At 59.7% G+C, this 40,658-nt stretch carries 42 protein-coding genes and 2 tRNA genes; 23 read left to right on the forward strand and 21 right to left on the reverse strand.

Annotation, left to right across the window (positions count from 1 at the left end):
- Positions 1 to 84 precede the first annotated feature (84 nt).
- Positions 85 to 930: a carotenoid biosynthesis protein gene (locus tag NW807_RS04550; protein ID WP_414411756.1), complete on the forward strand. Its 846-nt coding sequence runs from the start codon at positions 85 to 87 to the stop codon at positions 928 to 930.
- Between the two features lie 10 nt (positions 931 to 940).
- Here NW807_RS04550 and lspA read toward each other — a convergent pair whose 3' ends face one another.
- The 3 genes from lspA to cysC all read right to left on the reverse strand — a co-directional run bounded on the left by lspA (position 941) and on the right by cysC (position 2,408).
- Complete coding sequence (lspA, locus tag NW807_RS04555; protein ID WP_414405270.1) at positions 941 to 1,426, reverse strand: signal peptidase II; 486 nt, start codon at positions 1,424 to 1,426, stop codon at positions 941 to 943.
- A 139-nt stretch (positions 1,427 to 1,565) separates the two neighbouring features.
- A complete protein-coding gene (locus NW807_RS04560; RefSeq protein WP_414411758.1) occupies positions 1,566 to 1,790 on the reverse strand; it encodes a hypothetical protein in 225 nt (74 codons plus the stop codon).
- Between the two features lie 90 nt (positions 1,791 to 1,880).
- Positions 1,881 to 2,408 (reverse strand): adenylyl-sulfate kinase, encoded by a 528-nt coding sequence (gene cysC / locus NW807_RS04565; protein ID WP_414394914.1) that lies wholly within the window; start codon positions 2,406 to 2,408, stop codon positions 1,881 to 1,883.
- 94 nt (positions 2,409 to 2,502) lie between these two features.
- On the opposite strand from cysC, the gene NW807_RS04570 reads away from it, so the two are divergent.
- A complete protein-coding gene (locus NW807_RS04570; protein ID WP_414405273.1) occupies positions 2,503 to 3,765 on the forward strand; it encodes an aspartate aminotransferase family protein in 1,263 nt (420 codons plus the stop codon).
- Between the two features lie 5 nt (positions 3,766 to 3,770).
- Here NW807_RS04570 and NW807_RS04575 read toward each other — a convergent pair whose 3' ends face one another.
- The gene (locus NW807_RS04575; protein WP_414425393.1) at positions 3,771 to 4,190 is read right to left on the reverse strand and encodes a hypothetical protein; all 420 of its coding nucleotides are present in this window, start codon (positions 4,188 to 4,190) and stop codon (positions 3,771 to 3,773) included.
- A gap of 119 nt (positions 4,191 to 4,309) precedes the next feature.
- Here NW807_RS04575 and NW807_RS04580 point away from each other — a divergent pair, with 119 nt between their 5' ends.
- Together NW807_RS04580 and NW807_RS04585 are read left to right on the forward strand one after the other, a co-directional pair.
- Positions 4,310 to 5,134, forward strand: coding sequence for a creatininase family protein (locus tag NW807_RS04580; RefSeq protein ID WP_414395149.1), 825 nt, complete (start codon positions 4,310 to 4,312; stop codon positions 5,132 to 5,134).
- 94 nt (positions 5,135 to 5,228) lie between these two features.
- On the forward strand, positions 5,229 to 5,888 hold the full coding sequence (locus NW807_RS04585; RefSeq protein ID WP_414425394.1) for a Uma2 family endonuclease: 660 nt from the start codon (positions 5,229 to 5,231) through the stop codon (positions 5,886 to 5,888).
- 362 nt (positions 5,889 to 6,250) lie between these two features.
- On the opposite strand, the gene NW807_RS04590 is transcribed toward NW807_RS04585, so the two are convergent.
- Entirely contained in the window at positions 6,251 to 6,883 is a 633-nt protein-coding gene (locus NW807_RS04590) for a Crp/Fnr family transcriptional regulator (RefSeq protein ID WP_414405276.1), read from the reverse strand.
- A gap of 250 nt (positions 6,884 to 7,133) precedes the next feature.
- Here NW807_RS04590 and atpC point away from each other — a divergent pair, with 250 nt between their 5' ends.
- Together atpC and thiL are read left to right on the forward strand one after the other, a co-directional pair.
- A complete protein-coding gene (gene atpC, locus NW807_RS04595) occupies positions 7,134 to 7,541 on the forward strand; it encodes an ATP synthase F1 subunit epsilon (protein ID WP_414394905.1) in 408 nt (135 codons plus the stop codon).
- 139 nt (positions 7,542 to 7,680) lie between these two features.
- Positions 7,681 to 8,640, forward strand: coding sequence for a thiamine-phosphate kinase (gene thiL / locus NW807_RS04600; protein WP_414425419.1), 960 nt, complete (start codon positions 7,681 to 7,683; stop codon positions 8,638 to 8,640).
- A gap of 5 nt (positions 8,641 to 8,645) precedes the next feature.
- Here the strand turns inward: thiL and NW807_RS04605 are convergent, their stop codons facing one another.
- From NW807_RS04605 to NW807_RS04615, 3 genes are all read right to left on the reverse strand, one after another.
- A complete protein-coding gene (locus NW807_RS04605) occupies positions 8,646 to 10,235 on the reverse strand; it encodes a DUF6930 domain-containing protein (protein ID WP_414425395.1) in 1,590 nt (529 codons plus the stop codon).
- A 171-nt stretch (positions 10,236 to 10,406) separates the two neighbouring features.
- A tRNA-Thr gene (locus NW807_RS04610) sits at positions 10,407 to 10,479 on the reverse strand.
- A gap of 114 nt (positions 10,480 to 10,593) precedes the next feature.
- Entirely contained in the window at positions 10,594 to 11,289 is a 696-nt protein-coding gene (locus tag NW807_RS04615) for a TPM domain-containing protein (RefSeq protein WP_414395147.1), read from the reverse strand.
- A gap of 337 nt (positions 11,290 to 11,626) precedes the next feature.
- Between NW807_RS04615 and NW807_RS04620 the strand changes: the two genes are divergently transcribed.
- Together NW807_RS04620 and NW807_RS04625 are read left to right on the forward strand one after the other, a co-directional pair.
- Complete coding sequence (locus NW807_RS04620; RefSeq protein ID WP_414411764.1) at positions 11,627 to 13,483, forward strand: S8 family serine peptidase; 1,857 nt, start codon at positions 11,627 to 11,629, stop codon at positions 13,481 to 13,483.
- Positions 13,483 to 13,704, forward strand: coding sequence for a hypothetical protein (locus NW807_RS04625; protein WP_414394901.1), 222 nt, complete (start codon positions 13,483 to 13,485; stop codon positions 13,702 to 13,704). Before NW807_RS04620 ends, NW807_RS04625 begins: the two co-directional genes overlap by 1 nt.
- Before the next feature lie 58 nt (positions 13,705 to 13,762).
- Here the strand turns inward: NW807_RS04625 and NW807_RS04630 are convergent, their stop codons facing one another.
- Positions 13,763 to 14,782 (reverse strand): FHA domain-containing protein, encoded by a 1,020-nt coding sequence (locus tag NW807_RS04630; protein ID WP_414425396.1) that lies wholly within the window; start codon positions 14,780 to 14,782, stop codon positions 13,763 to 13,765.
- Positions 14,783 to 14,913: 131 nt separating this feature from the next.
- On the opposite strand from NW807_RS04630, the gene NW807_RS04635 reads away from it, so the two are divergent.
- Positions 14,914 to 15,399, forward strand: a complete 486-nt coding sequence (locus NW807_RS04635; protein ID WP_414411765.1) for a CGLD27 family protein — start codon at positions 14,914 to 14,916, stop codon at positions 15,397 to 15,399.
- A 24-nt stretch (positions 15,400 to 15,423) separates the two neighbouring features.
- A complete protein-coding gene (locus tag NW807_RS04640; protein WP_414425397.1) occupies positions 15,424 to 16,437 on the forward strand; it encodes a bifunctional riboflavin kinase/FAD synthetase in 1,014 nt (337 codons plus the stop codon).
- On the opposite strand, the gene cobS is transcribed toward NW807_RS04640, so the two are convergent.
- The 8 genes from cobS to NW807_RS04680 form a co-directional block, all read right to left on the reverse strand.
- Positions 16,368 to 17,132, reverse strand: a complete 765-nt coding sequence (cobS, locus tag NW807_RS04645; RefSeq protein WP_414394896.1) for an adenosylcobinamide-GDP ribazoletransferase — start codon at positions 17,130 to 17,132, stop codon at positions 16,368 to 16,370. The two genes, NW807_RS04640 and cobS, sit on opposite strands and share 70 nt — an antisense overlap.
- An 86-nt stretch (positions 17,133 to 17,218) precedes the next feature.
- The gene (gene rpoD, locus NW807_RS04650; RefSeq protein ID WP_414425398.1) at positions 17,219 to 18,424 is read right to left on the reverse strand and encodes an RNA polymerase sigma factor RpoD; all 1,206 of its coding nucleotides are present in this window, start codon (positions 18,422 to 18,424) and stop codon (positions 17,219 to 17,221) included.
- A 687-nt stretch (positions 18,425 to 19,111) separates the two neighbouring features.
- Complete coding sequence (locus NW807_RS04655; RefSeq protein WP_414394892.1) at positions 19,112 to 19,576, reverse strand: fasciclin domain-containing protein; 465 nt, start codon at positions 19,574 to 19,576, stop codon at positions 19,112 to 19,114.
- Between the two features lie 125 nt (positions 19,577 to 19,701).
- Positions 19,702 to 21,012, reverse strand: coding sequence for a CO2 hydration protein (locus tag NW807_RS04660; protein ID WP_414394890.1), 1,311 nt, complete (start codon positions 21,010 to 21,012; stop codon positions 19,702 to 19,704).
- A 58-nt stretch (positions 21,013 to 21,070) separates the two neighbouring features.
- Positions 21,071 to 22,564, reverse strand: a complete 1,494-nt coding sequence (locus NW807_RS04665) for an NADH-quinone oxidoreductase subunit M (RefSeq protein ID WP_414425399.1) — start codon at positions 22,562 to 22,564, stop codon at positions 21,071 to 21,073.
- Positions 22,565 to 22,582: 18 nt separating this feature from the next.
- The gene (locus NW807_RS04670; protein ID WP_414425400.1) at positions 22,583 to 24,427 is read right to left on the reverse strand and encodes an NAD(P)H-quinone oxidoreductase subunit F; all 1,845 of its coding nucleotides are present in this window, start codon (positions 24,425 to 24,427) and stop codon (positions 22,583 to 22,585) included.
- Between the two features lie 342 nt (positions 24,428 to 24,769).
- Positions 24,770 to 24,877 (reverse strand): photosystem II reaction center protein PsbM, encoded by a 108-nt coding sequence (gene psbM / locus NW807_RS04675; protein WP_414394884.1) that lies wholly within the window; start codon positions 24,875 to 24,877, stop codon positions 24,770 to 24,772.
- 78 nt (positions 24,878 to 24,955) lie between these two features.
- Positions 24,956 to 25,252, reverse strand: a complete 297-nt coding sequence (locus tag NW807_RS04680; protein WP_414394882.1) for a 2Fe-2S iron-sulfur cluster-binding protein — start codon at positions 25,250 to 25,252, stop codon at positions 24,956 to 24,958.
- Positions 25,253 to 25,604: 352 nt separating this feature from the next.
- On the opposite strand from NW807_RS04680, the gene psbB reads away from it, so the two are divergent.
- From psbB to NW807_RS04695, 3 genes are all read left to right on the forward strand, one after another.
- Entirely contained in the window at positions 25,605 to 27,137 is a 1,533-nt protein-coding gene (psbB, locus tag NW807_RS04685) for a photosystem II chlorophyll-binding protein CP47 (RefSeq protein ID WP_414394881.1), read from the forward strand.
- An 85-nt stretch (positions 27,138 to 27,222) separates the two neighbouring features.
- A complete protein-coding gene (locus tag NW807_RS04690; protein WP_414394880.1) occupies positions 27,223 to 27,321 on the forward strand; it encodes a photosystem II reaction center protein T in 99 nt (32 codons plus the stop codon).
- Positions 27,322 to 27,484: 163 nt separating this feature from the next.
- The gene (locus NW807_RS04695; protein WP_414420773.1) at positions 27,485 to 27,892 is read left to right on the forward strand and encodes a response regulator; all 408 of its coding nucleotides are present in this window, start codon (positions 27,485 to 27,487) and stop codon (positions 27,890 to 27,892) included.
- On the opposite strand, the gene purQ is transcribed toward NW807_RS04695, so the two are convergent.
- Together purQ and purS are read right to left on the reverse strand one after the other, a co-directional pair.
- Positions 27,889 to 28,566: a phosphoribosylformylglycinamidine synthase subunit PurQ gene (gene purQ, locus NW807_RS04700; RefSeq protein WP_414411768.1), complete on the reverse strand. Its 678-nt coding sequence runs from the start codon at positions 28,564 to 28,566 to the stop codon at positions 27,889 to 27,891. The genes NW807_RS04695 and purQ overlap by 4 nt on opposite strands.
- Positions 28,567 to 28,631: 65 nt before the next feature.
- The gene (gene purS, locus NW807_RS04705; protein ID WP_414409780.1) at positions 28,632 to 28,889 is read right to left on the reverse strand and encodes a phosphoribosylformylglycinamidine synthase subunit PurS; all 258 of its coding nucleotides are present in this window, start codon (positions 28,887 to 28,889) and stop codon (positions 28,632 to 28,634) included.
- Between the two features lie 59 nt (positions 28,890 to 28,948).
- Between purS and NW807_RS04710 the strand changes: the two genes are divergently transcribed.
- Both NW807_RS04710 and NW807_RS04715 read left to right on the forward strand, forming a co-directional pair.
- Positions 28,949 to 29,722: an ABC transporter permease gene (locus NW807_RS04710; RefSeq protein ID WP_414394872.1), complete on the forward strand. Its 774-nt coding sequence runs from the start codon at positions 28,949 to 28,951 to the stop codon at positions 29,720 to 29,722.
- A gap of 25 nt (positions 29,723 to 29,747) precedes the next feature.
- Positions 29,748 to 30,476: a 2-phosphosulfolactate phosphatase family protein gene (locus NW807_RS04715; RefSeq protein ID WP_414425420.1), complete on the forward strand. Its 729-nt coding sequence runs from the start codon at positions 29,748 to 29,750 to the stop codon at positions 30,474 to 30,476.
- Here the strand turns inward: NW807_RS04715 and NW807_RS04720 are convergent.
- Positions 30,473 to 30,757 (reverse strand): hypothetical protein, encoded by a 285-nt coding sequence (locus NW807_RS04720; RefSeq protein WP_414394870.1) that lies wholly within the window; start codon positions 30,755 to 30,757, stop codon positions 30,473 to 30,475. The genes NW807_RS04715 and NW807_RS04720 overlap by 4 nt on opposite strands.
- Positions 30,758 to 30,978: 221 nt before the next feature.
- Between NW807_RS04720 and argC the strand changes: the two genes are divergently transcribed.
- The 7 genes from argC (at position 30,979) to NW807_RS04755 (ending at position 38,160) form a co-directional block, all read left to right on the forward strand.
- Positions 30,979 to 32,085: an N-acetyl-gamma-glutamyl-phosphate reductase gene (argC, locus tag NW807_RS04725; RefSeq protein WP_414394868.1), complete on the forward strand. Its 1,107-nt coding sequence runs from the start codon at positions 30,979 to 30,981 to the stop codon at positions 32,083 to 32,085.
- Positions 32,086 to 32,090: 5 nt separating this feature from the next.
- On the forward strand, positions 32,091 to 33,554 hold the full coding sequence (locus NW807_RS04730; protein WP_414425401.1) for a hypothetical protein: 1,464 nt from the start codon (positions 32,091 to 32,093) through the stop codon (positions 33,552 to 33,554).
- 145 nt (positions 33,555 to 33,699) lie between these two features.
- A tRNA-Arg gene (locus NW807_RS04735) sits at positions 33,700 to 33,773 on the forward strand.
- Between the two features lie 119 nt (positions 33,774 to 33,892).
- Positions 33,893 to 36,367 carry an ATP-dependent Clp protease ATP-binding subunit gene (locus NW807_RS04740; RefSeq protein ID WP_414394865.1) on the forward strand — a complete coding sequence of 825 codons (2,475 nt, stop codon included), beginning with the start codon at positions 33,893 to 33,895 and terminating at the stop codon, positions 36,365 to 36,367.
- Between the two features lie 108 nt (positions 36,368 to 36,475).
- Positions 36,476 to 37,111: an ATP-dependent Clp protease proteolytic subunit gene (locus tag NW807_RS04745; protein WP_414394863.1), complete on the forward strand. Its 636-nt coding sequence runs from the start codon at positions 36,476 to 36,478 to the stop codon at positions 37,109 to 37,111.
- A 117-nt stretch (positions 37,112 to 37,228) separates the two neighbouring features.
- Positions 37,229 to 37,840, forward strand: coding sequence for an ATP-dependent Clp protease proteolytic subunit (locus tag NW807_RS04750; protein ID WP_414394862.1), 612 nt, complete (start codon positions 37,229 to 37,231; stop codon positions 37,838 to 37,840).
- A gap of 20 nt (positions 37,841 to 37,860) precedes the next feature.
- Positions 37,861 to 38,160 carry a hypothetical protein gene (locus NW807_RS04755; protein WP_414425402.1) on the forward strand — a complete coding sequence of 100 codons (300 nt, stop codon included), beginning with the start codon at positions 37,861 to 37,863 and terminating at the stop codon, positions 38,158 to 38,160.
- A gap of 13 nt (positions 38,161 to 38,173) precedes the next feature.
- Here NW807_RS04755 and NW807_RS04760 read toward each other — a convergent pair whose 3' ends face one another.
- Positions 38,174 to 38,752 (reverse strand): chromophore lyase CpcT/CpeT, encoded by a 579-nt coding sequence (locus NW807_RS04760; protein ID WP_414425403.1) that lies wholly within the window; start codon positions 38,750 to 38,752, stop codon positions 38,174 to 38,176.
- 97 nt (positions 38,753 to 38,849) lie between these two features.
- Between NW807_RS04760 and NW807_RS04765 the strand changes: the two genes are divergently transcribed.
- Complete coding sequence (locus tag NW807_RS04765) at positions 38,850 to 40,244, forward strand: malic enzyme-like NAD(P)-binding protein (protein ID WP_414420765.1); 1,395 nt, start codon at positions 38,850 to 38,852, stop codon at positions 40,242 to 40,244.
- Positions 40,245 to 40,658: the final 414 nt, after the last annotated feature.

The following is a 40,658-nucleotide window of genomic DNA, read 5'->3' on the forward strand; positions in this document are numbered from 1 at the left end:
TTGCCTTTCCAGTTTTCTAACAGGCGAGGTGTTCTCCTTGGGTCTGGGTCAATCTGGCAGTGGTTGGAAGCTTTGGCGCTAGGCTTGCACATTCTCTCCTTGCTCTTCGGCCTAGTGGGCCTACTTTGGGTAGTACCGCATCCCGAGTGGGTGGCCAGTTTGCCTCCCATTGGCCTCCAGGCCTTCTCTTGGAGCATGGGCAACGGCGGCGTTGCCTACATGGTGTCTGGGGCGCTGGCGGCAGTTCTAATGGGATCCCGCCTCCTGGGGGTGCGACGCCTGCTGATGTTCTTGATCCCAGCGGTGGGCATCTCCCTAGCCAGCGAGCTGCTGGGCACCAGCACTGGGATCCCCTTTGGTGACTACGGCTACCTCAGCGGCTTGGGCTACAAGATTGCCGGCTTGGTTCCCTTTACAATCCCTCTGTCCTGGTTCTATGTGGGGTTATCGGCCTACCTGTTGGCGCGGGTGGCTCTGCAAGCGGGGCGCCACTGGCTAATCCACTTTGAAGCCATTCTGTTGGGAGCGCTCTTGCTCACTGCCTGGGACTTTGTGCTGGATCCGGCCATGACCCGCGGCCTGATCCCCTTCTGGACCTGGTTTCAGCCAGGGCCGTTCTTTGGCATGCCGCTGCAAAACTTCGGCGGCTGGATGCTGACAGGGACTGCCTTTATGACCGTGGCCAACCTCCTCTGGGGGAAAGATCAGCCTGTCCTTAACCGCCGCCAGTTGCTGGGGCCGCTGCTGCTCTATGGGGCCAATTTTGCCTTTGCCCTACTGGTAAGCCTGGGATCTGGCATTGTCGCGCCAGCAGGGTTGGGCCTGCTCCTGGGACTGGGGCCAGCCCTAGGGTTGTGGTGGAGCGCGCCGCCAGCTCTTCCCTCTCCTTCCGAGGGAGCAAGCGGGAGGATTGCCGGTGGGCGGGGGTGAAGTAGGCAGCTTAGTCGAATTTTCGCAGGGATCCCGGCCCCGTCTTCTTCGGGCTGCCCTGCCACAGGCCAATCACCAGGCAGACCACCCCCAGGTTGATGGCCACATCGGCCACGTTAAACACGGGGAAGCCAATCCAGACGAAATTGAAAAAATCCACCACGTAGCCGTTGAGAAAGCGGTCGACGCCGTTCCCCACCGCTCCCGCCCAGATGAGGCCATAGCCCACCTGCTCCCAAAGGTTGAGGCTGCTGCTGCGCAGGGCCAGGAGCGCCAGGGCTATTGCCACCCCTAGCGAGACCCACTTGAGAAACTCCGCCGAATCGGCAAACAGACTCCAGGCAGCACCGGTGTTTTCCACGTAGGTGAGGTGGAACACCCCTGGCCATAGCTGGATCTCCGGGCCCGGCAGCAGCCGCTCCACCGCCCAGCGCTTGCTCAGCTGATCCAAGGTCGTCCCCAGGATCCCGACCAGCCAAAAGCCTTTGTTCTTCATGCTGCTTGCGCTCCCCGGCGGTTTGCTGGCCCAGATAGGTACCTTTCCCCTCGGCTGAAGAGTTGCAGAGCCTGCTGGGAGATCCAAGCGGCGAAAACAAAAGCGCCTGGCTGGGCCAGCCGGACAGGGATCCCAATGGCTACCGCCCCCGTTGCTCTAGAGATCGGCGTAGTTCGCTAGCCATCTGCAGAAACTCCCGGGGGCTACCCGCCTTGCCGTAGGAGGCGCGATCTTGAACCTTCTTGCCACTGCCCTGGCGGGTGCGGAGGTTGAGCAGAGAGCTGGCCATCTCCAGGAACTTGGCGGGGTTTCCCTCGCTGCTGCCCCGCATCACAAAGGTTTGTCCAGCACGAGTTACTGCCATGGCTACCTTGACTCTCAGAAAAGAAATACTCGTTCACATCTTCCCACAAGGGATCCCCAGTCGGCCAGGCCCGGTGCTCTCTGAGCCTCGTTAGAGATAGCCACGGCTTCTGAGACTTTGCATAACCAGCTCAATGCATTCGGGGATGCTCTGTTCGGCAGTTTTGCAGACCACCTCTGGGCATTCCGGCGGCTCGTAGGGATCGTCAATGCCGGTAAAGTTCCGAATGAGGCCTGCTCGCGCCTGGCGATAGAGACCCTTGACATCGCGCTGTTCGCACACCTCTAGGGGGGCATCCACAAAGACTTCGATAAAGTTGCCGATCTGCTGCCGCACCTCCTGCCGCGTTGCCCGATAGGGAGAAATGGCCGAGACCAGCACGATCACGCCGTGGCGAGTCAGCATCTTAGCCACAAAGCCAATGCGGCGGACGTTCTCGTCCCGGTCTTCTTTGCTGAAGCCCAGCCCTTTGGTGAGGTGTTGCCGCATTAGGTCGCCGTCAAGCACTTCCACCGGCAAACCCAGAGCTTGCAACTGCTGGGCCACGCCGCAGCTAAGGGTGGTTTTGCCCGCCCCACTTAGCCCTGTAAACCAGACTGTTACCCCCCGCCGCCCCATGGGTAGGCATTCCTCGTCCTCGGGCTTCGCTAGAATAGCATCCCCAGGGCAGAGTGATACACTCGAAACGCTGTCCATTTTTCCCCTGCCGAGCATGTCCCCGCCAGGCTTCTCTCCCCCTGACACTCTCCCAAGCCCTGCAACCGCTGCCGAGCTGTTTGAGCGGCATGTGATGTCCACCTATGCTCGCTATCCCCTAACCCTAGTGCGCGGGGAAGGCTGCCGGGTCTGGGACGAAGAGGGGCGGGAGTACCTGGATTTTGTGGCAGGCATTGCCACCTGCACGCTGGGCCATGCCCATCCTGCCTGGATCCAGGCGCTGACGCAGCAGGCGCAGCAGTTGCACCATGTCTCCAACCTCTACTACAACCGCCCCCAGGCGCAACTGGCCCAGTGGCTGACCCAGCACTCCTGTGCTGACAAGGTGTTTTTCTGTAACTCGGGGGCAGAGGCCGTTGAAGGTGCCATCAAGTTGGCCCGCAAGTATGCCCACACGGTGCGCGGGATCGAGGATCCCATCCTCCTCACCGCCCACGGCAGTTTCCACGGCCGCACCCTGGCTGCCCTCACGGCCACCGGCCAGCCGAAATACCAAAAAGACTTTGCGCCGCTAGTGCCTGGCTTCGACTACGTCCCCTACAACGATATCGAGGGCACAGCGGCAGTGCTGGAGCGCTGGGGCGAGCGGGTGTGTGCCGTGCTGCTGGAGCCGCTGCAGGGGGAGGGGGGGGTTGTCCCTGGGGATCCCGCCTACTTTCAGTGGCTGCGCCGGGTTTGCAGCGAGCGGGGCATCCTGCTGATGTTGGACGAGGTGCAGGTAGGGATGGGCCGCACCGGCCGGCTCTGGGGCTACTGCAACCTGGGGGTGGAGCCGGACGTGTTTACTCTGGCCAAAGGCCTAGCCGGCGGGATCCCCATTGGTGCCCTGTTGGCGAAGGACTTTTGCGCGGTGTTCCAGCCAGGGGATCACGCCAGCACCTTTGGCGGCAACCCCTTGGCCTGTGCGGTTGGCCTAGCGGTCTGCCGCACCCTGATGGCGGAGAGCCTGGTTTGGAATGCTCAGCAGACGGGCAGCTATCTGCGCCAGGGTTTGTCTTGCTTGGCAGAGCAGTTCCCACAGCTTGTTCAAGAGGTACGCGGCTGGGGCCTGATCCAGGGGCTGGTGATGCGGATCCCGGCGGCTGAGGTGGTCAGGGCTGCCATGGAGCAAGGGCTGTTGTTGGTGCCAGCAGGATCCCAGGTGGTGCGCTTTGTGCCCCCTTTGATCGTCACTCCTGCGGAAATTGACGAGGCGCTGGCGCGGTTGGAATCGGCTCTGCAGGAGCTGGCTGGTGGCCAGTCCGTTGGCGATTCCTAAAAAGCCTAGCCTTGCCAGAGCTGCCGCAGAAACCCCTGGAGCCGCTGGCGCGCAGAGGGCTCCTGGGGGCCAGGATCTCTAGCCTGCTCCAGCAGGGGCAGGATCTCCTCGGCGTAGGCTGGAACAAAACCGGCAGCAGGCCAGAGCAAGTCCGGCGTGGCCCGCAGCTTCCAAACTTGGGATCCCTCCCTAAGCAGCAGGGGTCGCACCCAGAGCAGGGCTCGAGATCCCGCCTCAAGACGGTGGAGAGAAGCCTGAATCAGCTCCCCATAGAGAGTGGCCTGCGGCCCTGGCAGGGCTAGGATGGGGCGGGGCAAGGTGGGGACACTCCCTTCTGCCCCCCTTCCAGCAGGCAGAGGACGTTCCTCAATGGAGGGATCCTCACCAGAGCCACAGCAGGCAGGCAGACAGGGCCACAGGGTCATGGGATGGCTGGCTTCCGCCTGGTGAGCTTGAGACCAACTACCACCTGATCTTAAGAGACTGCCCACGGTGCTAGCCTTGCAGGCAAGGCTTAAACTCCTTGCAACCGGATCCCGCCATGATGCACACCTTTATCCCGCCCCACCGCTTTTTCCCCTACCTGACCTGGACAGAGATCCAGGCCATGCCCAACAAAGAGAATGTGGTGATCATCCAGCCAGTAGCTTCGATCGAGCAGCATGGGCCCCATTTGCCCCTGGTGGTGGATGCCTGCATCGGCACGGCAATCATCGGGCGAGCCATGGAAAAACTGGAGCCGGAGATCCCGGCTTACGTTCTGCCCACCCAGTGCTATGGCAAGGCCAACGAGCACTGGCATTTCCCAGGCACCATCACCCTCTCGGCCCAGACCCTGATGGCTTTGCTCACCGAAGTAGCCGAAAGCATCTACCGGGCTGGATTTCGCAAGCTGGTCTTCCTCAACTCCCACGGCGGCCAACCTGAGGTGCTGCAGATTGTGGCCCGCGACCTACACCAGAAGTACGAAGATTTCCTTCTTTTCCCCATCTCCGTCTGGCGCGTTCCCCACCAAGGGCAGGAGCTGATGACGGAAAAAGAACGGGAATTGGGCATCCACGCTGGCGACGGCGAGACCAGCATGCTGATGTACCTGTTGCCCGAGACGGTGCGCACCGACCGCCTAGTCTGCGAGTACCCCCAAGATTTGCCGGAAGACAGTCTGCTCAGCCTGGAAGGGCGAATCTCTTTTGCTTGGACAACTCGCGATCTCAGCCAGAGCGGCGTCCTGGGGGATGCCACCGCTGCCACGCCCGAGAAAGGCAAACTTTTGGTGGAGTCCATGGCCGATGGCTGGGTGCAGCTAATCCGGGATCTGTACAAGTTCCGACAGCCCCAGGCTTGGCGCAAAGCCCCGCTGCCGGCCTAGACTTCTGAGGCTTCTGGCCGTCCCTAGCCTGCCTCTTCGCAAGGAGGGATGATAGGCTTGAGGGAAAGTTCCCCCACCCCCTGAGGGAAGAGCAATGGTTCTTGCTTCAAAGCCGGCCACCCCTTCCATCCTTGAGCGGCACGACGCCACCTGGCAGGACTACTTGACCATTTGCAACCATCCCACCCTGGACTGGCAGAAGATTTCTTTTTACCAGGGCTGGTTGTGGGTCAGCATGGGCAAGGAAGGGCCAGAGCACGCCTCCGTCAGCGATTTGATGACGGCAATCTTTTTCGCCTGGGCCTTTTTGCATCCGGACGTGCCGCTGCAGTCCTACGGTCGCTGCCTGATTGAGTACCCAGAAACCCACGCCTGCGCCCCTGACCTAGTGCTCTACAAGGGAGAAAACATCCCCAGATACCAAGCCGGCGAGCCGCGGCGGATTGACTTGCGTTTCCAAAGGCCTCCCGACCTGGTGGGCGAAATTGCCGACACCACCCTCAGCCTTCTAGACGAGCAAAAGCAGCTCTACGCCAGCCTGGGCATTCCTGAGTACTGGGTCATCGATGTCAAAGGGCGGCGTGTTTTTGCCTTTGCCTTGGCCGAGGATGGACGCTACCGGGCCATTGCCCAGTCGCAGGTGCTAGCGGGCCTGCCGATAGCCCTGCTTGAGCAGGCTCTGGAACGCCTGGCCAGCGAGACCAACACGGCGGCCGCCAACTGGCTTCTCCAACAGCTCCAACGCCAGGCTTAAAGCCATCAGGGCTCTCCTCTAGTCCTTGATTCACCGTTCGCGTAAGCGGGACGGAGTCCGTACAATCGGCCACTTTGCGGCATAACCAACCTCCTGCCTTGACGTAGATTGGCTGAGCTAGTAGGCTTGCAAGTACATCTTTTCTGGTAGGCACCTAGGCTAAAGTTGGCTTCGTCTTTAGCCTGTGTGCCCTCTAAGGGCAAGGAGCAACTACCGTCAGCTCGAGGGGAAGTGACGCCTGTGGAGATCCCTCTGGCGGGGTAGTAGGTGTTGAGCCTGCTACTAGCTATGGGTCGTGGAAGTAGGAAGAAAGCATCAACCGCGAGCAAAAGTCCGCTTTTGCCCGAGGTTGTATGAGTCTTTCAGAGCGGCGTTTGGGCCAGCTTGATGATGAGATGGTGGTTTTTGTCCACTGTGATCCAGCCCTGCTGGCGGAAACGGTTCAAAAGACGGGTGATGGTGACGCGGGTAGTGCCGATGGCATTGGCCAAGTCTTGGTGCGTAAGGCGCACCTGCAGGCGTACTCCTGTCGCAATGGGGGATCCCAACTCCACTGCCAACAGGGAGAGCAACTGACGCAGCCGATCCTCCACTCGCCGCCGCCCGGCCAGAGCCAGCAGCGCTTCGGTTTGGCGCAGTCGCCGCACCAACTGCTTGAGCAGCCCCTGGCTCAGGGTTTCTGAGGCTTCCACCTCGGCTGCCGACAGCCGCAGCACGTCAACTGCCGTCAACGCCTTAGCTTGGTAGGGATCCAACTTTGTCAGCGGGGATCCCAGCGGCATGGAGGGAACGGCAAAGCCCAAAATGGCCTCGCTCCCGTTGGCATGGACAGTACTCAACTGCACTATGCCTCGGCAGACAATCACCCACTCTTCGGGCGGCAGAGGAATGATTTGGCGAGGGCTGTAGGAAGATAGGCTGCGGCCTCGGTAGAGGTCTTCTAGGAGCTGACGCTCCCGTTTGACATACTGGCTGGGCGTCGTTTCAGGCGTCATGAGCTAGCTCTGCTGGGGCAAACTTGGGTTCAGCGGGCGGCCTTTCCCCTGCTAAGGGAGAACAAGAGTCGGCCTTGGAACCAAGGATCCGTGTTCTCGACTACACCATATCGCTTGCCTTTCCCGCTGAAGTAAAGAGGAGGTTATGCTTGGGTTAAGTCTTGCCCTCGGCTTGGAAACGGGCAGAGCTGGGTGCAACCGCCATCCGGTAGGATAAAAACAGCCAAGCTCAAGCTTCAGGAGACTTGCCGTGACGCTGGTGGTTCGCGTGATTACTCCTGACCGCGTTGTTTGGGATGCCCCTGCCGAGGAAGTGATCCTCCCTGCCACCTCAGGCCAGCTGGGTATCCTGACCAATCACGCTCCCCTGTTGACAGCCATCGGCAACGGCGTGATGCGGGTCAAGGCCGGTGGCAAGTGGTCGGCCATTGCCGTGATGGGTGGCTTTGCAGAAGTGGAAAACAACGAGGTAACGGTTCTAGTCAACCGGGCCGAGCGAGGAGAACAAGTCGACAAGGCTGCAGCTCAAGCTCTTTTGGAGAAGGCCAACCAAGTTTTGAACACTAGCAGTGACAAGCAGGAGCGCCTGCAGGCTCAGTTGGATCAGCAACGGGCCAGGGCTTTACTCCAAGCTGCCGAAATGGGTTCCAAAAGCTAGGGGATACCTCTTGGTTAAGGTGAGGCTAGCTACCCGTAGGTTAGCAGAGTAGGATCCTCAAGACCCTTCCGCCCACGTGCATCCCCAGAAGCCTCCTCTGTTTTTTGATCCTCCCGAGGATTCTCACCAGCTTCTCCCGATCTCAGCCATTGGCGAGGCGGGGCTACTGCAGGTGGTGCAACGCTACTGTCCTGCGCAGGTGGTGGGGGATGATGCCGCAGTGCTGGCTGTTCCCCAAGGACAGTTGGTGGTAACCACCGATGTCTTGGTGGAGGGAGTTCACTTTAGCAACTTGACCACCCCACCCCATGCCGTGGGCTGGCGCGCGGCAACTGCCAATTTGTCGGACTTGGCGGCGATGGGATCCCGTCCCCACTCGTTGCTCGTAGGCCTGGGCCTGCCGCCCTCCACACCAGTGGCCTGGGTGGAGGAGCTCTACCAGGGAATCCAGGCTTGCTGCGCCCCCTGGGGATGCCAAGTGGTGGGAGGGGATCTGTGCCGCTCGCCCCAGCGGTTTGTGGCCATTACGGCGCTGGGATCGGTGCAGCCAGGGCGGGCCATTGAGCGCAAGCAGGCGCAGCCGGGCGATTGGCTCATCGTAACTGGGCCCCATGGGGATGCGCGGGCTGGCCTGGAGCTCTTGCTTCACCCTGAGCAGGGATCTATAGTCCCGGCAGCCCAGCAGCAGTTAATTAGGGCCCACCAATACCCACAACCGCGGCTGGATCTGTTGCCGCTGTTGGCAGCGATCCCTGACCCTATGCGCCTTGCCGGCATGGACACTAGCGACGGCTTGGCCGATGCCCTGGTGCAGGTGTGTCAGGCTAGCGGGGTGGCAGCGAGGATCGAGGCGGAGCGGATCCCGATTTCAGAGGCTTTGCAGCAGGTCTTTCCGGCCCAGGCCCTAGAGTGGGCCCTCTACGGCGGGGAAGACTTTCAGCTGCTCCTTAGCGCTGAGCCCTCTGTAGCCCAGTACCTCTTGGAAAAGCTGCCAGGGGCAGCCTGGATTGGCGAAGTCACCGGCTGGGATCCGCAGGGGACGGTGCGGCTAGACAACGGCCAGATCCTCAGCCGCCAGCAGGCCTTCCAGCATTTTTGAGCGGGTCAAAAGTGCAAGTGTCGGCTGACGCGCACCAAGGGACCCAGCCCTAGCCGCTTGGGACTGAGGGCCTGCATCTCAAACAGGGCCAAAATATGGTGCACCGGCAGCTCTGGCTGGTGGGAATTTGCCCCCATCGCGATGACCAACCCGCAGCAGCCCCCCGTATCGCGGCAACGCCGCTCCCAGCGCCTGCGAGCCCTTGAGTGCACGGGGTCGTCTTTGGGAAATTCGCCAAACAAGTGCAGGTCGCGGTTACCCGTCTGGACAATTTCTAGCTCGTAGCGATGGCCATCGAAGGGATCCACTCCCGTATTGAAACAAATCCCTTGGGGGCCCCCCTCGCCGCGCAGGTTTTCAATCAGTTGCTTGGCCTTAGAGCGAGAGGTGCGCACAATCACCACCGGCAGCCCCTCCCCCTTCTGCACCAGTTTGCTCTGAGGGAGAGGATGCACTTGCCCTGCACGGCGCAACACCTCCACTGTGGCCCAAGGCAGCAGTCCCAGGCCAAGCTGCGCTCCCTCAGGCAGCAGATCCTCTCGGAGCAGAGCTTGGGTGGGTTTCTCTTCCTCTAATGCCAGCAGCTCTGCCGCCAACTCAGGCAGGGTGCGCACCTGCACCGACAGGGCTTCCCCTTGGGGATTGGGAACGCAATACTGCCCCTGACAAGGTTGAAAGCCCTTTTCCAGCTTGCGGCGGTACTGCTTCAAGAAGCAATGCAAGGCCTCCAAGGCCACGGCCAAGGTTGCTGCCTCCTCTTCCTGTAAAACACCGCGCAAGCCCTCCAGCGGGTGGATGGTGCCGAAGTTCGGCTCGATGTCCTCGGGATCCAACTCTGCCAAGTCCAAGTTTGGCCAGTCTTCCAGTTCGGGATGGCGGGGTTGAAAAGTCAGGTAGAGACAGTCCTGCCTCAGGAAGACTTCCTCCATCTCATCAGGGTCCGCTTGCCTGGCCTGCTGGCGAAACTGTTTGAGGGAGGGCAGGGAGCGGTAAAAAATCACCCCATACTCCATTCCTGCCCGTCCCATGATTGAGACGTAGAGAGTTTCGACGTCCCACTGATGCAGCTCGATGGCTAGAATGTGGTGATCCTCAAGGTACTCCCAGGGGGCATCCTGCCAGAGGGTAAAGGCTTTGCTAGCCAAGAGTTCTGCGTAGTTTTCTGGCAAAGGTGGGGGGATCTGCTCCTGAGCCTCGGCAAAGCTTTGTAGGATCTCATCGATGAGCGGTAGCTCCGGCTGGTATTCCACTTTGATGTCCAGCTCGTGCAGAATGCCGCGCAGGAAAAACTGCACCTCCCGGTTGCGCACGACGATTTTCTGGGGACGGGCTGGCAAGCCCGCATTGGGCCGCTCCATGGCCGCGATCAAGGCCCGCACCATTGGCTCCATGCCGGAGCCAGCAGGCACCACCTCCATAGCTCGCACCACACCCTGAACGCCGTCCACCCAGAGAATGCATTCCCCCTCGCCGGGAGAAGGCTGGGAGCCAGCAACTGGCGAGCTTGGCAGGCTGTGGCGATCCCCTTCCCACACGGAAGGAATCTGGGGCAGCTTTTGCAGTCGACGAACCGTAGCGGCTGGCAGACGCGACATAGACACCCCGAGACCACAAAAACCACCCAAAGGCTTAGCAGATGCCTTGTGGGTAGGGATCCCTCTCTCCTCAGCCAAGTTGAGAGGGGGGATCCCCCTCCAGCCACTCTAACCGAGCCCGGAGAAGCTGGATCCCCGCTAGGGACAATGGCCAAGCAAACCCGAGTAAAGAGCTGATGGTCAGATTCGAACTGACGACCGCTCGATTACAAGTCGAGTGCTCTACCAACTGAGCTACATCAGCCCGTTCTACCTGGATTATACTAGCACCTCCCTTGCAAGTTGTCCCCGCCTGCCAGTTTGTTGCTAGGGGGCAGCAGGCAGGGGATTGAGCTGACAGCCGAGAGAGGCAAGGAAGCTACTGCCGATCCTCTGCTGGCTGGGGAATGGGAGCTAGGTAAATAGCCAAAGCTCCGGCCAGAAAGCCCAAGATATTGCGCACCACTGGCAGCCAATCTCGGGTGCGAGCAACCACTGGGCCAAGGCCAAAGGCCCCAAACAAAATGAACCACAAGGGAGAGATGAGCAAAGCCCAGCGCCAGTTAAACACCTCCTCTCCCTGGCGGGGTTTGCCGGCAAACCCAAAGACAATCCCACCCAAGATAGAGGTAATCAACGTCAGGATCCACTGCTCCTGCGGCAGCCCGGGCACCACCCGGCAACCGCCTTGGCGAAAACAGCGATCCAGAACCTCAACGGCCTCTAGAATGGCGCGGTGGGCGCCATGTTCCTGCACATAGAACTGGTTGCCAAAGCGAGACTGCAGCTCGATCCAAAAGGTGCGCGGCAAGATCTCCCGCACCGCATCCCCCACGTTGAAGGCCAGCAGGTTGCCCCCCCGGGGATCCGCCACCATCAAAACGCTGCGCTCGTTTAGGCCCCAGTACTCCTTCACCTGGCGGCCCGGGGTTTGGTCAAACTGGGTCAACACCCGCAGCTTCCAGCCAGTTTCTTCCTCCAGCCGGCTCAGGTGCTCGGCCAGTTCGGCTTCCTCCTTGCTGCTCAACTGATCCGCCAAGTCCAAAACCGGAACAGGCGGCTGAGGCAACTCCATCGGCACTACTGGCAGGGCAGGCTGCGCCCACAGGGGAGATCCCCCGCCCACCCAAATCCACAGCCCTAGGCAAAGACTCACTCCAAAGCAAAGTACCCTTTGCCACTGGATGCTCATGCTACTCCCTCTTTAAAGACCCAATCCTGAAAACTGATGTTAAGAAGTGTTTCAAGTTCTTACAGATCCATCATGCCCTGGAAGCCAACATTTGGCCAGAGGGAGTTCTTTCTGGGTTTTCCAGGTAGCTGCGGGAAGGGTTGGCAGCAGAGTCTTTTCTGGTCAATTGCCCATCGAGAGGGCATACTGGTGGCAACAATTTTGGATGCCGGGGGCGTGCATGATGAAGTTCAGACGCTGGTTGGGTCTCTGCTGGGCCGGCCTGATGGCGCTACTCCTCACGGCCTGCGGCCAGGGATCCACTCCCTACGACAGCATTGTGATCAACTTTGTTAACACGGCTACTCCCAGTGAGATCGCTGCCCTTGCCAAAGAGTACAACTTGACGCTGCGACCCAGCAGCAACAGTGCCTTTGCCCGCCAAGAGGTTATTTACCTAGCCACTGGGGAGGCGACTCATCCCAGGGCCACCCGGCGGCTGCTCCAGCGGCTTCAGCGGGAAGCCCTCGTTGAGTATGCCCACCCCAACTACCAATTCCAGGCCGCTTTCGTGCCCAACGATCCCCTTTACTCCCAGCAGTGGAACCTACGGGCCATCCGCATGCCCGAAGCCTGGGAGATTTCTCAAGGGGAAGGGGTGACGGTGGCAGTCGTGGACACGGGGGTGACGCGGGTGCCGGATCTGGCCCAGACCGAATTTGTGAAGGGCTACGACTTCGTAGATGACGATGAGGATCCCACCGACCTCAACGGCCACGGCACCCATGTGGCTGGCACCCTTGCCCAGTCCACCAACAACGCCCTGGGCGTGGCAGGTGTTGCCTTCAAGGCCAAGATCATGCCCGTGCGGGTGCTGGATGCCAACGGCTTTGGATCCCTGTCGGACGTGGTGGAAGGGATCCGCTATGCCGTCGACCACGGCGCTACCGTCATCAACCTCAGCTTGGGCAGTCGCGCCTCAGCTCGCCTGATGGAAGAGGCGGTAGCTTACGCCCACAGCAAGGGAGTGACCGTAGTTGCAGCTGCTGGCAACGAAAACTCCAGCCAGGTAAGCTACCCAGCCCGCTATCCCCATGTCATCGCCGTCTCAGCCACGGGGCCTGATGGCACCAAAGCTCCCTACTCCAACTATGGGGTGGGCGTGGATATTGCTGCTCCTGGTGGGGCCAAGACGCCCGAGCACCCGGAGTACGGCATCCTGCAGCAGACCATCAACCGCCGCAACCCCGACGAGCCGGTCTTCGCCTACTTCCAAGGCACCAGCATGGCTGCCCCCCACGTGGCTGGCGTGGCGGCGCTGATCCAGGCTCAGGGCATCAAGGATCCGGACAAGGTGGAGGCCATCCTCAAGATGTCAGCTGCCCCAGTACCTGGCGACAAACAGAACTTCTATGGCGCCGGTCTGCTGGACGCAGCCAGAGCCTTGGCCCGAGCCAGGGGTCAGCAGGAGGAGAACCCCTTGGTGCTGTGGCTGAAGGACTTCCTGAAGTACCTAAACGACAACGGCTACCTCAACCCTCGCTTCTGGTTTGATGGGGGCGCAATTGCCCTGGTGCCCAAGCTGCTGATGGTGGTAGGTGGCTACATCCTCCTGGTGCTCATTCGCTGGTGGCTGGCTCCCAAGCCCGTACCGGTGACAGTACCCCTATTGTCCGGGATCCTCCTGGGCAGCGCTGGCCTCTTCCCCCTGCAAGGGTTGGCCATTGTGGGTTTCCCCCGCTGGCCCTTGCAACTGCTGGGCAGCTCCCTGCCAGAGCTAGGCACCGCCTTAGCCCAGACCAATGCCCTAGATCCCTTGTTTGCCAGCGTGTTGATCCCTGGCCTGTTGATGGTGCTCCTCCTGGGCCATCGGCGCTGGCGCTGGGCAGTCATCGGCCTCTGCCTGGGGGTGGCTTCCCATCTGCTCCTGTCGGGATCCCTGTTCTATGAGGGGGTACTATGGCTTGGATCCTCTGCTTGGTTGGGGCGCTCCTTCTTGCTCCTCAATGGCTTGCTCTGCCTGGGCCTGGCCTACTTGGGAGCACAAGCCATCTTGGATTTGCAGCCCAGCAGCACCGTCCTAGCTCTGAGGAAGTGATGCAAGAATTCAGGGGTACCATTGAGTTTCTCGACATTGAGGGGGGGGTGTGGGTGCTGACGCTCCCTTCAGGTCAGCACTACGCCCTCTTCCGCGCCCCCAAAGAGCTCCTGCAGGAGGGATTGCAGGTTACCATTCAGGGGCAGGTGAGGGAAGATTGGGTAACAACAGCGCAGGTGGGCCCAGTCTTGGAGGTAAAAAGCTTCCGGAAGCAGCCCTAGCCAACTGAACCTCTGGGAGGACCCTAGTACCCCCTGCCAGCCATCCCCAGGCCGGCAGTTACTCCGAGCTTGGGATTTGACTGAGAACTGCTTGCAGAGAGCGGACATCGCAGCAGTACACCTGGTGCGGGCGGGCATACCCTTTGAGCTCCACCACCTGCTGGGAGAAGCAAGTGGCTGACTGACCTAGTTGTCGGGTCAAGTAGGCGTAGGTGCTCTGGCTGATGGCCAGGTCAGTGTTGAGGGTGCGGGTGGCGCTTTCGAGGCGAAAGGCCAGGTTGACGGTGTCGCCCAGAGCCGTGTACTCCTGGCGAGTGGTGTTGCCTACCTGGCGCACGATGGCTGGGCCAGTGTTGACGCCTGCTCCCAGGCGCAGGGGAGAGGGCAGGGGAAACTCGCTATTCAGTTGTTCGGTCATCTGGAACAGCTTCACCAGGGCCTGCAGAACTGACTTCACGTCAAGCTCGATCTCCGCCTGGTCGGCTGGCAAGGGATCCGCATGGGGTGTATGGAACCAGACGGCCATGATGGCGTCGCCAATGTACTTATCAACGCTGCCTCCCTGTTGCTGGATGATGTCGCCGCCGCGCCGGAACCAGTCGCCCATCACCTGGGAAAGCAGCCGCTCGTCCAGTTGTTGGGTCAGTTGTCCGTAACCGCGTACGTCAACCACGGCCACTGAGATGAGCCAGCGGGTCTGCAGCACCAGGGTGTCCGAGGGCCTGCCGGCAGAGCCGGGCTCTGGGCTAGTCAGGGATCCGCTGTGAAACTCAAGCTGGGATTGGCCAAGAGTAAGGCGATCCCCGTCTTGCAGCAGCGTGGGAATGCTGATGCGGCGATTGTTAACAAACGAGCCGTTGCGGCTGCCCAGATCGATGAGATAGAGGCTGTTGTCATCCAAGTACTGCAGCAGGGCGTGCTGGCGGGAGACACTGGGATCGTTGAGGACAATGGCGTTGCCCTCATCGCGGCCCAGCGTCCAAGCTGTGGCTCCAGCAAGAACGTACTTCCTCTGGCTGCCGTCCGGCTCTCTGAGAATCAGGTAGGGAGCAGCGGCAGGTTCGCCTGGGACGCTCATGGTAGGAGAGGAGATAAGGCAACCCCACTCTAATACGATACCCCTCTCCCCTGCATTTGAACCGCAGCTAGGCTGGGCTTGGCGGGCATCAGGCCAACTAATATCATGTTGTGTAGATATGTTAAGGCCCTATGGCGAATCCTTCCCATCCCATTCCTGCTGAGCAGCAGCCTCTGCGGCAATATGCGGAGCTAAGGGAAGCTTTTCTTTTTCGCTGGCCAACACTGGCCTGGCTCCCCTACTTACGGCGGCTCCTGGGCGTGTGGGGAGTGGTTGCGGTGGGAATTTTGCCACTGGTGTGGGGCAGCTTTGTCGGGGATTGGGGCCACTTCACCTTGGCATGGGTCCTGGGAGCCAATGCCTTGCTAGGCCTAGTGCTGCTCCACCTCTACTTGGGCTGGGCCCACGTGCGGCGGCGCTTGGTGCAGCCGCGGATCCCTTACGAAGAAAGCGGCTGGTACGACGGGGCAATGTACGTCAAATCGGAAGAGGAGCTGGCTCAGCATCGGCTCATTGTCCGTTATCAGGTTGAGCCGGTGTTGCAGCGCCTGCGACGCAGCTTGTGGGGGGTGGTTGGGCTGAGTGCCCTGACGGCCTTGCTTTGGCCACTCTGGTAGGGAGAACCAAGGGGATCCCAAGCGGTGCATGTAACTTCTGATCTGGCTCAAGCCTTGCGGCCCACTGCCGTTGCCATTGGTAACTTCGATGGCTTGCACCTGGGCCATCAGAAAGTGCTGCAGCCAATTCGAGACTCCCTAGAGGGGGTGCGCACGGTTCTCACGTTTCATCCCCACCCGCAGGAGGTGTTGACGGGGCAAAAGCAATGGCTGCTGACTCCGCCGGCGGAGAAGCTGGCGCTGTTGGCTGAAATGGGCTTTGAACAGGTGGTGCTGCTCCCCTTTACCCCTGCCCTGGCTTGCCAGCCTCCCCACGACTTCATCCAGACAGTTCTTGAGCAAGGGTTGCGCGTTCGCCACCTCAGCGTTGGCTGGGACTTTTGCTTTGGCCATCGCCGCTCCGGTACTGCCCAAACCCTGAAGGCCTGGGGATCCCAGTGCCGTATTCCAGTAGAGGTCATCCCGGAGGTGCAACTAAACGGGAAGCGAGTCAGCAGCTCCCGCATTCGCGCTGCTCTAGCTACAGGGGAGGTGGCAGCAGCCGCAGAGCTCTTGGGTCGTCCCTATCAGCTCATTGGAGAGGTGGTGCCAGGGGATCGCCGGGGACGGGAGCTGGGCTTTCCCACTGCCAATCTGCGCCTGCCGCCCGAGAAGTTCTTGCCCCGCAACGGAGTGTACAGCGCCTGGGTGGAGGTGCCCGCTGCCGCGGGAGCTCTGCCAGGAGTGATGAACATCGGCTACCGTCCTACGTTTGCTGGGCTGCGGCACACGGTTGAGGTGCATCTGCTGGATTGGACGGGCGATCTCTACGGGCAGGAGGTGCGGGTGGCGTTGCAGGGGTTTATCCGCCCAGAGCGGCGCTTCCCCAAAGTGGCGGACTTGATCCACCAAATCCAGCAGGATTGCCAGAAGGCTCGGCAACAATTGGGCTTGGCGGAGCCGGTTCCTCTCCCAGCGCAAGAGAGACCTCAGGAGAGCTTAATCAGGGATCCCCACAGCAGGGCTATCGCCTCAGACCACTCCACCGTGGCCCCGTAGGTATCCCCCGTGTGTCCTCCCAGTTGGCGGTAGATCCAATGGCCCACGGCCAAGGCTCCCAGAGCAGCGCCCAGCGTCCAAAGTAGCAGAGGCCCCCAGGCCAGGATCCCGCTTCCCCCCAAACCGGCTGTGGTAACCCCTAGGAGCAGGGTGCCCGGCCACAGGGATCCCGGCAGGGAGGTGGAGTCTTTGAGGAAGCGGGCGGATCCCTGCTCCCGCAAGTAGGGGTAGAGAGCAATGGCCAGCAGTTGGCCCCAGCGACCCCAGGCTGGCACCAAGAGCAGGAGGGGCCAGACTTGTAGGCTACTCAGGGCAGCAAACTTCAACAGCAGCACCAGTCCCAGGGCCAGCACCCCGTAGGCTCCCGTGTGGCTGTCGCTCATCACTTGGAGGCGGTGGGAATTGCTGGCTGACTGCTCTGAGCTGGTGTGGAGATTGGCCGCCAGGCCATCGGCGGTATCGGCCACCCCATCCAGGTGCAGCCCCCCGGTTAACACCACCCACAGCGCTACCAGTAAAGCTGCCCGTACTCCCGCTGGAAAAACCTGAAGCAAGAGGGAGGCCAAAAAGAGGATCCCGCCTAGGCATAGACCCACCGCCGGTAGCCAGGCGGCAATGCCCTCAAACTGCAGATCTGCTGCCCGTCCTAGGGGCAAGGCGGTGTAGAAAGTTAGAGCTGCCCAGAAACGCCGCACTGGTTTTTGATCCTCTTCCCTTCGAGGAGCTGGTATCCAGCCTCCCAGGATCTGGGAAGGTAGCAGCCAGGTCTAACTGGGCCCGGCTAGCGGATGTACTCTTTCAACACGCTGTTGCGATTGGGATGGCGCAGCTTGCGCAGCGCTTTGGCCTCGATCTGCCGGATGCGCTCTCGGGTAACGTTAAAGATTTGGCCAATCTCCTCCAGGGTTTTCATGCGGCCGTCATCCAGCCCATAGCGCAGCCTCAACACATCCCGCTCGCGAGGGGTGAGGGTTGCCAAAACGCTTTCCAGATCTTCCCGCAATAACATCTTGGCCACCCGCTCCTCGGGAGTTTCTCCCTCCGACTCAATAAAGTCTCCCAGCCGCGAGTCCTCCTCTTTGCCAATAGGCGTCTCCAAGGAAATAGGAAGCTGAGCCGACTTGGCAATGAAGCGCAGCTTCTCGATGGTGATTTCCATGCGGGTGGCGATCTCCTCTTCCGTGGGCTTGCGGCCCAACTCCTGGGAAAGCTGCTTGGTGACTTTCTTAATGCGCGAGATGGTTTCGTAGAGGTGAACCGGCAGGCGAATGGTGCGCGATTGATCGGCAATGGCGCGGGTGATGGCTTGGCGGATCCACCAGGTGGCATAGGTGGAAAACTTGTAGCCCTTTTCGTGATCAAACTTCTCGGCTGCCCGAATGAGGCCCAGGGAGCCCTCCTGGATCAGATCCTGAAAGGAGAGACCCCTGTTCATGTATTTCTTGGCAATAGAGACTACCAGCCGCAGGTTGGACTGCACCATCTTTTCTTTAGCCCGCCGCCCCTGGTGTAGGCGCCGCCGGAATTCCGGCAAGGGCATTTTGACTTCCTCTGCCCATAGCTCCTCCGGCACCTCCTCCGGGCTGGACCAGAGGCCCATTCGCTCGAAAACGGCCTCACGGGCGCGCTCTAGCTCCAGCAGATCGGCAATTTTTCGCGCTAGCTCAATTTCTTCGTCAGGCCGCAGGAGGCGAATGCGCCCAATTTCTTGCAAATAGACGCGAATAGAGTCGTCGGTGTAGACCTTTTTCTTGCTAGCCGATTTGCGTTTCGCATGCCCTTTGGCAGCAGTAGCCTCATCCTCCTCCTCGAGGAACTCTTCGTCGCCCTCCTCCTCGTCCAAAGCCTCAGTGTCACTGGCATCCAGTTCAAACTCGAGGGGATCCGCTCCATTGTCTGTATCCAGGAAGATGGAAGAGGAGCTTTCCAGATCCGAGTCGAGAAGAGCCGTCTGACCAGATGTCACCAACTCCTTTGCTTGCACCATGCTGATTTCCTCGTGACGCTAATCACAAAACTGGAGGCAACTAAGAGCTTCTAGACGCCAAGGCAAAAGCAGCAAGTCCCAAGTCCACTGCAACCCAGAACGCTAGCTCTAGGGCGCCAAGAGCTGCAGAACTAGACCCCGCTCGCGCTAGGCAAGCTGGCCCGCTTCTAGACAGCCAAGAGCTGGGGTTACTCTCGAAGCAACGGTGGCTCATGGGGCTCAATGAAACTGGTGCAAAACTTGTTGGACAGGCAAGCCCCCTCGAAATTGAGGAGGCCCACCTTTTGCTCTTCCCTGGCGCAGGGCAAGGCACCTCCTGGAAGGGCTGGCTACCTCGACCCCTCCCCACGCTTGGAGGAAGGGGCAGACCACAGCCGCCGGCAAGGGATCCCTGCAGGCAGCTGTAGCCGTTCACACCAAACGCCTTCCCTAAATTAGCCCGCCCTTGGGGAAACAGCAACGGGGCAGGTGAAGAAAATCTAAACTTTGTCCCGCCGCCTCACAACGCTCCAATCCCGATGTCAGGGATCCCTACGACTTGACGGGGCGCTGGAGGATCCTCCAGGAGCCGATTTGGGTGGGCCGGAGACGGTGGAGCAACTCCACCAAGGCTTTCTAGGTCATCAAGACCCATACCTTGCAGCAGGAACCTGCCCAGTGGGGGATCTGCCTGCCGGTGGTGTCGCTTCAGGGGGCGCTGGCTAGGCCCTCTTTTTCCGCAGAGCGCAGGATTGGCCAGAACCAGTGGGGCCGCATGAGGATCACCGTGTCGATGACATGAATGATGCCGTTGTCGGCTTCAATATCGGCCTGGATAACGGTAGCATTGTTTACCTCAAACACGTCCCCTTCGATAAACAAATCGATGGGGGATCCCTCCACCGAGCCTACACTTCGATACTTGGCCAAGTCCGCCTTTTTCAGGCGACCGGGCACCACATGGTAACACAAGATGCGAGTCAGTTGAGGGATGTTTTGCACCAGGGTGGTAATGGTGCCGGGAGGCAACTTGGCGAAAGCGGCATCGGTAGGCGCAAAAACAGTAAAGGGGCCAGGGCCTTTCAGAGTATCCACCAAGTTTGCCGCTTTCACGGCTGTAACTAGGGTGGAGAAACCTTCCGTAGAAACTGCAATATCGACAATATCAGGCATGGTCGAGATCCTTATTTTGCTGGAAGTTGAGATGACAGGAAAGTCAAAGTAAGGGGCAGTTTCAGAGCTAGCTAGACTGACCGCAACTGAGAATGGAAAGATTCAATGCCTGAACTTGAAGTCGGCTAGCGATAGTTCTGATCCTGAATGTAGGCCAGGCGAGCTGCTTCTCGAATCCCGTATTCCGGCCGGGTGAAGCGATTGAGTTGCCCCTCAAAGTAACGGCGGTTCATCATCAAATGTCGCGGATTGGGATCGTCCAAAGGATAGAGAAAAGCTGCTCTACCTGCCTGGATCACGGCTGAGGTGACGTTGTACATGGAGCGCTGAAAGCTGATCCCAAGCTGGATCAGCATGTCATCTTCGCCGCGGCAATGCTTGCGGTAGTACTCCACCAAATACTGGGGCAAAAAGTGGTACATATCCTGGTGCAAAAGCGTCGGCGGGATCCCGGCACTGGCCACAGGAAACTTGTCGGCGTAGAGAACCCCGTAGTGAAAGTCCAACTGGTTAACGGGCACTTGGTTGGCCTGGGCGTTATAGGACTTGGTGCCGCGGAAGGGAGAAGAGCGATAAAACACCGCCTCTACGTAGGGGAAAGCCGCCTCGTATAGCCAGGTAAATCCCTTGGATTTGGGCACAATATCGTACCATTCTCCGCGGATGCGCACCCGGTGATAAATGGGCCGTCCGGCAATGGCGAAGATCCCCCTGACCAAGAAGTTCATCGCCTCCGGCACGCTGGTAATTTTGCCCTCGTCGTAGAGATCGCTCATCTCAAGAAAGACAGGGGCCATCACCTCCCAAAACAGGCCCAGCACCGAGTACATGGTGGCCTGGCGGCATAGCTCTAAAAACATGTCTGGGAAGAGCTTGTATAGCCCCATCAACAGGGGGTTGCCTTGGCAGTAGGCGCGGATGGCGCGGTCGGCATTTTGCTTGTATTCTTCCGAGTCCATATAGGGATCCAGCAGGCCCCCCATATCTCGGTGCCAGAGCATGGCCCGCATACACTCTTCCGCAAATTCCATGTTGATGCGATCATGCCAAAGGTGATGCAAGATCCGTGGCAGCTTGCGCTTGAGCTCCCCTTTTTCCATGAACTCCAGGAGCTCTGGGTGGGCCGTGGCAGGACCACGCCAAATGCGCAGATCCGCATCATCTCCAGCGTAGTGGTTGGCCAGCTTCAGATACTCTTCGGGAATGATGTACTTAAAAAAGGGCAAGGGATCCACAAACACCTGCTCGGCAATGTAGAGCAGATCGCGCCAATAAAAGTCCATCGGAATGGCATAGGCTTTGTAGATGCCGATAATTTGCATCAAGTTTTCCGGCGTATCCGGCAGCATCGATCCCCCTGCCTCGAGGCGATGGACTATCTCGGCAAAAGGATGAGTGGAAGGAGGTAGCTTAGGTGCAACTAGGGTTGTTGCCATGGCAAGTCTCCAACTCTTCAATTCCTGGGAGTCTCCCAACTACCTGGTGAGCTCGTTGCTAGGGAGAATGATCCGGGTTACCGGCTGAGGCCAAGATAACCGTTTGGGCCTGAGCCACCTGGGTGGAGAGGGTAAAGGCCAAGGGTTGCGGCCATTTCACCAAGTTCATGGGCTGGATCCCAAACCAGACGATCAAGGCAGTTAAAACCAAGCCCGGGATCCGCTCCCAGCCCTGCACCCGTGGGTAGTAGGCGGTGCGGTTGTCCAATTTGCCAAAGCAGGTGCGGTTGAGCAAAATCACAAAATACACCGCTGTCAAGCCGGTGCCGCAGATGCTGATCAAAGTGGGCAAGGGAAAATCTTGGTAGCTGCCCTGGAAGATCAAAAACTCGGCCACAAAGCCCACCAAGCCCGGGATCCCGGCACTGGCCATGCCGCCTAAAATCAGCAGGGCACTCACCGTGGGCAGGCCGCGCAGGGGATTGAGCAGGCCGTTGAGCACGTTGAGATCCCGCGTTCCTACCTTGCGCTCCACCAGGCCCACCAGATCGAACAGCAGCGCCAAAATCAGGCCGTGGGAGACCATCTGCACCATTGCTCCCGTCAAGCTAATCGGCGTGGCCGCCGCCATGCCCAGCAGGATGTAGCCCATGTGGCCGATGGAACTGTAGGCCACCATGCGCTTGATGTCTTTTTGGGCAATAGCCGCCAAAGCTCCCGAGAGCACGGCAATGGCCCCCCACCAGGCCAGAAGCCCGGCCAGGTCAGCCCAAGTTTGGGGAAACAACTGCAGCCCAAAGCGAAATAGGCCATAGGTGCCCAACTTGGAGAGCACCCCTCCCAGCAGTATCGCCACCGGCGGGGAAGACTCTCCGTAGGCATCGGGCAGCCAGGTGTGGAGGGGCACCAGCGGCATCTTGATGCCAAAGGCCACCATCAACGCCAAGAGCGCCAGGGTTCGGGCAGCAGGGCTCAGAGAGCTGATGCGAATCTCAGCCAGCTCAAAGGTGTGGGGATCCCCAAGCCAGTAGATAGCCAAAAAGGCCCCCAGCAGGAAGATGGCGGAGACAGCGGTGTAAATCAGAAACTTGATGGCGGCGTAATCCCGCTTGGGGCTGCCCCAGATGGAAATGAGCAGGTAGATCGGGATCAACACCAGCTCGTAGAAGAGGAAAAACAAGAGCAGGTTCTGAGCAGCAAAAGCCCCGTTGACCGAGCCGCTCATCAGCAGAATGCAGCCGTAAAAGAGATTGGGACGCTGCACCTCCGGCTCAGCCGTCAGGATGGCGATGAGGGTAAGCAGCCCGTTCAGGGCCACCATCAACAGAGACAGCCCGTCCAAGCCCAGGGAGTAGCTCAAGCCAATCTCTGGGATCCAATCCCACCGCTGCTCCCACCGAAAGCCAGTTGCCTGCACGTCAAAGCGGGTAAATAGAAACAGCGAGATGGCCAACGGGATCCCGGCCAGGACCACCGCCAGCTTTCGCCCTCCCAAGCCCAGGAACAGGAGCAGGGATCCCAAAATCGGCAACACAATCAAGGCACTCAGCATGGTCTTTACCCCCTCGACCTACCCAAGCCTAGAGAACCACCAACCCAGCAGAGCCACCCCCGCCACAATCGTCAGCACATAGGCCTGCAACTGGCCGGAGGTGGTGTACTTCAGGACTTGGCCGCCTGCCAGCACCGCCAAACTGGTCAAATTCACTAGGCCGTCCACCACGTAGCGGTCAAAGAGCGCCGTGACCTCGGAGATGATGCGCACCACAAACACCACACTGGCTCGGTAGAGCTTGGGAGTGTAGAAGTCGTTGGCCAATAGGTCCTGCCAGTCGGCCAAGAAAGCCCAGTCCACCGGCCGCCGCTCCCGCGGCAGGTAGAGCACTGCCCCCAGACCCATGCCTACCAGGCTGGATGCGGCCATCAGGGCAACAGGGATCCCTTCCAGCGTGGGCGTCAAACCCAGCGCCGCCAGGATCATGGTTATGTGCAGAACCACCCCCATCATGACCGTGCTGGGCAGCATCATCGGCCAATGCACTTCTGGCGAGCGCTCGCTCATCTGCTGTGGCTTACCCCCCCAAACAAGGCCGAATACCCGGGTTAGGCCCAGTGCCGTCACCGCGTTGGTAACCAGCACAACTGTTGCCGCCAGCCCCTGCCCTGACTGCACCAACTGCTGCCACAGATCCGTCAGCACCCAGAAGGAGCCAAAGGGAGGCAAAGCAAGGATTCCGGCCATCCCCGTCAAAAAGCACAGACCTGAGATGGGTCGCCGCGACCACAAGCCCCCTAGATAACGCAGATCCTGGGTAATGCTGTTCCAGATCACCATGCCCAGCGCCATCACCAGCAAAGCCATCGCCGGCGCATAGGTAAGCAGCAACTGATACGCTTGCTGGACATGGCCGGTGCCCACTGCTACAAAGATCAAGCCCATGTAGGCGCTCACCAGGTAGGACAAGGCCCGCTTGGCGTCAATTTGAGCCAGGGCCACAAAGGCTCCCCCCACTGCCGTCAGCCCCCCAATTACCAGCATCACCCGCAACACCGTTGGGGAAAGAGCATAGAGCGGCTGCAGGCGGATCAACACCCAGGCCCCTGTGCCCACCACCACGGCGTTGCGCAAGATTGTGGCAGGGATCGGCCCCTCCATCGCCTCATCCAGCCACAGGTGCAGGGGGAACTGAGCACACTTGCCCACAGGTCCAGCCAGCAAGCCCAGCCCTGCCAGCGCGAGCAAAGTTGGGTCCACAGAGATGGCTCCTGCCTGCACCGCCTTTGCCCAGGCCGCCAAGTCCTCAAACTCCCAAGATCCCGTCAGGGGATAAATGGCAATAACCCCCATCAAGAGCAAGAGGTCGCCGATGCGCTTGGTTAAGAAAGCATCTCGCGCCCCGGTGACCACCAGCGGCTGGTTATACCAAAAGCCCACCAATAGGTAGGTGCCCAGGGTCAAAATCTCCAAGATGACGTAGCTAAAAAACAGAGAGCCACACATGGCCAGGGCGCACATTCCCCCCTCAAACAGGCCCAGCAGGGAGAAGAAGCGCGCCCAGCCCCAGTCCATTTCCATGTAGCCAAAGCCGTAGATCTGGGCCACCAGGTTCAGCCCCGTCACCACAGCGCAGGCCCCCAGCGTTACCGAAGAGACCTCTAGCGGCAGCTCCAACACCAGATCCCCCACCTGCAGCCAGGGCAGCCGAATCACCTGCGCCGGCTGATCCCAAATCGCCACCAGCGCCCCCACACTGTGCAGAAACGCTACCAAAGTCAGCAGCGCATTTAGGTAGCCCGCCGGTCGAGGGCCAGTGCGGCGGGTGATTCCTGGGGACCAGATCAGCGCTCCCCCCCACCCCACCAGCGCATAGAGGGGAATTAACCATGCGGTTGTAACCAGCCCGTTCAAGCTCATAGTCCTCCTTCCGACCCGGGATCTCGCCTGACCCCATCGCTGGCTGAGATTCTGTAAAAAATCTTAAGAGGCATCCTAGTGGCAAACTAGGATAGACAAAAGTCAAGTTTTCCGATGAAGACCGTAGACTTAAGTCTATCCGCCAAAAAAACACTGGGAAGTCAGGAAGACCCACCTAAGGGATCCCGCCTGCAGGCCACTTCAGCCGCAGCTGCATTCTGTTGCAAAAAGCAAAGAGCCCCCTGTAGAAGTCCCTGCCGAGTTTTGGGGGCTACTGCCAGTTAGGTTTCCGCCAGCCCTACTAGGGCCTTTGCCTGCCCTGAGCAACCAGAGCTTGCTCGACTAGCTCTCCGACTTGCTAGAAGTCTGCACGTATAGGATTACTAGGAAGATGGAAGGTACCAAGATAAGCAAAAGAGTGGCCAAGATGCCCAGGTAGTTTGTCTCCATCGCTCCGCACGCCGCAAATCCAACTGGCAGCTAGCATACCATTCTCAGGTGCACCTTGCCCAAACGACCCAGCCAGCCCTAGGGCTTGGTTCTCACCGCAACATCCCCCAGCACCTTAGTCTGGCAGGCGAGGCGATAGGTCTCAGGCTTGCGCCTGAGTTTGCGGTTTTCTGCCTCTGTGCGTGGCGAGAGGTTTTCAGCCCCCTCGACAATCTCCACCACACAGGTGCCACACTGGCCGTTGCCGCCGCAGTTTAGCAGCTTGGCCACCATCTTATAGAGGTCAACCTGGTTCTCCAGCGCCTTCAGGCGCAGGTTCGACCCCTCTGCGACGACGACCTCCCGGTTCTCGTTCACAAACCGAATCGTTGCCATAGCTCTGCCAAAGAACCTCGCTCGAACTGAGCCAAGAAAGAGCGATGTTGCTAAGTATTGTTACATTTTAAGTCATGTTTTTAATCTTTGGCCAGAGATCGGGGAAGATGGTGCCAAATATGAGGGGCATCCCGCCTGAAGCCACTCAGGTCGGTTGCGCTTCGTTATGCTGTCTGAATCTCTGGGAGGGAAATTCTGCCGGCAATACTTTCAGGGGGTGTGCCCTTAGGTTAGGTAGGCATGGCACCCCTCAAGCTAGAAGGGACTGCTCAGGTCAGAACCTAGGGGGGTGTTGACTTCGCTTTTTGACTGGATATTGCCCAAGTGTTGAAAACGTGGAGGATCGAGCTTTATGGGACTACCGTGGTATCGGGTCCACACTGTTGTACTCAACGATCCAGGCCGCCTCATTGCGGTACACCTAATGCACACTGCCCTGGTGGCGGGTTGGGCCGGATCGATGGCCCTGTACGAAGCAGCCATCTTCGACCCATCGGATCCGGTCTTGAATCCAATGTGGCGCCAGGGCATGTTTGTCATGCCGTTTATGGTGCGCCTGGGAGTGGTCAACTCATGGGGTGGATGGAACATCTATGGCGAGAGCGTTGCCAACCCAGGCTTCTGGACGTTTGAGGGGGTAGCTGCCGCCCACATCGTTCTATCGGGGTTGCTCTTTTTGGCTGCCTGCTGGCACTGGGTGTACTGGGATCTGGAGCTGTTCCGGGACCCCCGTACCGGTGAGCCAGCCTTGGACTTGCCGAAAATCTTTGGGATCCACCTGCTCCTGGCGGGGATTCTCTGCTTTGGCTTTGGCGCGTTTCACCTGACGGGCGTCTTTGGCCCAGGGATGTGGGTGAGCGATCCCTATGCCACGACAGGGCATGTGCAGCCGGTGGCGCCGGAGTGGGGGCCAGCCGGGTTTAACCCCTACAATGCTGGCGGGGTGGTGGCCCACCACATTGCCGCGGGCATCGTCGGCATCATTGCCGGCTTGTTCCACATTACAGTCCGTCCGCCCCAACGCCTCTACAAGGCTCTGCGCATGGGGAATATAGAGAGCGTGCTCTCCAGCTCGCTGGCAGCAGTGTTCTTTGCTGGCTTTGTGGTAGCTGGAACAATGTGGTATGGCAGCGCCACCACACCTGTCGAGCTGTTTGGCCCCACCCGCTACCAATGGGATTCCGGCTACTTCAACCAGGAAATTAACCGGCGCGTCAATGCTGCCGTGGAAGCTGGGATGACCCTCAGCGAGGCTTACAACTCTCTGCCTAAGTCCTTGCTCTTCTACGATTACGTGGGCAACAACCCAGCCAAGGGTGGCCTGTTCCGGGCTGGCCCCATGAACAAAGGGGATGGCATTGCCATCGCGTGGCTGGGCCACCCAGTGTTCCGGGATCGTGAGGGGCGGGAGCTGACGGTGCAGCGCATGCCTACCTTCTTTGAGACGTTTCCCGTCATCCTGCGAGATGCCGATGGCGTAGTGCGGGCTGACATTCCCTTCCGCCAGGCCGAGTCGCGCTACAGCTTTGAGCAAGTGGGCGTGACGGTGGAGTTTTACGGCGGCAAGTTGGACGGGCAGGTGTTTACGGACCCGCCAACGGTTAAGAAGTATGCCCGCATGGCCCAGTTGGGTCGGCTCTTCGAGTTTGACCGTGAAACGCCCAAGGCCGATGGCACCTTCCACACCAGCCCCCGCGGGTGGTTTACCTTTGCCCACGCTGTCTTTGCCCTGCTATTTTTCTTCGGCCACATTTGGCACGGCGCCCGTACCCTCTTCCGCGACGTGTTCGCTGGCATTGACCCGAACATGAGTGAGGAGATGGTGGAATTCGGCGTCTTCCAAAAAGTGGGGGATCCCACCACCCGCAAGGTGCAAGAAGCCTAGAGCTTTCTTGGTTCCTAGCCGTCAGCACTCGGCTCTCTTTGGGAATGGGGTGCTGGCGGCTCTAGAGAGTCCATGGGAGGTTGCTATGGAAACCATCCTCTACACCTTTATCCTGTTTTTGACGTTAGGCCTTCTGTTTTTTGCTGTTGCTTTTCGCGAAACTCCCAAGATCCCTAAGAAGTAAGCCCCACCAATTGGGTCCGCCACGCTAGTAGGGTCTGAGGCTAGGAGGCCGCGCAAACAATTGCCTGGATCCCTGGGCAAGGGCAGTTGCCCCGAGACTAGCCTGGGGATCGCTACAATTGCCTTGGGTTGGTGCTAGCTGGGCTCTAGAGCCCAGGGGAACGATGGCAAAGGTGCTACTGGTAGAGGATGATCCGGCCAATGCCCGCGTATTCGAGAAGGTGCTGCAGCGACGGGGTGGGTTTGAGGTTCTTCACAGCCAGGATGTGGAGCAGATTCTGCAGCTGGCCCAAGCCCGTGAAGTAGACGTCATTTTGCTAGATGTCTCCCTCGCCCAGAGCACCTTTCGCGGCGAGGCAGTGGACGGGATCCGCATTGCCCAGCTGCTTAAGGGGGATCCCCGCACCAGCTCCATTCCTATCCTCTTGGTAACGGCCCACGCCATGCGGGGCGACCGGGAGACTTTTTTGGCCCAGAGTGGGGCCGATGGCTACATTGCCAAGCCAGTCGTGGATCACGAGGAGATGGTGAACCAAGTGCGCCAGGTGTTGGCTCAGGCTCAGCAGGGCTAGCTGGCAAGGCTTTGCACAATCGACTGCCAAAAAGGGATCCCATCCTGGCCTGGCAAATCGGGGTCGGCAGCGCGTTCTGGGTGAGGCATCAAGCCGAGGATGCGACCGCTGGGATCGCAAATGCCGGCGATGTTATCCACCGAGCCGTTGGGGGCAACGGGATCGTAGCGGAAGACAATCTGACCCCCATCTTGCAGCTGCTTCAGGGTGTCGGCCTCGCAGACGTAGCGTCCTTCTCCATGGGCAATCGGCAGGGTTACAAGGGCGGACGGGGGGTAGGCGCTTGTCCAGGGCAGATCTGGCCGCTCCACGCGGATCCTCACTCGGTCGCAGATAAAGTGCAGATTAGCGTTGCGCAGCAGCGCCCCTGGCAGCAAGCCCGCCTCTGTCAGGATCTGGAAGCCATTGCAAATGCCCAAGACATAGCCCCCCCGGGCTACGTGCTCGGCTAGAGACCCCATTACCGGCGCAAAACGGGCCAACGCGCCCGCCCGCAGGTAATCTCCATAGCTGAATCCCCCCGGCAGCACCACCACATCCAGCCCTGACAAATCGGTTTCCCGGTGCCAGATGAGTCGCGTCGGACAGCCTAAGAGGCCGCGGGTTACCCAGGCTACGTCGCGGTCACAATTGGAGCCAGGAAAAACGACAATGCCAAACCTTACCTTGGCCATGGGGATCCCTTGGGGCGAAGGCAAAAGCAGTGAGGGCTGGAGCGAGAGAGCTTCTTGGTGAGAGATCAGCCCTCTAGAGGCTCCACTTGGATTTGATAGGTCTCGATTACTGGATTGGCCAGCAGTTGCTCGCACAGCTTGCTCACCTGCTCTCGGGCAGTTTCGGCGTCAGGGGCCTCTAGCTGCAGCTGGATGTGTTTGCCAATGCGCACTCCCTGCACCTGGGTATGCCCTAGCTGATGCAAGCTAGCCTGGAGAGCAGCCCCGGCAGGATCCAGTACCGAGGGGCGCAGGTGGATCTGAATCTGGGCCTGGAACTGCATAGAATGAAGCTGGGCTTCTACAAGTGTATAGCCGGTTGTCGCTCGCTTGAGGCCAGCCTATGGATGCAGGGCGCGTCGTGGCCATTGCCCAGAATGTTTTTCGGGAAACCATTCGGGATCGCGTTCTTTATCTGGTGATGGTGTTTGCGGTGGCCATGCTGGGGGCCATCGTTTTGATTCCCCAGGTAGCCAACCAGGCCCACAACAAGATCATTGCCGATTTGGGTCTGGCCGCCATCCACTTCCTGTTGCTGGTGGTGGCCATTTTCGTCGGCACGGGGCTGGTCAATAAAGAGATCGAGAGGCGCACGGTCTACGTGCTGATTGCCAAACCCATGAGCCGGGCGGAGTTTATTGTCGGCAAGCATCTGGGCCTGTCGGCTTTGCTGTCGGTGCTGCTAGCAATGATGACGGCTGTCTTTTTGCTCAGCCTGCGGGTGGTGCAGGCCCCCATTTCCCCCTGGGCCGTTCTCTGGGCAACAGTTTTTACCTTTTTGGAACTGGTGCTGATTGTGGCAGCAGCGCTGCTGTTTGGGGTTTTTACCTCCCCGATTTTGGCTACCCTCTACACCATTGCCCTGTTCATTATGGGCCACACGAGCCGTGCCCTGCTGCAGTTAAGCAAGCTAGTGGAAGACACAGGCTTCGGCAAGGTGTTCGAGGTAATCTACTTAGTCCTGCCAGATCTGGAGCGCTTTAACCTAAGAGATGCTGCCGTTTACGGACAAATTCCCCCGCCCACCCAGCTTCTTGGCGATGCGCTTTACGGCCTGATCTACACCGTTTTGCTGCTCATTTTGACGGCGCTGGTGTTTGCCCGGCGTGAGTTCTAATAAGCTCTCGGTGGATCCTTCTCTCATGCGATTTTTCCACTTCCACACCCCTGAGCAAGTCCCCTCGTCAGGGATCCCGGCCTGCGCGGTGGCCATTGATGTGCTGCGGGCCACCACCACCATTGCCACAGCCCTGGCCGCAGGGGCAGAGGCCGTGCAGGTGTTTGCCGATTTACAGCCCTTGCAAGCGACCAGCCAGAGCTGGCCGGCCTCCAAACGGCTCTTAGCTGGGGAGCGAGGCGGCAAAACAGTGGCGGGCTTTGACCTAGGCAACTCCCCCCGCGAGTATACGCCGGAGCGTGTGCGGGACAAGCGCATCTTCATGAGCACCACCAACGGCACCCGCACCCTTCAGCGCTTAGAAGGGATCCCGGTGTTGATCACAGCAGCCCTGGTGAACTTGGGAGCAGTGGTGGAGTTTCTCAGGCAAGGAGCTTTTGCCGAGGTGTGGCTGGTGGGAGCTGGCTGGGAGGGGGCTTTTGCTTTGGAAGACACCGCCTGTGCCGGAGCCATTCTGCATCGCCTGGGCTGTTCGGAGGAGCAGTTGGGCAACGACGAGGCGGTGGCCGCCCTGGCCCTCTACCAAACTTGGCAAGACAATCTCCTGAGCCTGTTGCGGCGCTCCAGCCATGGGCAGCGGCTACTGGCCATTAGCCCTGAAAGCGACAGGGACCTGGCCTATTGTGCGGAGTTGGATCGGCTCTCAGTGGTGCCCCGGCAGATTCAGCCCGGCGTTTTGGCCCTCGCCGGCTAGCTGGCCTGGGGTGTCTCGGCGGCAACAGCCAAAGCCTTCTGGTGCAGCCACTCCTGCCATTCTCCCGGGATCAACTTGCTGTGAAACGCATCTCCGGAGACAAACACCTCCTGCTGGTTTTGGGCCAAAACAAAAATGGAGCGGCGGTCGAAATGGGAGGTGAGCTTGTAGAGGGTGTAGGGGCCTTCGGAGTAGAGGGTTAAAGTTTCCTGATCCAGGCCGTGGCGGCTGCTTTGGCCGCAGGCCCGCAGGATCATGTTGATCAATTGTTCGTAGTACATATAACATATAACCCTTCCCGACGAGGTAGGGAACATCCCTGGGCACGACCTCAACAGCCAAGGCGGCTGCTGAGGCCCGAGCGGCTCGCGTGAGCCCAGTATAACTCCCGGCTCAGGCAACACTGAGCCCAACAGAGCAGGTGAGTTCAACCAAGGCAGCGGCAAATGCGATAAATAGTAAGGCAAACCGTCAGTTTTGCAATTCTGCACAGGCAGCCCCCATGGCCACTACGGCGCCTCACTCTCTTCCTCCCACCAATCCTGTCCGCGTCGCCATCGTCGGGGCCTCCGGCTATGGAGGGGTGCAGTTGGTGCGGCTGCTCAGCGAGCATCCCGGCGTGCAGATCACCTACCTGGCCGGTCAAGACAGCGCCGGCAAACGCTACGGGGATCTCTACCCTCACCTGGCCCAAGCGGTGGATTTGACCATCCAGCCGGTAGATGTGGAGGCCATTGCCGCCAGCAGCGACGTTGTCTTCCTCTCTCTGCCCAATGGCCTGGCAGCAGACTTGGCGCCGCCTTTGCTAGCCAAAGGGTGCAAAGTTCTAGATCTCTCGGCAGACTATCGCTTTCGCAACCTGGCCACCTACCAATCCTGGTATCGCCTGGGGCAGACGGATCCCAACTGGCCCAGCCCTGCCTATCGCCAGGCCAACGAGCAAGCGGTCTACGGGCTGCCAGAACTCTACCGGGAGGCCATTGCCCAAGCCCAACTGGTAGCCTGCCCCGGCTGCTACCCCACCGCCTCCCTGTTGGCGGTTGCCCCCCTGCTGCGGCAGGGGTTGGTGGAGCTGGACAGCCTTATTTTCGATGCCAAATCTGGCGTCTCTGGCGCGGGCCGCACCCCCAAGCTGGGATCCCTATTTGCCGAGGTAGATGGCTCTCTGGGGGCCTATGGCGTGGCCCAACACCGGCACACGCCCGAGATCGAGCAGGCCTGCAGTGACCTCACCCACACTCCCATCACTGTACAATTTACGCCCCACCTCGTGCCGATGGTGCGGGGTATCCACGTCACCTTGTACGCCAACCTGCGGGATCCCGGCCTCGTGGGCGAAGATCTCATCACCATTTACAACGCCTTCTATCGCCAATCCCCCTGGGTCAAGGTGCTGCCCCGCGGCGTTTACCCGCAAACCAAGTGGGTTGCCGGCACCAACACCTGCATGATCGGGGTGGAAGTGGATACCCGCACCAACCGAGTCATTGTCCTGTCGGTAATCGACAACCTCATGAAGGGACAGGCCGGGCAGGCGGTGCAATGCCTCAACCTAATGATGGGGTGGCCGGAAACCTTGGGCTTACCGCAGCTTGCCTTTTACCCCTAGCTATAATGCCGGTAATTCCCCTGCAGCCCAGTTTGCCCATGCCTAACCTCTTCTCCCCCAATCTTGATCCCAACAGGCCCGCCGCGCCGGCGAACTCTCCACCTTCATCCGGTAGGGCGGGGGACCTGAACTGGGAGGGGCTGTGGCGGCAACTGGAAGCGGGCTGGCAGGAGCTGCCCCGGCGCTCTGAAGAAACCCTGCAGCAAACCCTAGCTCGTTTGCAACTGGAGTGGGGCGGCCTGTGCCGCGAGGCAAGGGATCGGCTGCAGGCAACTTTAGACGAAGCTAGAGCCACCAGCTCTCCAGAGCCGCTCCAGCAAGACCTGCAAGCGCTTTTGCCTCTGCTCAGCCCCCGCCAATGGGAGGTGGTCATTGGCTCTCTGGAACGGGCCGCCGACCGCGCCTGGGTGGCCAGCCTGCTGTATCACAGCCTGCAGGACCAGGCCTATTCTGGGGCAGAAACCAACGGCATCCCTTCTTGGGCAGGGGCCTTAACCGCTGAGCAACGCTCCACCTTGGAGGCGATGAGCCTGCGGGCCTATGGCAATAGCCGCCTACCTCTGGTGGTGGACAAAAGCGGCGAGATCCAGGTGAAAGCCTCAGCCGCCCTCTTGGCCGCCCTCATTGCCGTCAAGATCGGCAGCGTGGGATCGGCAGGGGCCCTCTCTCTGCTGGGCACGCCGGAGCTGCGCAAGCTCTTGAATGCCGAGGGCAAGCTGCGGCGCAGCGTCTTAAAGCAGGGGCGAACTGCCCTCACCGAAGAGGAGTGGCAAACCCTTCGCCAGTGGCTCGATCCCAAAGGATCCCCCCCCGACTGGTACCTCTCCCTCACCCAACTGGGGATCCAAACCACGCAGGTGGGGGACTATCTGGCGCGACGGCTGCGGGAGTTTTTCCAAAGCGAATGGATCAAGCTGGTGATCCCTCCCCTGTATCACCTGGTTATCGACGCTGGGCGGCTGTTGACGGGGGAAGTGTTTCTCAGTGTGGGCACAACCCTAGAAGCGGCTTTAGAGTCGGCAGAAGCTGAACGACGCCTGGAGCTGCTGCTGCAAGCTTTGCCCCAGGCCCGGCACATTCCCAGTCCCGAGCGCATCCAAGCCGCCCTTCCCGCCGTTGTGGAGGCTGCTGAGACAACCCTCAGGCCGCTCCTGGGCCGTCAGTTGATGACGGTGGCCGACATCTTCGACCCGCCCCTTCGCAACGAAAGCCTCAACGAGTTGGGGCGGCAGCTCAACCTCTGGAATCCCCTGCAGTTTTTGCTCACCTGGGGTACGTCTGGCTGGCTAGAGGCTCTGCTGGATCAGATCAAGGAATTGCAGCAGACCTACCCGGAAATGCCCCTGTGGGAGAGCTATCGGCAAGGGGTTGAGACAGCAGTGCAAGCCCCTCGGGTGATGGAGCAGGCAGAGGCCCTGCGCCTTACCGCCAAGAGCTTGGATCCCGAGATAGAACCCTCGGACGACTGAGCCATTCAAGGGTACCCCCCCTTCTGGGCAGGGCCTTCTTGAATGGTGGCGGATATCAAGAGATGCTCTTGTGCTACAATGTGTAAGCCATGTTTAGGGATGTCCATCAGTAGATGACAGCCAGATAGTCTAGTCTACCCCTCTTGCGCCTGTAGCTCAGTGGACTAGAGCACGTGGCTACGGACCACGCGGTCGGGAGTTCAAATCTCTCCAGGCGCGTTCCAGTCCCAGATGATTTTTCGTCTGGGGTGTCTGCTGTCCCTTAGCTGGCCTGAATCCTGTGTTAGGATCAGGCCTACCAGGTCCGCCTTGATGTAGGCGTAGGGAGCTCGAGGATCATGTTTGAACGCTTTACAGAAAAGGCCATCAAGGTGATCATGCTGGCCCAGGAGGAGGCCAGGCGGCTAGGTCACAATTTCGTTGGCACTGAGCAAATTTTGCTGGGGCTCATTGGCGAGGGCACGGGGATCGCCGCCAAAGTCCTCAAATCTATGGGGGTCAACTTAAAAGACGCCAGAATTGAGGTTGAGAAAATTATCGGTCGGGGATCCGGCTTTGTGGCTGTTGAGATCCCCTTTACTCCTCGCGCCAAGCGAGTGCTGGAGCTCTCCTTAGAAGAGGCGCGCCAGCTTGGCCACAACTACATTGGCACGGAGCACCTACTCCTGGGCCTGATCCGAGAAGGGGAGGGAGTAGCCGCCCGCGTTCTGGAAAACCTGGGGGTGGATCTCTCCAAGGTGCGTACCCAAGTCATCCGCATGCTGGGCGAAACCGCCGAAGTAACGGCAGGCGGTGGCTCCTCTAGCCGTACCAAGACGCCCACGCTGGATGAATTTGGCACCAACCTGACTCAACTGGCTCAGGAAGGCAAGCTGGATCCAGTGGTAGGCCGGACGCGGGAGATCGAGCGGGTGATCCAAATCTTGGGCCGCCGCACCAAGAACAACCCCGTCCTCATCGGCGAGCCGGGGGTTGGCAAAACCGCCATTGCCGAAGGTTTGGCCCAGCGCATTGTGCAAGGCGATGTGCCCGACATCTTGGCCGACAAGCGAGTGATCAGCTTGGACATCGGCCTGTTGGTGGCTGGCACCAAGTACCGCGGCGAGTTTGAAGAGCGCCTCAAGAAGATCATGGATGAGATCCGCAACGCCGGCAACATCATCCTGGTCATCGACGAGGTGCATACCCTGATTGGGGCGGGGGCGGCGGAGGGTGCTATCGATGCTGCCAACATCCTCAAGCCGGCTTTGGCTCGCGGCGAGCTACAGTGCATCGGGGCCACCACTCTGGATGAGTACCGCAAGCACATTGAGCGAGATCCGGCTCTGGAGCGCCGCTTCCAGCCCATCATGGTGGGCGAGCCGAGCGTGGCTGAGACCATTGAGATTCTCTATGGCCTGCGGGAGCGCTATGAGCAGCACCACAAGCTGAGGATCTCCGATGCGGCTCTGGAGGCGGCAGCCAAGCTGGCCGACCAGTACATCTCCGACCGCTTCTTGCCCGACAAGGCCATTGACCTCATCGACGAAGCGGCTTCGCGAGTGCGCTTGATCAACTCCCAACTGCCGCCAGCGGCGCGGGAGCTAGATCAGGAGCTGCGGCGGGTTCTCAGGGAGAAGGATGCCGCAGTGCGAGCCCAGGACTTCGACAGGGCTGGTGAGCTGCGGGATCGGGAAATGGAGATTAGGCAGCAGATCCGCGCCATCGCAGCGGCCAAGAAAGCCGAGGACAGCAGCCGCACGGAGCTGCCAGAGGTAACGGAGGAAGATGTGGCCCAGGTGGTGAGCGCTTGGACAGGGGTGCCGGTAGCCAAGCTCACCGAAAGTGAGTCGGAGAAGCTGCTCCACATGGAGGAGACCCTGCACCAGCGCATTGTCGGTCAAGATGAGGCTGTGCGGGCTATCTCTCGCGCCATTCGTCGCGCGCGCGTGGGATTGAAAAATCCCAATCGCCCCATCGCCAGCTTCATCTTCTGCGGCCCAACTGGGGTGGGCAAAACGGAGCTGACCAAGGCCTTAGCCGCCTACTTCTTCGGCTCCGAGTCAGCCATGATCCGACTTGACATGTCGGAGTACATGGAGCGGCACACGGTCAGCAAGCTTATTGGATCCCCGCCCGGCTACGTCGGCTACAACGAGGGGGGTCAGCTGACCGAAGCGGTGCGGCGCCGCCCCTACACGGTGGTGCTTTTTGACGAGGTTGAGAAAGCCCACCCGGATGTGTTTAACCTGCTGCTGCAGATTCTCGAAGATGGCCGCCTGACCGATGCCAAAGGTCGCACGGTGGACTTCAAGAACACGTTGATCGTGATGACCTCTAACATTGGCTCCAAGGTCATCGAGAAGGGCGGCGGCAGCCTTGGCTTTGAGTTCAACACCAATGAGGAAGAGGCCAACTACAACCGCATCCGCAACCTGGTGCACGAAGAGCTGAAGCAGTATTTCCGGCCCGAGTTCCTCAACCGGGTGGACGAGATCATCGTCTTCCGGCAACTGACCAAGGACGAGGTGAAGCAGATCGCCGACATCCTGCTCAAGGAAGTCTTCGACCGCATGAAGGAGAAGAAAATTCACCTCACGGTCAGCGATCGCTTCAAAGACCTGCTGGTGGAGGAGGGCTACAACCCCAGCTACGGGGCACGTCCCCTGCGCCGGGCCATCCAGCGCCTGTTGGAAGACCTGCTGGCAGAGGAGATCTTGACTGGCCGCGTCAAAGAGGGATCTGAGGTGCTCATCGACGTGGACGAGGAGCGCAAGCCCAAAGTCCTAGTCACGCAGTCAGATCGGGTGCTCTTGCCGCAGGGAGCTGAGTAAGGTCGCCAGGACGCTCTTCTGTTGCTGGTTACTGGACAAGGGATCCGCTGCTATTTCCGGATCCCTTGTTCTTGACTAACAAGGGATTGGCTATAGGAGAACTCTGGCATGGTGCAATCTACCTACTATTACTACGGTGGCGCTCCGGTTCGGACGCCTCCCCCGGATCTAGCTTCCCTGCTGCTCCAGGAGCGCATTGTTTACCTGGGTTTACCTCTGGCGGAAGAGTCAAATGCCAACGTCACCAAGCTGATCATCGAGCAACTGCTGTATTTGCAGTACGAGGATCGGGAAAAGCCGATCAAGATGTACATCAACTCAACGGGCACCTATAACTACGACACGGCAGCCTTTGCCATTCTGGACACCATGAACTACATCAAGCCGCCAGTGCACACTATCTGCATTGGTACTGCCGTTGGCATGGCGGCCATGCTGTTGGCAGCGGGTGCTAAGGGGTTTCGGGCTAGCTTGCCCAATGCCACGATTGTGCTGCATCAGCCCTATGGGGGTGCCCGAGGACAGGCCAGCGACATTGAAATTCGCACCCGCGAGATTCTGACTTTGCGCAACATGATGCTGGAGGAACTCTCCCGCAGCACGGGTCAGCCCGTGGAGCGCATTAAAAAGGACACGGAGCGACTGTTTTTCATGACCCCGGAAGAGGCTAAGGCCTATGGCCTTATTGACCAGGTGCTGACCAGCTCCAAAGGCTTGCCAAAGTTGGCAGCAGCCAAAACCTAAGGGTCGACCTTGAAATACCCGCGCTGGGCTGTGGCGGGTTTTGCCTTGGCTGAGCCTGAGTGCGGGAGCAATTTGGCAAGCGCCCTATTCTGGTTCAAACTTTGCCAGGAGACATCTATGCCCATTGGAGTGCCTCGCGTCCCCTACCGTTTGCCCGGCGATCCTTACACCCAATGGATTAGCCTCGATGACCGCCTCTACCAAGAGCGGATTTTGTTTATTGGCGAGCCGATTGACGACAACTTGGCCAATACCATTGTGGGGGTAATGCTCTACCTCAATTCCCAGGACCCCCAAAAAGATATCGTGATGTACATCAATTCCCCCGGCGGCTCTGTGACGGCAGGGATGGCCATTTATGACACCATGAACCACGTCAAGCCGGACATTGTTACGGTTTGCGTGGGCCAAGCGGCCTCAATGGCAGCCTTTTTGCTGGCTGCCGGCACCAAGGGAAAACGCTTTGCCCTGCCCCACGCTCGCATCATGCTGCACCAACCTTCGCTGGGAATGATCCAAGGCCAAGCCAGCGACATTGAAATTCGAGCCCGCGAAACGCTGCGGGTCAAACGGCGCATGAACGAGCTGCTGTCGCAAATGACCGGCCAGCCGCTGGAGAAAATTGAGCGGGACGTGGAGCGAGACTTTTACCTCTCGGCTACAGAAGCCCAGGCCTATGGAATTGTCGACCGGGTAATCCAGGAGCGCTCGGAAGCCATGGCCAGCTAAACGCGAGGGGAAGCGGTCGGATGCTCTGGAGGCTGGGACTGGGTGGCTGCAGCGGCTTGTTGCTGCTTTGGGGTAGCCAAGCCTGGTCATTGCCGCCAGCTTCCGAGATTCCCGAGGAGGTGTTGCGGGCTCAACCTGACCTGCGTGCCCGTTCGCCGGTTGATAACCAGCTCCTCACTGCCAGCGAAGCACAGAAGCTGCAGGCAGAGCTAGCAGCCCGTCCTGCCACGGGATCAGTTTCGCCAAAGGTGGAACGGCTGATCTTTCTACTCAAGCTGCGCAAAGGGGTTCGCGACCTGTTTCCCTTCTTGCTCCCCTAATCTAGCCTACCCCCTATTTCCAAGGGCGGGGAGGGATCCCTTTTTGGTAACGGTAGGGTCCGGCGCGGGATCCCCAAGTTTGCTGACCAGTGGTGGCGTCGAAGCCGCGATCCCAGGTGATGAATTCTTGGGCTGTGAGGTCGAACTCAATGTGGATATAGGTACTGTCGCCGGGGTTGAGGCGGCAAGCTCCCCCTGGCAGCATCTCGCCGTGAAAGCAGCCTGGGCGTTTTTCGACCAAAATACGGCAGCCCGGCAAATGCTCGAGATCTGAGAGTGACAGCTGCGCTAAACGCTGCGGATCCTGCGAGGCGCCTGCCCAAGCCGCTTGATCTCGCAACTTGTAGTTTTCTATCCGCAAGGGATCCGCCAGCAACTGTAGCACTCGGCTGCGGTAGAATCGGCCCGGTGTGTGTTCATTGAACTGCTCGGTAAAAAAGCCAATTCCCTCGGGAAACAGGTGAGGCAGACGCACGTACCAAAGGCTTACTGGCACAAACCACACCGGCTCCGCCATTGCCTGAGCGCGGTTGCTGTAGTAGCCTTCCAGCCAATTGGCTAAGGTGTTGAGGTCGGGATCGAAAGTTGTCAAGGCTAACGCGAAAGAGTCTTTTGCGCTTCTCAATTCTACTCCCCCGCGGGTGCTGCGGCGGGGGTAGCCTCTTGACTCTGCTAAGGGCAGTTTGCCTATGACCCAGCTTACCCCCAGCGCCAGCTACAGTATTGCCCTACGCCTACGTCTGCCCAACCGGCCCGGAGCCCTGGCCCGCGTCACTCAAGCCATTGCCGAGGTGGGCGGCAGCCTCAGCCGGATCGACCTCATCCACCAATCGGCTGCTGAAACCGTGCGGGAGATCTGTGTCGATGCCGTTAGCAGCGAGCACGCCCAGCAAATTCAGGCCGCCGTTGCCTCTTTGCCGAATGTGAAGGTGGAACGGGTGGTGGATCGCACCTTTGAGCTGCATCGAGGGGGAAAGTTGCAGGTGGTGGCCAAAAGCCCCCTGGAGAGCACCGCTGACCTGGCCATGGCCTATACCCCGGGCGTGGGCCGGGTGGCGCTGGAGATTGCCGCCGATCCCAGCGCTGTCTATGAGTACACCATCAAGGGGAACTGTGTGGGCATCGTTACCGACGGCAGTGCCGTGCTGGGCCTGGGAAACATCGGCCCGGAGGCCGCTTTGCCCGTGATGGAGGGGAAAGCAGCCCTGTTTAAGCGCTTTGCCGATATCGATGCTTTCCCGCTCTGCCTGGCCACGCAGGAGGTGGCAGAAATCGTGGAGACAGTGGTGCGCCTGGCGCCGGGGTTTGGCGGCTTCAACCTGGAAGACATCAGCGCCCCCCGCTGCTTTGCTATTGAATCCCAGCTCAAAGCCCGCCTCAACCTGCCGGTGTTTCACGACGATCAGCACGGCACCGCCATTGTGGTGCTAGCAGCTCTGCTGAATGCCTTGAAGGTGGTCAAAAAAAACCTGGGCCAGGTGCGTATTGTCATCAACGGTGCAGGGGCAGCTGGAATTGCCGTGACGCACCTGCTGCAGCGGGCGGGAGCTACCCATGTTGTTGTCTGCGACCGCCAAGGGATCCTCAGCCGCTCCCGCTCTGACCTCACCCCGGAAAAGGCAGCTATCGCCGTTGAGGAGAGCGGATCCCTGGCAGAGGCTTTGGTGGGAGCGGATGTGTTCATCGGGGTGAGCGTGGCCAATGCCCTGACGCCGGAGATGGTGGAGACAATGGCGCCAGATCCCATTGTCTTTGCCCTGGCCAACCCCGTGCCTGAGATCCAGCCCGAGCTAGTGGCGGATCGAGTCGCCGTGATGGCTACGGGTCGGAGCGACTACCCCAACCAGATCAACAACGTGCTGGCCTTTCCGGGGGTATTTCGCGGCGCCCTTGACTGCCGCGCCAAGCAGATCAACACCGAGATGTGCCTGGCTGCCGCCCACGCCATCGCCAATTTGATTTCACCTGAAGACTTGGATCCCCAGTGGATCATCCCCTCAGTCTTCGATGGGCGGGTGGTTCCTCAGGTAGCTGCCGCCGTGATCCAAGCGGCCCGCCAAACGGGAGTGGCCGGGATCCCATAACTTGCTTCCTCCCCTTTCAAGAAACAGGCTAATTCAGCACACGAGCATCACGGCTTGCAAGTCCTCGGGGAGAGGCAGCAGCGGGCCTCTTTTTCGTAATTTTTCGTAATTTAACAATTCTTCAGAGCGCCTCTTCTGGAAGTGGAGTTCTTTATATCTTGAGATCTAGCTTCCTGCCTAGCTGGGGTTCTCAATGGACTTACGCAAGCCCTTCTATGTTCACCTCGTTACTGCCCTCGCCGCTGCTGGTATAGCTGCCGCGCCCCTGGATCGACTCAGTAAGGCCGGGGGAGTGGGTCTAGTCGCTGGAATTGGGAGTGCGGTAGCCGCGGAAGTTGCCCAACGTCACGGCAGTCGGGCTCGAGCTTTGAGAAGCCAGATTGAGGAGCTCTCCCGGCAAATAGAAGAAAAGGA

This window comes from Synechococcus sp. R70.1, from assembly GCF_047461675.1.
GTDB lineage: Bacteria > Cyanobacteriota > Cyanobacteriia > Thermostichales > Thermostichaceae > Thermostichus.

Coding starts and splice junctions, on each gene's coding strand:
- NW807_RS04765 (WP_414420765.1), top strand. CDS start 38,850: ATGACCCAGCTTACCCCCAGCGCCAGCTACAGTATTGCCCTACGCCTA.
- NW807_RS04680 (WP_414394882.1), bottom strand. CDS start 25,252: ATGGCAACGATTCGGTTTGTGAACGAGAACCGGGAGGTCGTCGTCGCA.
- rpoD (WP_414425398.1), bottom strand. CDS start 18,424: ATGGTGCAAGCAAAGGAGTTGGTGACATCTGGTCAGACGGCTCTTCTC.
- NW807_RS04630 (WP_414425396.1), bottom strand. CDS start 14,782: ATGAGCGTCCCAGGCGAACCTGCCGCTGCTCCCTACCTGATTCTCAGA.
- cysC (WP_414394914.1), bottom strand. CDS start 2,408: ATGGGGCGGCGGGGGGTAACAGTCTGGTTTACAGGGCTAAGTGGGGCG.
- psbM (WP_414394884.1), bottom strand. CDS start 24,877: ATGGAGACAAACTACCTGGGCATCTTGGCCACTCTTTTGCTTATCTTG.
- NW807_RS04740 (WP_414394865.1), top strand. CDS start 33,893: ATGTTTGAACGCTTTACAGAAAAGGCCATCAAGGTGATCATGCTGGCC.
- NW807_RS04620 (WP_414411764.1), top strand. CDS start 11,627: ATGATGAAGTTCAGACGCTGGTTGGGTCTCTGCTGGGCCGGCCTGATG.
- NW807_RS04710 (WP_414394872.1), top strand. CDS start 28,949: ATGGATGCAGGGCGCGTCGTGGCCATTGCCCAGAATGTTTTTCGGGAA.
- psbB (WP_414394881.1), top strand. CDS start 25,605: ATGGGACTACCGTGGTATCGGGTCCACACTGTTGTACTCAACGATCCA.
- NW807_RS04590 (WP_414405276.1), bottom strand. CDS start 6,883: ATGACGCCTGAAACGACGCCCAGCCAGTATGTCAAACGGGAGCGTCAG.
- NW807_RS04750 (WP_414394862.1), top strand. CDS start 37,229: ATGCCCATTGGAGTGCCTCGCGTCCCCTACCGTTTGCCCGGCGATCCT.
- NW807_RS04605 (WP_414425395.1), bottom strand. CDS start 10,235: ATGTCGCGTCTGCCAGCCGCTACGGTTCGTCGACTGCAAAAGCTGCCC.
- NW807_RS04720 (WP_414394870.1), bottom strand. CDS start 30,757: ATGTACTACGAACAATTGATCAACATGATCCTGCGGGCCTGCGGCCAA.
- NW807_RS04635 (WP_414411765.1), top strand. CDS start 14,914: ATGGCGAATCCTTCCCATCCCATTCCTGCTGAGCAGCAGCCTCTGCGG.
- NW807_RS04690 (WP_414394880.1), top strand. CDS start 27,223: ATGGAAACCATCCTCTACACCTTTATCCTGTTTTTGACGTTAGGCCTT.
- NW807_RS04715 (WP_414425420.1), top strand. CDS start 29,748: ATGCGATTTTTCCACTTCCACACCCCTGAGCAAGTCCCCTCGTCAGGG.
- NW807_RS04655 (WP_414394892.1), bottom strand. CDS start 19,576: ATGCCTGATATTGTCGATATTGCAGTTTCTACGGAAGGTTTCTCCACC.
- NW807_RS04670 (WP_414425400.1), bottom strand. CDS start 24,427: ATGAGCTTGAACGGGCTGGTTACAACCGCATGGTTAATTCCCCTCTAT.
- NW807_RS04570 (WP_414405273.1), top strand. CDS start 2,503: ATGTCCCCGCCAGGCTTCTCTCCCCCTGACACTCTCCCAAGCCCTGCA.
- argC (WP_414394868.1), top strand. CDS start 30,979: ATGGCCACTACGGCGCCTCACTCTCTTCCTCCCACCAATCCTGTCCGC.
- lspA (WP_414405270.1), bottom strand. CDS start 1,426: ATGAAGAACAAAGGCTTTTGGCTGGTCGGGATCCTGGGGACGACCTTG.
- NW807_RS04660 (WP_414394890.1), bottom strand. CDS start 21,012: ATGGCAACAACCCTAGTTGCACCTAAGCTACCTCCTTCCACTCATCCT.
- NW807_RS04665 (WP_414425399.1), bottom strand. CDS start 22,564: ATGCTGAGTGCCTTGATTGTGTTGCCGATTTTGGGATCCCTGCTCCTG.
- NW807_RS04615 (WP_414395147.1), bottom strand. CDS start 11,289: ATGGAGTTGCCTCAGCCGCCTGTTCCGGTTTTGGACTTGGCGGATCAG.
- NW807_RS04580 (WP_414395149.1), top strand. CDS start 4,310: ATGCACACCTTTATCCCGCCCCACCGCTTTTTCCCCTACCTGACCTGG.
- NW807_RS04755 (WP_414425402.1), top strand. CDS start 37,861: ATGCTCTGGAGGCTGGGACTGGGTGGCTGCAGCGGCTTGTTGCTGCTT.
- NW807_RS04695 (WP_414420773.1), top strand. CDS start 27,485: ATGGCAAAGGTGCTACTGGTAGAGGATGATCCGGCCAATGCCCGCGTA.
- NW807_RS04585 (WP_414425394.1), top strand. CDS start 5,229: ATGGTTCTTGCTTCAAAGCCGGCCACCCCTTCCATCCTTGAGCGGCAC.
- NW807_RS04575 (WP_414425393.1), bottom strand. CDS start 4,190: ATGACCCTGTGGCCCTGTCTGCCTGCCTGCTGTGGCTCTGGTGAGGAT.
- NW807_RS04730 (WP_414425401.1), top strand. CDS start 32,091: ATGCCGGTAATTCCCCTGCAGCCCAGTTTGCCCATGCCTAACCTCTTC.
- NW807_RS04625 (WP_414394901.1), top strand. CDS start 13,483: ATGCAAGAATTCAGGGGTACCATTGAGTTTCTCGACATTGAGGGGGGG.
- purQ (WP_414411768.1), bottom strand. CDS start 28,566: ATGGCCAAGGTAAGGTTTGGCATTGTCGTTTTTCCTGGCTCCAATTGT.
- NW807_RS04745 (WP_414394863.1), top strand. CDS start 36,476: ATGGTGCAATCTACCTACTATTACTACGGTGGCGCTCCGGTTCGGACG.
- NW807_RS04560 (WP_414411758.1), bottom strand. CDS start 1,790: ATGGCAGTAACTCGTGCTGGACAAACCTTTGTGATGCGGGGCAGCAGC.
- purS (WP_414409780.1), bottom strand. CDS start 28,889: ATGCAGTTCCAGGCCCAGATTCAGATCCACCTGCGCCCCTCGGTACTG.